Genomic DNA, 57,671 nt, shown 5'->3' on the forward strand with positions numbered 1-57,671 from the left:
GTGGCGGCTCGGGTGGCGGCTCGGGTGGCGGCTCGGGTGGCGGCTCGGGTGGCGGCTCGGGTGGTGGGAGCGAGGGTCACCTCCGCTGCCTGGGACGCAGCGAGGGACGCCCTCGCACCAGGGCTCGGGGCGCCGGGGCGTGGAGCGAGGGTCACCCTGACTGCACGGGACGCAGCGAAGGCGTCCTTCGATCCACAGGCGCGAGACCCGTGGAACCGTCCATCACACGCTGCCGTCGAAACCCATATGAGTCGTCGTCGTGCGATCGACTGGGTCGCCGTCCGCCAAGCAGCACTCCACGACCAGATCCGACACGCCGACCTCGTCGGCATGGGGGTCCTCTCCAGCACCATCACACGGCGGGTACAGGCGGGAGCCTGGGACCGGAGCGCGTACGGAGTCATCTCGCTCACGGGTCCGCCGAAGACGGCCGATCAGCGGTCGGCCGCTGCTCTTCTGTACGGAGGCGACGGAGCGGTTCTGTCCGGCAGCGCCGCCGCGCGGCTCCACGGACTCCAGCGGGTGCCGGACGATCGGGGAGCGCTCCTCGTGCTCGTGGATCACCGTCGCCACCGGGTGTCGCGGGCGCCGATCACCGTCGAGCGCACCCATCGTCTCCCCGAGCCCGTCGTCGTCAACGGACTGCGGATCGCCCCGGTCGCCCGCGCCGTGCTCGACGCGGCTCGGCGCTTGCGCGACCTCGATCAGATCCGCGCACTGCTGGCCGAAGCCGTCCAACGAGGCCTGGTGTCGGTCCGCGCGCTGCGCCGAGAGCTGGCGGCGGGTTGCCAACGGGGCACAGCGAAGGTCCGCAGGGTGCTCGTCGAGCTCGACGATGGCGTGCGATCAGCGCCGGAGGCGTGGGCACGATCGATCGCTGCGACGATTCCCGAGTTCAGCTCGATCGTCTGGAACCCGCGCCTCGTCCTCGAGGACGGGACCTGGCTGGCCGACCCGGACGGCTGGCTCGACGAGGTCGGGCTCGCCTGGGAGATCCACTCTTTCAAGCACCACGGGGACCCCGAGGCGTTCGACGCAACCTTGCACCGCGAGGCCCGGATGACCGGCCACGCGGTGCACGTCGTGGCGCACACACCGCGGCAGCTCCGCGATGACCGTGCGCAGGTCCGCGCCGATCTCCTCGCCGCACACGCCGTCGCCAGCGCGCGCCCGCGGCCGGCCGTCCACGCGCTCGCTCCCCGGTGATGGCTCCGCCCCACGCCGAGCGAGGGCGTCCCTCGCTGCCTCCCACGCACTCAAGGCGCCCCTCGCTCCAACGGGGCTCCAGAGCTCGGGATGAGCGAGGGCGTCCCTCGGTGCTTCCCACGCACTCAGGGCGCCCCTCGCTCCCCCACATCACCACGTCGAGCACCCACACCGTGCCCCGGTCACGCCCCCGGACACACGACGGCCCCTCCCGGTGAGTCCGGGAGGGGCCGTCGTCCGCGGTGCCTACTGTCTGAAGTAGCTCAGCAGCTGCAGGATCTCGATGTAGAGCCAGACCAGGGTGGTCATGAAGCCGAAGGCGAGGTACCACGCGAAGCGCGCGGGGACGCCGGCCTTGACCGCCTGGTCGGCCTGGTCGAAGTCGAGCAGCAGCATGAAGGCGCCGATGCCGATGCAGACCAGGCTGAAGATGATCGCGAGCGGGCCGCCGGAGCGCAGGCCCAGACCGCCGTCGACGAAGAAGCCGATCAGCAGGTTCGCGATCATGAGCACGAGGACGCCGATGGCGGCGCCGATGACCATCTTGGTCAGGCGCGGCGTCACGCGGATCGCGCCGGTCTTGTAGACGACCAGCATGCCGATGAAGACGCCGAGCACGCCGAGGATGGCCTGGAAGCCGATGCCCGCGTACTGGTTGCTCGAGGCCTCCAGCACGCCGGTCAACGACCCCAGCGCGACGCCCTCGGCCAGCGAGTAGCCCAGCACCAGGAACTTGTTGGTGCTCTGCTTGAAGATGATGACCAGGGCGAGCACGAGCCCGACGACGAGCCCGCCCAGGATGCCGATGCCGCCGAGGCCGACCACGGCGCTGCCGATGCCGACCGCGATGGCCAGGACGGCGTTGAGCGCGGTCTTCTGGACCACGTCGTCGACGGTGAGCGGACGGTCGTCGGCCGCCGCCGTCGGCATGGGGCTGCCGCCCCCGCCGAACATGCCGCCCGCGCCGGCCATGCCCGCCGGGGCCTGGCCTGCCGGGCCGAACCGCGCGTACCCACCCGGTGAGGTGGGCAGGTTGCGGAACGCCGGGTTGCTGCTGGTGCGCACCTCTCGTCCTCCTCCTACGCGGAGCCGGCACCGATGGCGGGATGTCATCGTGCGGGTCGGCCGCGGACTGTCGTCCACCGGTCCAACGACCGGACCGGCGGTTCGGTTCCCGCCCGGGTAAAAGGAACTTTACCGGATGGTGGGGAACTCCGTGGGGACGGAGCGTGTCCGGTTCGCCCCGTGGAGGACCACCGTGGGGAAGTCTATCCGCCCGTTCGGAGTCATCGGGCCCGGTCGGTGGTGTCGTCCCGCGACGACGGGGCATGCTGCCCGGGGACACGCAGATCCCACGACCCATGAGGAGGGGGACCCGAGCATGGTGGACTTCGGCAGCATGGCCGACAAGGCGAAGGACTGGGCCGGCGAGAACCCGGAGAAGGCGGATTCGTTCGTCGACAAGGGCGCCGACTTCGTCAACAGCAAGTTCGCGGGCCACGAGGACCAGGTCGGCCAGGGCGCCGACAAGGCCAAGGAGTTCCTGCACGGCGACCAGCCGGCCGAGGGTCAGGCTCCGCCGCCGCCCGGCGAGGAGCCCCGGCCCTAGGCACCGGCCCTGGGCACACCAGCACCGCGCGCCACGGCCCGGTCCGTCAGCACCGACGGACCGGGCCGTCGTGTGTCGTGAGCAGGGAACGGAGGCGTCAGCCGCGCGCCGGGTGGTCGAGGCGGATCGCGAGCAGCACCGCGTCGTCGCGCAGGCTGTCGACGCCGAGGACGCCGAGCAGCCGATCGCACAGCTCCTCGACGGGCATGTCGAGCGGCTGCGCGGCGAGGGTGTCGACGATGAGCTGGGTGCGCTCGTCGGGATCCATCCCCGGGGCCTCGATGAGCCCGTCGGTGTGCAGCAGGAGCAGGTCCCCCGGCCCGCACCGCACGCTGGTCTCCTGGCGGGTGATCGCGCGCGTCGCACCGATGAGCGGCGAGAGGTTGCCGGTGAGCAGCTCAACGGCGCCGTCGGCCCGGCGCAGCAGGGGCGGCGGGTGCCCGGCGTTGGAGTAGCGCAGGGTCCACCCGGTGTCGTCCGGGTCGTCGCCGCGCTCGAGACGGGCGTAGACGGCGGTCGCCATCGCGGCCATGTCCAGCCCCTGGACGACGTCGTCGCAGCGGTCGACGACGTCGGCGGGACCGAGGCCCTCCCAGGCGTAGGAGCGCAGCACCCCGCGCAGCTCGCCCATCGCGGCCGCCGCGCGCAGGTCGTGGCCGACGACGTCGCCGACGGCGAGCCCCACGGCGCCGTCGGGCAGCGTGAGCATGTCGTACCAGTCGCCGCCGACCTGGGCGCCGTCGGTCGCGGCGAGGTAGCGCGACGCGATGGTCATGCCCGCCATCGTCGGCACGGCGGGCAGCAGGCTGCGCTGCAGCGTCTCCGCCGCGCCGTGCTCGCGCGCGTAGAGGCGGGCGTTGTCCACGGCGAGCCCGGCCCGGGCGGCGAGGTCGGCGGCGAGGTAGAGGTCGCGCTGGGAGTAGCGCCGGCCGTAGGGCAGCTCGGTGCCCAGGGTCAGCGCGCCGAGCACCTGACCGCGGGCGCGCAGCGGGACCACGATCGCCGAGCGCGGCCGCAGGGCCTCGTAGCGCCGCAGGAGATCGGGGTTCTCGGCGATGCCCGCGGGCCGCACCGGCAGCTCGGGCAACAGGGAGGGCGTCCCGGTGCCCAGGGCCTGCCCGATGGGGTCGCGGCCGTCCTCGGTCGGGCTGACCCACCGGCCCAGCTCGCGGACCTCGGACGACTTGGACTCGTCGCGGTGGTTGACCGCGGCGCGGCGCACCGAGGTGTTGTCGTCGACCTCGTCGAGCAGGTCGACACAGCAGAAGTCCGCCATGGCGGGGACGACGATGCGGGCGAGCGCGTCGGCGACGCCGGTGGTGTCGAGGCTCGCCGACATCGCCGAGGTCGACTCGGTGAGCAGGCGCAGCTGCTCGCGGGTCTCCTCGGCGGCGGCGAGGGCGGCGCGGCGCTCGTTCTCGACCATCACGCGCTCGGTGACGTCGGCCTGGACGCCGACGAAGTTGACGACCCGGCCCTGCCCGTCGACCACCGGGGTGATCGACACCTGGTTCCAGAAGGCGGTGCCGTCGCGGCGGTAGTTGAGCAGCACCTCGGTGATGGGCCGCTCCTCGGCCAGCGCCGTGCGGATCCGCGAGATCGAGGCCGGGTCGGTGTTCGGGCCCTGCAGGAAGCGGCAGTTGCGGCCCAGCACCTCGTCGAGCTCGTAGCCCGTGAGCGCGGTGAACGCCGGGTTGACCCAGACCAGCGGGTTCTGGTCGCGCGCCGGGTCCGAGATCGTGAACGAGAGCTCCGTGGCGACGACGGCGCGGTCGCGCACCATCTCGAGGTGCCGCTGGGCGCCGGCGCCCGAGAGCTGCAGGAACACGACGAGCGCGAGCCGGCGCTCGTCGGAGTTGACCGCCTCCGACAGCGGGAAGCCGGTGACCCACAGCAGCCGGCCCTCGGCCTCCTCGCGCTCCTCCTCGGAGGCCTCGGACCCCTTGCGGGCCGCGTCGGCGACCGCGACGGGCTCGCCGGAGACCGGGATGCCCTGCGCGACGCGCGACAGGGGCGACGCGGTGTCGCGCATGGGCCGCCCCGACAGGTCGGTGAGGCCGGCCGCCTCGCTCCAGGCGTCGATCTCGACGGGCAGCGTGGCCCGGCCCCCGGTGAGGCCCGCGGCCGAGTCGTTGGCGTAGGTGACGAGCCCTTCGCCGAGGTCGATGAGCGCGACGGCGGCCGGGGCGGTGTGCAGGACCTGCGGGAGATCGGTGCGGCTCCCGCCCGCGTCCACGACGGAGTCACGGACGCGCTGGGCCTCGGCGACGTAGTCGGCGCCGTTGGTGACCTCGGTGCCGAGACCGGCGACCTCCGTCGCCACCTCGCCGTGATCGCCGTTCGTCCTGCCCGTCACCCCACGGAGCCTATCGGCCCGGACCCGGTCCCGACGGAGGTGTGACCCCCACGGGATCGCCCGGCGACGGATCGGCCCGTCCGGGTGACGGACGGGCTGGCCGCGACACGAACGAGGCGTCCCCGGGACGAGCGCAGGGGGCTCACACCAGGAAGACCTCGCGGGGACCGGGCGCCGAGCCGTCCGGCAGCTCGCGGTCGCGGCCGGGACGGCCGCCGAACGCCGCGCTGGCCGCGAGCTTGCGGGCCTGCACGGTCTCGGAGAGCGCGAGCTGGCGGGCGCGGCGCCACGGCACCTCGTCGGACTCCGGGCCGGCCCAGCTCCACGCCTGGTCCAGCCACCGCACGAGACGGACCCGGTAGGCGGCGCAGACGGTCTCGGCGGCGCGCCCGGCCGCCTCGTGGTCGTCGTCCCCGTCGCCCGACCAGGGCGCGAGCACGCAGAGCCCGTGCGGGTCCTCGACGAAGCCGACGATCTCGCTCAGCGCGCCCAGCACGTCGGCCTCGCACCCCGCGAGCCCGCCGTCGGGCAGCCCGAGACGGTGCCGGCGGACCTCCGCCACCCCGAGCGCCTCGTAGGCGGCCGTGAGCTCGGCCTCCTCCGGGTCGACGCCCGGCCCGTCGACGACGTCGTCGTCCTCGGGGCCCGCCCGGTCGAGACGCGCGAGCACGGAGGCCAGCGTGTCGGGGTCGGTGAGGTCGTCGGGACGCACGACCAGATCGGCGAGCGCGGGTTCCGGCCCCCGGGGGACGGCGAGCCCCTCCGGCGGGGTGCAGGTGCGGCCCGGGCCGTCGGTGAGCGCGAGGACGTCCACCGAGGCGTGGCGCGCCGCGAGGCGGCGCAGCAGCCCGCCGGCCGCGCGGATCTCGTCGCGCGGGTGCGGCGCCACGACCACGAGTCGCCGGCAGGCCCGCAGCGTCAACGGCCGCAGTCCCTCGAGCTCCCGCCACGGCGGACGGGCTCCGGAGGAGTCTCCGGAGGGCTCTCGGGCGGGCACCGGGATGCGACCCGTCAGGTCCCCGGGATCAGCCACGTCGCTCACCTCCCGACGGAGAGTGTGGCTGATCTTCTGGCCCGTTCGGAGCAGCTTTCGGGCGTGAACGTCGAGCGGTCCGATCGGGGCGCCCGAGCGGTCACCCTTCGCTGCCGTCCCCGCCGTCCGGACCGTTCTCCGCACGTGCGCTGCGACGGGCGGGTGACGCGGAGTCGACGCAGCGGCGTAGTGGAGATGACCGGGGGGCCAACGGGGTGACGAGCGGCGCGTGCCCCCGGTGGGGTTCGAACCCACACTGCGGCGATTTTAAGTCGCCTGCCTCTGCCGATTGGGCTACAGGGGCCGGACCTCGAGGTCGTGACCGGCGCGGTCGCAGCCTAGTCGGAGCGTCGGGCCGGAGGGGTCGGGTCCAGGCCCGCGGCCCGGGCCGCGTCGGCGAGGACCGCCTCGAGCATCGCCGGGGTGAGGCGTCCGGTGAAGGTGTTCTGCTGGCTGACGTGGTAGCAGCCGAAGAGCTCGAGCGGCGCCGCTGCCGCGGCGTCCGCGGGCTCGAGCGTCACGTGCGCCGCGTGCCCGAAGGCCGGCCGGGGCCGCGGGACCACCCAGCCGGGGTGCCCGCCGGCGGGGTCGGCCGTGGCGAGGACGGGCAGCAGCGCCTGCCAACCGAAACCGCCGAGCACCACCACCGCGCGCAACGTGCCGCGCAGCAGGGCGAGCTCGCGGGCGAGCCAGGGCCGGCAGCGGTCGCGCTCGGCGGGTGTCGGCTTGTTCTCCGGCGGGGCGCAGCGCACGGGCGCGGTGATGCGGGTGCCGACGAGCTCGAGGCCGTCGTCGGCCGCGACGGCCGTCGGCTGCGACGCGAGCCCGACCGCGTGCAGGGCGGCGTAGAGCACGTCGCCGCTGCGGTCGCCGGTGAACATGCGCCCCGTGCGGTTGGCGCCGTGGGCGGCCGGGGCCAGGCCGACGATCAGCAGGCGCGCGTCGGTGGCGCCGAAGCCCGGGACCGGGCGGCCCCAGTAGGTCTCGTCGCGGAAGGCGGCGCGCCGGGTGGCCGCCACCTCCTCCCGCCACGCCACCAGCCGGGGACAGGCCCGGCACCCCGACACCGCGGCGTCGAGGGAGGGCAGGTCCGGCACCGTCGCCGGGTCGATCGAGGTGTCAGCCCCGCCAGGCACCCCACGCCTCCCGCGCGGCGAGCACGGCCACGACGGCCGAGACGGCGGGCGCGGCGACCGACGGTCCCGCCGTGCCGGCGACGAGGTCGGTGACGTCGACCGCGACCGCCGCGAGCAGCACGGCGTCGAGCGCCACGACCAGCGCCGCGGGGGCGGCCCCGCGGGCGCGCGGATCGCGGTCGACCCCCTCGGCGCGCGCGAGCCGTGCGTCGGCGGCGACCAGCAGCGGCAGCGCCGCAGCGCCGAGGATCCCGAGCACGGCGCCGACGAGCGTCTCCCCCGGCCGGGGCCGGGCCAGCGCGTCGGTGACCGCGTCGACGGTGCTGTAGGCCGCGAGCACCACGAACGACACCGTCATCGCCCGTACGGCCTGCCGCTCGCGGCGGGCGGGGTCGCCCGCGAACTGCCAGCGCACGGGCAGCGCGGCACCCAGCGAGACCGCGAGGTGCGCGGCGAGGGCGGCGACGCCGGGCAGGCTCGGGCCGTCCCCGGCCCACCACGCGGTGACCGCCAGCGCCACCGAGTGCAGCACCGTGACCGCGACGAGCGCCCGGACCCGGCGCGCGAGCACCAGCGCGGCGAGCGGCAGGACGCCCGCCGCGGCCACGGTGGAGGTGCGCGCCGTCGTCACCACCGCGCCGCCAGTTCGCGGGCGATGCCGTCGAGGATGTCGTGCTCGGAGACCACCAGCTCGGTGACGTCGGTGCGCTCGGCGAGCTCGTCGGCGAGGACGCGCATCACCAGCGAGCCGCCGCCGATGACGTCGACGCGGCCCGGGTGCATGGGGCCGAGCGCGGCCCGCTGCTCGCGCGGCATGGACTCGAGCCGGTGCGCGGTGGCGCGGACGTCGTCGAGGCCCAGGCGCGAGAGGTGGATGCGCTCGGCGTCGTAGGTGCGCAGGTCGAGGGCGACCGCCGCGAGCGTGGTGGCGGTGCCGGCGACGGCGACCCACGTCTGGACGTCGCCCACGGCCACGTCGGCGAACGCCGGCGCGAGCGTGGCGCGGGTGAACTCCTCGGCCTCGGCGGTCTCGGCGGCGGTCGGCGGGTCGTCGTGCAGGAACTTCTCGGTCAGGCGGACGCAGCCCACGTCGGTCGACCGGGCACCGATGACCTCGGCGCGCACCGCGTCCCACGTCCCGGTCACCAGCTCGGTGGACCCGCCGCCGACATCGGCGACGACGAACGGGCCCTCGTCGGGGTCGAGGTCGGCGACCGCGCCCGCGAAGGACAGCCGAGCCTCCTCGTCGCCCGTGATCACCTCGGCGTCGACCCCGACGACCTCGCGCACCGCGCCGAAGAACTCCTCGCGGTTCTCCGCGTCGCGGGTGGCCGAGGTCGCGCACACCCGCACGGTGTCGGGACCGACGGCCACGCCGTGGCGGCGCAGCATCTCGGCGTAGGCGCCCAGCGCCTCGCGGGTGCGCGCGAGCGACTCGGGCGCGAGACGCCCGGTGGCGTCGACGCCCTGGCCCAGGCGGTTGATCCGCATCTCCCGATGGACGTCGCGCAGCCAGGCCGACCCGTCCTCGCGCACGGTCACGTCGGCCACCAGCAGGCGGATCGAGTTGGTCCCGCAGTCGACGGCCGCGACCCGTGGCATGGACGCTCCCTGGCACCAGCGGACTTCCCCGGAGGACCGGGCTCGCCCTCGCACGCTACTGACGTGGTGATCCTCGCACCGGGAGCGGGTTCACCGAAGGGCGGCGACCGGCCCCGGCGTCGGGCGGCCCCGGCGGGTGGGGCCGCCCGACGGCCGGTCGCGGGCGGGCCCGGCGTGCCCGCGCGGCCTCGGGGACCGCGGGTCACGGCGGCGGGTCGCCGCCCGTCGTGCAGCGAGCCGTCCGCACCGCTGCACTCTGCCGATCGGGGGAACCGGCTGCTCCCATCCTGCGGCGCCGCCCGATGCCGATCAAACCGAGACGGGGGTTGTGACCGGGGCGTGGCGCAGCTCCACCGGTCCGTGGCGCGCAGGCCACGGTGCGTGCCGTCGGCGCCGCGCTGCCCGGCGGCGACGTCCCCCGGTGGGGCACCGCGGGATCAGCACGTCGAGCCGCCCGCCCGTCGGGCCGTCAGCCCGTCGAGCCATCAGCCCGTCGAGCCGTCAGTCCGTCGCGCCGCCCGGGACCTCGACGCACGGGCCCGCGTGCCACCACGGCCCGCGCCACCGCTGCTCGAGGCGCGCGAGGGTCTCGTCGCCGGCGGGGTTCACCCCCGGACCCCGGGCCAGCGTGTGCGCCACGTGCACGTGGAGGCACTTCACGCGCTCGGGCATCCCCCCGGCGCTGACCTCGGTCCCGAGGGGTGCGATGGCGTCGCGCTCGGCGAGGTAGTCGGCGTGGGCCCGCGCGTAGCCGGCGGCGAAGTCCGGGTCGGCCTCGAGCCGCTCGGTCTGCTCGCGCATCAGGCCGTCGGCCTCGAGCGTCCCGACCCGGGAGGTCAGGCGGGGGCACGTCGCGTAGTAGAGGGTCGGGAACGGCGTGCCGTCCTCGAGGCGCGGCGCGGTCTCGACGACGTCGGGCAGCCCGCACGGGCAGCGGTGCGCGACCCGGCGCAGCCCCCGCGGCCGGCGCCCGAGCTGCGCGGCGACGGCCGCGACGTCGTCGGGATCCGGCCCGGGGTCCGGACCGGTCACGGCGCCGTCCCGAGGGTCGTCCGCGCCACGCGGGCGTACCAGGGCAGCTCGGCCTCGGCGGGCGGGAGGCCCGCGCCGGCCTCGCCGTCGCGCGCGTCGCGGGGCGCGGTGGCGTCGCCGGGCAGCTCCACGCGGTAGGGCACCTCGCCCGGACGCGCGTACCCGAGGCGCTCGCGCGCCAGCGCCTCGATGTGCGCGGGGTCGCGAAGTGCCGCGCGGTCGTCGGTGAGGCGGCGGACGTCGCCGCCCAGCCGCTCCTGCTCCGCGGCGACGGCGGCCAGCTCGTGGCGCTGGGTCACGTAGTTGCGCAGCGGCACGGCGACGGTCAGCGCGAGCGCGCACACGACGACGGCGAGCACGGCGGCCCGCCGCGCGGTGGACAGGCCCAGCGCCCCGCCGGTGGCCTGGGCGGCCCGGCGGGCGCGTGCGGCCGCGGCGGCCGGACCCGACGGCACGATCGGGCCGCGGCGACGCACGACGCGCTGCGGGTCGCGGCGCGGGCCCTGGCGGGCGCGCGTGCGGCCGCGCGGGGACGGCGCCGAGCTCTTGCTGCCCTTGCTGGCCTTGCTGCCCGTGGCGCCCTTCGTGCCCGTGGACCCGCCGGCGGCGCTCCCCCGGCGACCGCGACCCCGCGATGTCCCCGACGACCCGGACCGACCGGCCGACCCGCTGTCGGTCGGACGGTCCGCGGGGCCGTCGGCGGGGGTGCGGTCTCCGGCGGGCACGCTGCTCAGGCGTCCGGGTCGAAGCGCGGGAAGGCCAGGTCGCCGGCGTAGCGGGCGGCGTCGCCGAGGGCCTCCTCGATGCGCAGCAGCTGGTTGTACTTCGCGACCCGCTCGGAGCGGGCCGTCGCGCCGGTCTTGATCTGCCCGCAGTTGGTGGCGACGGCGAGGTCCGCGATCGTCGTGTCCTCGGTCTCGCCGGAGCGGTGGCTCATCATGCAGCGGTAGCCGTACTGCTGCGCGAGGCTGACCGCGTCGAGGGTCTCCGAGAGCGTGCCGATCTGGTTGACCTTCACCAGCAGGGCGTTCGCCGCGCGGCGCTCGATGCCCTCCTCGAGGCGCTCGATGTTGGTGACGAAGAGGTCGTCGCCGACGATCTGGATGCGGTCGCCGATGTCCCCGGTGAGCTTGGTCCAGCCCTCCCAGTCGTTCTCCGAGAGCGGGTCCTCGATGCTGACCAGCGGGTAGGCGTCGAGCAGCTCGCCGTAGTACGAGCTCATCTGCGCGGCGCTGCGGGTCTCGCCCTCGAAGGTGTAGACCCCGTTCTTGAAGAACTCGCTCGCCGCCACGTCGAGGGCCAGCACGATGTCGCGGCCGGGCGTGTACCCGGCGTCGCGGATCGCGGCCATGATCAGATCGAGGGCCTCGCGGTTGTTCGGCAGCGACGGCGCGAAGCCGCCCTCGTCGCCCAGGCCCGTCGACAGGCTCTGCTTCTTGAGCACCTTCTTCAGCGACTGGTAGACCTCCGCGCCCCAGCGCAGGGCCTCGCGGAAGGACTCCGCGCCGATCGGCGCGATCATGAACTCCTGGATGTCGACGCCCGAGTCGGCGTGGGCGCCGCCGTTGAGGATGTTCATCATCGGCACCGGCAGCACGTGCGCGTTCGGGCCGCCGACGTAGCGGAACAGGTCGAGCTCCGCGGACTCCGCGGCCGCCCGGGCCACCGCGAGCGAGACGCCGAGCAGCGCGTTGGCCCCCAGGCGCGACTTGTCGGGGGTGCCGTCGAGGTCGATGAGCTTCTGGTCGACGACGCGCTGCTCGGCGGCGTCGATGCCGACCAGGCCGGGCCCGATCTCGTCCAGGACGCCGGCGACGGCGCGCTCGACGCCCTTGCCGAGGTAGCGGGAGTCGTCGCCGTCGCGCAGCTCGACCGCCTCGTGCTCGCCCGTCGACGCCCCGGAGGGCACCGCGGCGCGGGTCAGCGTGCCGTCGTCGAGCGCCACCTCGACCTCGACCGTGGGTGTGCCCCGCGAGTCGAGGATCTCCCGTGCGCCGACCTGCTCGATGACCGCCACGGACCATGCCTCCGAACCCTGTGGTGAAACGCTGTGTCGCGACACCGCGCCCCGGGGCACGGCACGTCGCCCGCATCGTAGACGTCGGTCATGCGCCGACCGCCGCGCCACGCACGGCGCGAGCCACGACCACCTGCGACGATCACCAGCCAGTCGTGACGACGTCGACACCGGGGGCGAGGCGGTGGACTCCGGGCAGGCAGGAGAGCCGGCGGAGCCGGAGCAGTTCGGGCCGTACCGACTCGAACGTCTGCTCGGGCGCGGCGGGATGGGCGAGGTCTTCGAGGCCGTCGACACCCGCAAGAACCGCCGGGTCGCGGTGAAGCGCCTGCTGCCCCTGTCCGCCCTGGGCGACGACCCGACCTTCGCGACGCGGTTCCGCCGCGAGTCGGAGATGGCGGCGACGCTGCAGGAGCCGCACGTCATCCCCGTGCACGACTACGGCGAGATCGACGGCCGGCTCTTCCTCGAGATGCGACTCGTCGGCGGCGACGACCTGGCGGCGCTGCTCCGCCGGTCCGGCGGGCTCCCGCCCGCGGCAGCGGTGGACGTCGTCTCGCAGGTGGCCGACGCCCTCGATGCCGCACACCGCGCCGGGCTCGTCCACCGCGATGTCAAGCCCTCGAACGTCCTGCTCACCGCCTCCCCGACCGAGGCGCTCGACGGGCGCACCTTCGCCTACCTCGTCGACTTCGGGATCGCGCGGCTGCGCGACGGCACCGCGCTCACGTCGACGGGCCTGGCGCCGGGCACCGTCGCGTACATGGCCCCTGAGCGGTTCACCGCCTCCGGGACGTGGGACCAGCGGGTCGACGTCTACGCGCTGGGCTGCGTGCTGCACGAGGCACTGGTCGGGGCGCCGCCGTTCCCGGCCGGTGACGCGGCGGCCCTGCTGCACGCGCACCTCAACGTGACGCCCACGCCCCCATCGCACCGGGCGCGGGTGCCCCCGGGCCTCGACGCCGTCGTCGCCCGGGCCCTGGCCAAGGACCCGGCCGAGCGCCACGCCTCGGCCGGGGAGCTCGCCCGCGAGGCTCGCGCCGCCCTGCGTGCACCCGCTCCCCCGCCGCGCGGGGAGGCCGCCCGGACGACCTCGGCGGGAACGCTCCCGCGCCCCTGGTCGCCGACGTGGACGGGGCGGGCTCCCGGGCCCGCGCCGTCCATCGCGCCTCCGCCCCCGCGGGCCCCGGTCCTCGAGGCCCCGCACACCGCGACCGGCGCGTGGGCCGACCTCACCGCCCTCCTCCCTGTCGTGCTGTTCCTCGGGGTCGCGATGTCGATGGCCACCGTCACCGACCCCGTGTCCTACCGTCCCCTGGGCTTCGTCACCGGGATGGGCACCGTGGTCACCGTCGCCGTGACGGTCGGTGTCGTGGCCGCGCTCGCGCGCCTCGTCGCCCGACGGTCCGGCGCCGCCGTCCCCCGGGCCGCCGCCGCGACCACCCACGGTGTCGCCGGTCTCGTGGTGGTCGCGGCGTGGGCGGATCCGGAGCTCACCCGACTCGCGCTCCCGCTGCTCGTGACCGTTCCGTTCGCTGCGGGTGTCGTGGCGGTGCACCTGCCCCGGAGCGTGACCCGGGCTCGCCCCGACCCCGCCGCGGACGCCGACGGCGCAGTTGCCGCGGCCACCGCCCTGGGCGTGGTGATGCTCTCGCTGCACCTGGTGATCGCCTACGCGGTGACGCCCTACACCGTCTACGACGGCGTCCCGCAGGCGTTCTTCGCCGATCCGCTGCTGCCGGTGCTGTGCGCCGCGCTCGCCATCGCGGCCGCCGTCGCCCTCGTCGCGCTTCGCCTGCTGCTCGGGGACGGCGGGCGGGCCCGGCCGGGCGCGGTCGTCACCGCCGGTGCAGCCCTGGCGACCGCGGTGCCCCTGGCGGTGCTGACGCAGCCGTTCACGGCGATCTCGGAGTACGTCGCCCCGGCGCTCGCGGTCGTGGTCCCGATCGCCCTGGCGGCGCACGCCGCCACGCTGGTGATCACGCGGTCGAGGCGGCGAAACAGCCCTCGCGCCGTTCCGTGACTCGGCCTACGGTGGCACCGATGTCCGCCGCGCAGCCCGATCCCGACCAGGACAGAGCGGTCTCCGCGGTGGACGAGTTCCGCCGCGCCGAGGATCTCCTGGAACGCCGCCGCCCGCTCGACGCGCTCAAGGCGCTCGCGCCGCTGCTCGAGACCGAGCACGCCGCGGCCTCGGTGCACCTCCTGGCCGCCCGCGCGTACCTCGCGTCGGCACAGTTCCAGCGGGCCGAGGCGGGGTTCCTGCGCGTCATCGAGCTCGACCCGGCCGACCACTACGCCCGCTTCGCCCTCGGGCGCACCCTGCAGCGCCAGAGCCGCCTCGCCGAGGCCCGCACGCAGCTGCGCATGGCCGCCGCCATGGACCCGCGCCCGGAGTACCAGGAGGCGCTGGGCGAGGTCAGCGCCTCGATCGCCGTCCGCGGCATCGGTCACCCCCCGGCCTGATCCACGGGTCTGGCTCTCCGGCCCGACTCTCCGGCCGGATCCCCTGGCCCCACCGGTCCGGTACCGCGCTCCGCCGTCCGGGGGATCCGCCGAATTCTCGGGGTGCCTCCCGGTCGTCGGGTGCCGTGCGGCGCGCGCACTCTCCGGGGCGGAAGTGTCTGCGAGCCGCCCGGGACCCGCCGGGCGCCGCCGCAGGGGGCACGGGGGGCCGCACGGTGACCACGGCAGGGCCGCACGACGAGCACGACAGGACACGGCGCACGGTCCCGCACGAGGTCGGCCCGCCGATCCCGGCACCGCGCCCGGCGCCCGGGATCGAGAACCCGCCGCCGGAGCCCGGCACCACCGGACCGTGGGCGGCGCCCTCCACGCCGCCGTACCCGCCGCCTTACCCGCCGCCGTATCCCCCGCCCTACCCACCTCCCTACCCGCCGCCGTACCCGCCGCCGTACCCGCCGCCCTCCCCACCGCCGGACGCCCGGTACCACCCGTCGCCGCCCGGGCCCGTGCCGCACGGGTCGGTGCCGCCCGGGTCCGTGCCGCCGCCGCGACGACGGCGGCAACTCGCGGCGCCGTTGCTCGCGGTGGCGATCGTGGCCGCGCTCGTCGGCGGTGCGGTCGCGCTGGCGAACGCCGGCCGGACGAGCTCCGCGGCGCCGCTCCCGGCTCCGGTGCCCACGGCCGGACCCACCGCCGGGCCGACGTCGACCGGGCCGCCCCTCCCGGGACCGCAGGGTCCCCGCCCCGCGACCGGAGAGGTGGTCGTCACCCAGGGGTCGACGGGACGGGGGTCGCTGACCGCCGAGAACGGCGGCACCCGGGACGCCTACGTCACCGTCGTGGAGAACCAGCGGGTGATCCGCGGCGTGTACGTCCGCGCCGGGGGCACCGCCACCGTGGACGACATCCCCGACGGCACATACGTCCTGTACTTCGCGACCGGGAGCGGCTGGAACTCCGACATCCGGGGGTTCACCGCCGACCGGCGCGCCAGCCGGTTCGACGAGCAGGTCACGTTCACGACGACCCGGCAGCAGTACACGACCTGGACGATCACCCTCACGCCGGTGGCCGGCGGCAACGCCCAGAGCAGCGACGTCTCGCCCGACGCCCTGCCCCGCTGACGGCGGGCGGCGGCGTCAGCCCTGGCTGGCCTGCGCGTACGACTGGGCGGCGGCGTAGACGCGGCGGCCGTAGTCGTCGGAGTTGTTGTACGACAGCACCGCCGCACGCCAGCCCGGGCCGGTGGCGAGATCGCGGCCGCCGGCGCAGAGGTAGCGGCCCGTGGCCAGAGCGGCGTCGTCGATGTTGTTGGGGTCGGCCACGCCGTCGCCGTTGCCGTCGGAGCGCCACTTGGCCCACGTCGACGGGATGAACTGCAGCGGGCCGACGGCGCGGTCGAGGGTGGCGTCCCCGTCGAGGACGCCGCGGTCGGTGTCGGCGATGGTCCGGTTGCCGCTGGTGCCGTCGAGCGGGACGCCGATGATCGCCGGCGTGATCTTGCCGTCCGCGGCGATCGACGCGCCGCGGTAGCGCCCGTGGTTGGACTCGATGCGGGCGAGGCCGGCGATGGTGACCCAGGAGAGGTTGCAGTCCGGCTGCTCGCGCTTCACGGCGAGGTCGGCGACGCCGTAGGCCTGCAGCGCTCTGGCGGGCACGTCGACCCGGCTCGCGATGCCCTCCGACCAGCTCGCGAGCGAGGTCTGGTCGCCCCCGCCCGAGGACTCCGGCGCACCACCCGGCAGGCCCAGCGACGGCGGGGCGAGCGCGTCGGGCTGCGCGACGGTGCCCAGCTGCACGGGGGCGGGCTCGACCTCGAGCGCCGGGATCTCCTCGGCGCCCGCGTCCTGCCGTCCGAACTCGCCCTGCCTGCTGACCAGCACGACCGTCCCCACGACGGCCACGAGCAGCACGACCACCAGCCCCAGACGCCCGACGAGCGCCCACCGGCGCCGCGGCGGCGGGGTGGCCTCGCCGTCGGTCCCGCTGCGCACCGTCGACCGGCGCGGTCCCGCCGCACGGTCGCGCGAACCCGGCGTCGGATCGGTGGGAGCGCTCATCGCGAGGGAGGTTACGCACGCCGATCCCGCCTCCGAGGTGCGGGTCGGCCCGTCAACCCTCGAGGAGCGCCTGCCCCCAGTAGGCACCGTCGGCGAGCCCCGGCGGGACCGCGAACACCGCCGATCCGGTGTGGTCGATGTACTCCATCATCTTGTCCCGGCGGGCCAGGGCACTCTGCATGGGCACGAACTGCCGGTGCGGGTCGCGCATGAAGGCCACGAAGAAGAGCCCGGCGTTGAGGTGACCCAGCCCGTCGCTGCCGTCGACGAAGTTGTAGCCGCGACGCAGGATCCGTGCCCCGCCGTTGTTCTGCGCCGAGGCGAGGCGGATGTGCGCGTCCTCGCCGATCGCGGAGCCGGGGCCCAGGTTCGGCGGGTCGAACTCCTGGGCCTGGCCGATCGGTGCGCCCTCGCCCTTCGTGCGCCCGGTGAGCGACTCCTGCTCCGTCAGCGAGGTGCGGTCCCAGGTCTCGACGTGCATGCGGATCCGGCGCGCGACGAGGTAGGTGCCGCCCGCCATCCAGGCCGGCCCCTGTGTCGGCGGGACCCAGACGTGCTGGTCGAGCAGGGCGCTGTCCTCGGCCTTGAGGTTGTTGGTGCCGTCCTTGAAGCCGAAGAGGTTGCGGTGGGTCTCCTGGGCGGTCGAGGTGGACGACGTCCGCCCGAACCCGAGCTGCGACCAGCGCACCGAGGTCGTGCCGAATCCGGTGCGCACGAGGTTGCGGACCGCGTGCACCGCGACCTGGGGATCGTTCGCGCACGCCTGGAGGCACAGGTCACCGCCCGAGAACGCGGGGTCGAGCTGGTCCTGCTGGAACGGCGGCAGCTCCGCGAGCTCGGGCGGGCGGGCGACGCCGAGCTTGTCCAGCAGGCTGCCGCCGATGCCGAGCGTGATCGTCAGGGCGGAGGCCGGCAGGCCCAGCGCCTCGCCGGTGTCGGCGGGCGGGGCCTCCGGGTTCCGGTTCACCGCCCCGCCGGGCGCGGCCTCGGCGCCGGCGGTCATGCGCTCGGCCGCCGACGTCCAGCGCCGCAGGAGGCTCACGAGCGCGAGCCGGTCGACGGTCGTGAGGTCGAGCGCGACGAAGTGCAGGCGGTCCTGCGCCGCCGTGACGATCCCGGCCTGGTGCGGTCCGCGGAACGGCACGACGCCGCTCGACGGGTCGGGGGCCGGGTCGGGGCGGCCGGCGGCGTACCCGGCGACCGCCCCCGCGCCGGCGAGGGCGGCCCCGGCGCCGGTCCAGCCCAGTAGCCGGCGGCGCGACACACCCCGGCCGCCCGGGGATCCGTCACCGCCGGTCGGCGGGCCACCGCCGCCGGGGTCGTCCGGCGGCGGGCCGGTCGGGTCGGCGGGCGGTGCTCCCGGCGCCTCCGGGGCGGTCGGGGCCACCCCGGCCGCCCCGTTCCCGGCGGCCGGGGTGGTGGTCCCGGTCCTGCCCTGCGTCATGCCGTCACGAGACCTGCGACCTGGCTGACGGGCTCACCGAGGGCGTCGATCACCTGCGTCATGCGCTGCTTGTCCTGCTCGGTGAGCGTCGGGTACAGGCGGTACCCGTCGCCCTCGCGGTACTGGTCGAGCAGCCGGTCGACATCCGCGAACCGAGCGTCGAGCGTGGGCCCGAGCGCGGGGTCGCGCTGGTCGATGGTCTGCCGCAGGGCCGCGACCGCGGCCTGCGAGCCGTCCACGTTGGCGCGGAAGTCCCACAGGTCGGTGCCCGAGTAGCGGTCCTCCTCGCCGGTGATCTTGCCGGTGGCGACCTCGTCGAGCAGCTCCTTCGCGCCGTTGGCCAGCTGCACCGGGGTCAGCGCGACGGCAGCCGCACGCGTCTTCAGGTCGTTCAGGTCGGCCATCAGCCGGTCGCCCATCGCCGCCGAGTCGGGCTGCAGGCCGGTGACCCACAGGTCCTTCTCGAGGCGGTGGTACCCGGTCCACGGCACGCCCGGGTCGCGCTCGTCGTCCTCGCGGCCGTCGACGCGCGGGTCGATGTCGCCGAAGGACTCGGCGACCGGCTCGACGCGCTCCCAGTAGGTCCGCGACACCGGGTAGAGCGTCTTGGCGGTGTTCACGTCGCCGCGCTTGATCGCGTCGACGAACTCCTGCGTGCGCGCGACGCCCGCGTCGATCTGCGAGTTCGTGTAGCGCTGGTAGCCCGCGACGGCGGCCGCGAGCGACGCGTCCTGGTCCGCCGAGCCCGGCACGCTGCCGGTGACGGTGAACGGCGCGCGGATGCCGTCGCCGACCATGCCCGGCTTGCACGCGGTCGTGTACTGCCCGCCCTGGGGGACCTCGACGATCAGCTGGCGGGACAGCCCCGGACCGATGTTCTCGACCTCGCCGATGATCCGGTCGCCCGTGCCGTAGAGGTAGAACTCCGTGACCTTGGTGCCGGTGTTCTGCACCGAGAACGTCACGTTGCCCGCGGGGGCCTCCGTCGCCGACACCTCGCACGCGGTGTCGGACGCGCGGACCTGGATCGGGCCACCGGGACCACCTTGCTGGGGCGCGGTGCTCGTGCAGGCGGTGAGCGCGCTGAGAGCGATCATCGTCACGGCCGCTCCGGCGGTGACGAGGGATCTGCGGGACATCGTTCTCCTCCGTGGGGCGCGCGCATCGGTGCACGCGGGGGTCGTGCCGGGGGTCGGGGTCGGGACGGGTCAGGCCGGCGTGTCCGCCGTGTCGTCGGTCGTGCCCCCGGCGGTGCCGCCGGCCCGGTCGGGCACGGCCTTCCGCCGGGGTCGGCGCAGGAAGAGGGTCAGCACGATCGCGACGTAGAGGACCCACACCACGGCCTCGAGGACGGTGGTCTGCGGGGAGAAGTTGAAGACGCCCTTGAGCAGGGTGCCGTACCAGGAGTCGGCGGGGACCGCGGCGCTGACGTCGAAGGCCAGCGTGGTCAGGCCGGGCAGGATGCCGGCCTCCTGCAGGTCGTGGACCCCGTAGGCGAGGATGCCGGCGGCCACGAAGACCAGCAGGACGCCGGTGACGGTGAAGAACTTGCCGAGGTTGAGCTTCACGGCGCCGCGGTAGATCAGGTAGGCGAGGACGACCGCCACCGCGATGCCGAGCAGGAACCCGATCAGCGGGCCGGTGGTCTCGCCCGCCGCCTGGGCCGCGGCGAAGAAGAAGACGGCCGTCTCGAGCCCCTCGCGCCCGACCGCCAGCGCGGCCATGACGACGACCGCCACCGAGCCCATCGCGATCGCCTTCTCCAGGCCGCCCTCGAGCTCGGTGGCGATGGTGCGGCCCACGCGGCGCATCCAGAAGATCATCCAGGTGACGAAGCCGACGGCGACGATCGACAGGGAGCCGCCGAGCGCCTCCTGCGCCTCGAAGGTCAGGGCCTGCTGCGACAGGGTCAGCGCCAGGGTCACGCCGACGCTGACGGCGATCGCGAGGCCGACCCCCAGCCACACCCGGGGCAGCTCGCGCCGCCGGTCGGTGCGGACCAGGAACGCCACGAGGATGCTGACGACGAGGGAGGCCTCGAGGCCCTCGCGCAGCCCGATCAGGGCGTTGCCCAGCATGGCGTCCTCTCAGCCGGAATTCAGGTGACCCTCACCTTGCGTGAGGTGAGGCTAGCCTGACGCTGTCGACGGAGGGAAGGGACGGACGGCCCGACCTGGTGTGATCACGGTCGGTGAACGAAAAGTCCGTTTCGCGACGTTCTCAGGTGCCGGGCGGCGCGTCCCAGTGCCGCCGCCAGGCGTCGGCATCGAGTGCGGCGGGGTCCTCCCCGGCGGCGCGGGCCGCGTCCTCGGCGGCCCGGACCCGCCGCGCCAGCTCCGCGGCCGCGGCGCGCAGGTCGCCCTCGGGGTCGCCGGTGGCCGACGCGGCGGTGTCGGCGACGTCGGCGAAGAGCCGGTCGTCCGACGCGCCCGCGAGCAGGTCGTCGGGCACGCCGGCCCGGCGCGCCCGCGACAGGTACTTGGCGACGAGCGCGGCGGCGGGCTGCGCGGTCGCGACACCGTCGAGCGCCGACGCCCGCCGCTTCTCGACCGCCTTGAGCTCCTCCCAGCGGACCTGCTGCTCATCGGCCCCGGTGATCGTCTCGCCGTCGCCGAAGACGTGCGGGTGGCGGCTCACGAGCTTGGCCACCAGCTCCCCCGCGACGGCGTCGATCCCGAACGGGTCGGCGGCGTCCTCCTGGGCGATCCGGGCGTGGAAGAGCACCTGGAGCAGAACGTCGCCGAGCTCCTCGCGCACGGCGTCCCGGTCGCCGGCGGCGACCGCGTCGTAGAGCTCGTAGGTCTCCTCGACGAGGTAGCGCAGCAGCGAGTCCGGCGTCTGGGCGGCGTCCCACGGGCACCCGCCCGGCGAGCGCAGCCGGTCCATGACGCGCACCGCCTCGAGCAGCTCGGTCCCCGGCGGCGCGCCGGCGTGCCCGGGCACCAGCTCGACGACGGCGCCGTCGACGCTCGGCGTCCCGGGGCCCACGGCTCCCAGGTCGCGCGCGAAGGCCGCCGCGACGGCCTCGGGGAGGTCCGGGTGCAGCCGGACCTGGTCGGCGGCGGCGACGGTGCGCACCGCCCCGGCGGGCAGGACCGCGCCGAGGCGCGGGTCGACGGTGATGCGCTCGGTCACGGGGTCTGGCTGCGCACCGGGGTGATGACGCCCGCGGCCGCCGGGTTCTCGACGACGTCGAGCTGGGTCGGGTCCCACGCGCCGTAGCGGGGGCTGACCGTCACCCCGAGCTCGAGCGCGAGCGGCTGGAGCTGGCGCAGCCCGAACCCGAACATCGTGTTCTCGTCGACCGCGGCCGCCGCCGTCACGCCCGGTCCGGGCGGCGCGGCGTCGAGGTTGCGCCGGCTGACGTGGATGACGGTCCACGGGCCCTGCGCCGGGTCCTGGCCGCTCGACTGGGAGCCCCCGCCCGGCGTGATCGACACGGTGCCCGCGGGGAGCCCGAACAGCACCGACGACGCCGACGACTGCAGGCCCGCGCCCTGGTCCTGGCCCGGGCGCACCGTCACCCCGCTCGCACCCTGCCCCCCGGACGCGGCGGCGAACAGGCGCGGCGCCTGCGACGGGTCGGCGGCGACCTGCCGGGCGAGCGCCTCGGCCGACGCGCGGTCCGGCACCGCCGTGAAGTCGATGGTGACCTGGAGCCGGTCGAACACCCGCCGGCCGATCTCGCCGGCGGCGATCTGGTCGCCGACGAGCTGGCGGATCGTCGCCGGGTCGAACCCGCTGCCGGCGGCCGCGGCCTCCGCCCCACCGGCCCGTGCCAGCGCGGCGTCCACCTGCTGGGGCGTCACCAAGATGCCGTCGCGGCGCGACTGCTCGGCGATCAGCTCGTGGAGGACCCGCACCGTCACCAGCCGCCGCGACTCCTGCGCGAGCAGCTGCGGCGGGATCGGCGCCCCCGGGGCGACGCCCTGCGCGGCGCCCTGCTGGTCGACCGCGACCCGCAGATCGGGCACCGCGGTCCGCAGCCCGGACTGGATCTGGTCGACGGTGATCACCTGGTCGCCGACGATCGCCGCCGCCCCGACCTGGCTCGGGCCCGTGCCGCACCCGGCGAGCGCTCCCAGACCCAGGAGACCCACCACGACCGACGCGACCAGCGGCAACAGGCGACGCACGGCGTCACCTTCTCACCCGCCCGGCCCACGCCCGCAGGCCGCCCTGGCCGACGCACGGTCCCGTGCGCCGCCGCCCGCGCGGCGACCTCAGCCCGCCGCCACCGGCGCCGGGAAGAGCTGGGTGAACAGCTGCTCGCACCACGCCAGGAGAGCGAGGTCGCGCAGGGGCGGGGCGCCCATGCGCACCGGCCCCTTGCCGTCCGCCCCCTCGACGGGCCGGGGCAGCGACAGGGTGCGCGAGGCCGCCTTGTACTGCGCCCGCGGGTGCAGGCGCTTGACCCGCATCTGCGCCGACTCGGGCAGGTCGACCGGCGCGAGACGGATCTGGTTGCCCTGCCCCGCGACCTCGGTGATCCCGTGCCGCCGGCACGCCTGGCGGAACGCCGCGACGGCCAGGAGGTTGGTGACGGGCGTCGGCGGCTCGCCGTAGCGGTCGACCAGCTCCTCGCGCACCGCGTCGAGCGCGTCCGCGTCCGCGGCCTCGGCGATCTTGCGGTAGACGTCGAGGCGCAGGCGCTCGGTGTCGACGTAGTCGTGCGGCACGTGGGCGTCGATCGGGAGGTCGACGCGCACCTCCGCGAGCGGCTCCTCGCCGCCGTCGACGTCGGTGTGCGCCTTGAACGCCTCGACGGCCTCGCCGACGAGGCGGACGTAGAGGTCGAAGCCGACGCCCGCGATGTGGCCGGACTGCTCGGCGCCGAGGATGTTGCCCGCGCCGCGGATCTCGAGGTCCTTCATCGCCACGGCCGTGCCCGCCCCGAGCTCGGAGTGCTGGGCGACGGTGGCGAGGCGGTCGTGCGCGGTCTCGGTGAGCGGCTGGTCGGCCGGGTAGAGGAAGTACGCGTACCCCCGCTCGCGGCCACGACCCACGCGCCCGCGCAGCTGGTGGAGCTGGGAGAGCCCGAGGGTGTCGGCGCGCTCGACGATCAGGGTGTTGGCGTTGGAGATGTCCAGGCCGTTCTCGACGATCGTCGTGCACACCAGGACGTCGTGCTCACGCTCCCAGAACTCGTTGACGGTGCGCTCGAGGCGCTCCTCGGCCATCTGCCCGTGGGCGGTGGCGATGCGCGCCTCGGGCACGAGCCTGCGCAGCTTCGCGGCCGCGTCGTCGATCGACTGCACGCGGTTGTGGATGTAGAAGACCTGGCCGTCGCGCAGCAGCTCGCGCCGCACGGCCGCGGCGACCTGCTTCTCGTCGTAGGCGCCGACATAGGTCAGCGTCGGGTGCCGCTCCTCGGGCGGGGTGAGGATCGTCGACATCTCGCGGATGCCGGCCAGGCTCATCTCCAGGGTGCGCGGGATGGGCGTCGCCGACATCGACAGCACGTCGACGTGCGCGCGCAGCCCCGTGATGTGCTCCTTGGCCTCGACGCCGAAGCGCTGCTCCTCGTCGATGACCACCAGGCCGAGGTCCTTCCAGGACACGCCGGTCTGCAGCAGGCGATGGGTACCGACGACGATGTCGACGCTGCCGTCGGCGAGGCCGCGGACCGTCGCGTCGGCCTCCTTGCCCGGGGTGAAGCGCGAGAGCCCCTTCACCGTGATCGGGAAGTTGCGCATCCGGTCGGTGAACGTCTGCAGGTGCTGCTGGGCGAGCAGCGTGGTCGGCACCAGTACCGCGACCTGCTTGCCGTCCTGCACGGCCTTGAACGCCGCCCGCACCGCGATCTCGGTCTTGCCGTAGCCGACGTCGCCGGAGATCACGCGGTCCATCGGGACCGCCTTCTCCATGTCGGCCTTGACCTCGTCGATCGCCGACGCCTGGTCGGGCGTCTCGGTGAACGGGAACGCGTCCTCCATCTCCCGCTGCCACGGGGTGTCGAGCGCGAAGGCGTGACCGGGCGCCGCCTGCCGCGCGGCGTAGAGCTGCACCAGCGAGGCCGCGATGTCGCGCACGGCCTTGCGCGCCTTCGACTTGGTCTTCGACCAGTCCGACCCGCCCAGCTTGTTCAGCGTCGGCAGCTCGCCGCCGACGTAGCGGCTGACCTGGTCGAGCTGGTCGGTGGGGACGAACAGCCGGTCGCTGGCCTGCCCGCGCTTCGAGCTCGCGTACTCGAGCACCAGGTACTCGCGCGTGGTGCGCGCCGGGCCGGTGCCGGTGGTCCGCTGCGTCATCTCGACGAACTTGCCGATGCCGTGCTGCGCGTGGACCACGTAGTCGCCGGGCTGCAGCGTCAGGGGGTCGACCGCGTTGCGCCGCTTGACCGGGGCGCGCTTGACGGTGCCCTCGGTGCCCGGGCGGGTGCCGGTGAGGTCGGCCTCGGTGACGATCACCAGGGACGTCGAGCCTGCGGTGACGCCGTCGGCGAGCGAGCCGCGCGTGATCGTGACGACGCCCGGCTCCGGCGCCGCGAGCAGGCCCTCGTCGGCGAGCTGCACCGGGACCTCGTGCTCGCGCAGCTGCTCGGCCGCGCGCTGGGCGGTGCCCGCGGCCGGCACGACGAGGACGCCGACGCCGCCGGCCGCGGCGAGCGCGCGCAGGTCGGCCGCCGCGCGGGGGATGTCGCCGCGGTAGGACTCGACCGCGGTGAACCCGGGCCGGATCACCCGCGCCCCGTCCCGGGTGTGGGAGTCGTCCTCCACGTCCGGGTCGGTCGCCAGCGACGACAGGGTCCACCAGGGTCGCCCCGCCTTGGCCGCGACGGCGCGCACGTCGCCGAGGTCGCGGTAGGCCGAGGCGCCGAGGTCGATGGGGGCGCGCCCGTCGGTGCCGTCGGCGGCGGCGAGCCAGGAGGCCTCGAGGAACTCCTGGCCGGTGCGCACGAGGTCCGCGGCCCGGGTGAGCACCCGCTCGGGGTGGCAGATCAGCACGTGCCCGCCGGAGGGCAGCAGCTCGGGCAGCAGCTCCAGCTCCGCGGCCTCGCCCTCCCCGTCGAGCAGTGCGGGGATCAGCGACTCCATGCCCTCGGTGGGCACGCCCTCGGAGACCCGGGTGAGCAGCTCGCCGAGCGCCTTGTCGCCGGTGTGCTCGGCGGCGAGCTCGGCGGCCCGGGCGCGCACGCGCCGGGTGAGCAGCAGCTCGCGGCACGGCGGGGCGACGACCTCGGCGGGCCGGGCGTCGGGGCCGTCGCCGGGCAGCGAGCGCTGGTCGGCGACGGAGAAGCAGCGCAGCTCGGAGACCTCGTCGCCCCAGAACTCGACGCGCACCGGCGCGGCGGCCGTGGGCGGGAAGAGGTCGACGATGCCGCCGCGCACCGCGAACTCCCCGCGCTTCTCGACCATCTCCACGCGCGCGTACGCGAGGTCGACCAGCCGCTCGGTGAGCGCCTCGAGCTCGTACTCGGTGCCCTCGATCAGACGCACCGGCTCGAGGTCGCCCAGGCCGGGCACGACGGGCTGGATGAGGCTCCGCGTGGCCGTGACGACCACGCGCAGCGGCGTGTCCGGGGTGTCGTCGGCCTCGGGGTGGGCCAGCCGGCGCAGCACCGCGACCCGCCGCCCGACGGTGTCCGCGCGCGGGGAGAGCCGCTCGTGGGGCAGCGTCTCCCAGCTCGGCAGGTAGGCGACGGCCTCGGCGGTGAGCAGCTCGCCGATCGCTCCGGCCAGCTCCTCGGCCTCGCGCTCGGTGGCGGTGACGACGAGGACAGGGGCACCCGCGCCGCCGGCCTCGTCGGCAGGGTCGCCGGGCTCCGCCGCGAGCGCGGCGGCGAGGAACGGCCGCAGACCCGTGGGCCCCTCGACCGCGGCGTCGCGGCCGGCGGCCGTGACCACCTCGCGCAGGCCCGGGTCGGCGAGCACCGACGGGAGGAGATCACCGAGAGGAGCGGCGGACGGGGCGGAGTGCGGCACGACAGCAGGCGCGGCGGGCGACAACGCGGAGGGACCCTTCGACGGACCGTCGGGCACGCCGGGAGGAGCGGGCGCACCGGGGATGACTCCAGGATACGTGCGCACCCCGACAGCGGACGTCGGGCACCGGGATGACGCGGACCACCCGGGGCACCGGGGGCCGCCGGGAGCCGAGCGCGCGGGGGGTGGAGGCGCCGGCGCCCCGCCACCGGCGACCTCCGGCCCCGCGGCGTCCGTGCGTGCCCCCCGGAATCGCACGGGCGCCCCGACGCCGTGGAAAAAGTACCGTGCGGTCCGTTCGCGGACAACTTCACGGTCGGTTCACTCCGGGGCCCGTCGCCCGGGCACCGCGGGTTCGGCGGCGATCACGGCCGGTGACCTGCGACGGGGTCCCACCGGGACCGGACGCGGCACCCGGCATCATCGTCCCCCGTGACCCCGAGCCGACCGAGCCGTCAGCCCCGACCGAGCCCGGCACGCGCCCTGCTGGCCCTCGCGGCGCTGCTGACGCTGGCCCTCACCGCGTGCGGTGAGCGCACCGAGGGAACATCCGCCGCCCCGAGCAACGGGGCCGGTGCCGGTGGGAGCCCCCGCGCCGCCACCCCCGCCCCCACGACCACCGCCCCGTCCGGCACCGGGCTGCGCGTGGAGACCGTCGCCGCGGGCTTCGACCACCCGTGGGACATCGCGTTCATCGGCGGCGACCGCTTCCTCGTGACCCAGCGCGACGGCACGTTGTCGCTGGTCACGGGTCTCGGACCGGGTGCGCGGGTCGCGCCCGTCGCGGCCGATCTCGGCGACGTCTACGCCCGCGGCGAGGGCGGCCTGCTGGGCATCGCCGCCGCGCCGGACGTCGCGACGTCCGGGACGTTCGTGACGTGCCAGGACCACCAGGAGGGCGGCCGACCGGTCGACATCCGCCTCGTGACCTGGCGCCTGTCCCCCGACGGCACGCGCGCCGACCGTGTGCGCGACCCGCTCGTGGGCGGCCTCCCGATCAACCCGTCGGGCCGACACTCGGGCTGCCGGCCGACCTTCGACCAGGACGGGATGCTGCTCGTCGGCACCGGCGACACCGCGCGGGCCACGATCGCCCAGGACCGCGGTTCCCTCGGCGGCAAGGTCCTGCGGATCGACCCGGCCACGGGCGGGCCCGCGCCGGGCAACCCGTTCGCCGCGTCGGGCAGCGCCGCGGAGCGGCTCATCGTCGGCTACGGCCACCGCAACGTGCAGGGCGTGGCCGTCCAGCCCGGGACGGGGCGCGCGTGGAGCGCCGAGCACGGGCCCGACGTCGACGACGAGATCAACGTCGTCGTGCCCGGCCGCAACTACGGGTGGGATCCCGCCCAGGGCGGCGAGAACCCCGGCGGCTACGACGAGTCGGTGCCCATGACCGACCTCGACCGCTACCCGGACGCGGTCCCGGCCGCCTGGAGCTCCGGCGACCCGACCGAGGCGATCAGCGGCCTGGCCTTCCTCGACGGCCCCGCCTGGGGTGACATGGCCGGGATGCTCGCCGTGAGCGCGCTCAAGGGCGAGAAGCTCTACCTCATGCGTCCCGGCACCGGCGCCGACGAGAACCGCATCGTCGAGGTCCGCGTCCCGCCCGAGCTCGACGGCGCGTTCGGGCGTCTGCGCGGCGCGCGCCTCGGGCCCGACGGCGCCCTGTACCTGACCAGCGACACCGGGTCCGACGACGTCATCCTGCGCGTGACGCGGGCGTGACCGACCGGTCCGGTCCCGAGCGGCCCCCGCACGGCGGTCGCCCGGGTCCCCCGCGGGGGCCCGCCGGACCGCCGCCAGGCTCCTCGTCCGGACCACCGCCCGGATCACCTCAGGGACCGCCGCGCCGACCGCCGCACGGACCCACCCCGGGACCGGGCCACGGGTCCGGCCGCCCCGGGGGTCCCGGTCCTCCCGTCCCGCCCGGTCGCCCGGCACCGGCCGGGACGCCGCGCCGGGCACCCGAACCGGGTGGTCGCGGGCCGCACCACGGTCCCGACGGGCGCTGGAGCCTGCCCGGTCCGACCCAGGCCCTGCCCCGGGCCCCGCAGGAGCCGGCGCCCGCGCTCGGTGGCGCCCCGCCGCGCGACCGGCCGCCGCGGCCCCGCGGGCGGCTGCGGTCCCTCCGCACCCTCCGCGCCCCCGGCCCCGGCGCCCTCGGTGCCGCGCTGGTGCTGGGGCTCGGCGCCGCGGTCGTCACGTTCTCCGACCGGCTCGGCATCGACGACCGGACGCCGTTCGTCCAGACGATCGCGTTCCGCCCGCAGCTCGCGGCCGGTCTCGTCGTCCTGGCGGTGCTGATCGGGGTGCTCGCCCGGCACGCGTGGCCGACCGCGGTGGCGCTCGGGCTCGTCGGCGTCGTCGGGCTGGGCATCGTCGCGCCGCGGGCGGTGGGGTCCGCCGAGGCCGGGGCGACGGGCGGGCCCGAGCTCACCGTCCTCACCGCCAGCGCCTACGTCAGCCGGGCGGACCCGGAGGCCCTCGCCGCGCTCATCCGCACGCGCACGCCCGACGTCGTCGTGCTGCCCGAGGCCCGCGGCACGCTGCGCAACCGCCTGCAGCAGGCGCTGGTCGACGAGTCGGGCGGAGACCAGGGCGTCAGCGGCTACCGCGCCTTCGCCGCCGACGCGCCGAGCGACGACAGCGCCATGACCGTCTTCGTGCGCCGCAGTCTCGGGCGCCCGACGGCCACGCCGAACCGCGACACCGAGTTCCCGTCGCTCATCGTCGACCTGCCCGACGTCGACGGCCGGGCGGTACGTCTGGTCGCCACGCACCCGCAGTCACCCAAGCCGGGCGACACCTACGCGTGGAGCCGCGACGTCGCCGCCCTGTCGCGCTGGTGCACGGGCGACCGGCCGACGGTGGTGGCCGGGGACCTCAACGCCACCCTCGACCACGCCGAGCTGCGCGACGCCACCACGGGGTGCACGGACGCGGCGAGCGACGTCGGGGAGGGCCTCACGGGGACCTGGCCGTCCGCGCTGCCCACGGTGTTCGGGGCGCAGATCGACCACGTGCTGGTCTCGGGGGGACCGCAGGCCCGCGACGTCGAGGTCGTCGACGTCGCGGGCAGCGACCACCGCGGGGTCCTCGCCCGCGTCGGGCTGGGCTGACCCGGGACCGGTCGCGCGGACCGGCCCCGGGCGCCGGGTCAGTGCTGCCGCATCCTCGGGTCCGGCACGCGCGGCGCGCTGATGGTGCGGCGCGGGTACGCCACCGCGCCGACGCCCGGCCTGCGGGCGGGCGGGTCCACGCGGCGCTGGGCCGGCATGCCCGGTGCGTGCTCGTCCTCGAGCCCCCGCTGCCACGCCTCCTCGAGCGCCGACCGCGCGCCGTCGCGCACCGTGCCGAGCATCTCGTGCATCGACACCGCGAGCGGGCGTGGGACCAGCGGCGAGTCCGCCAGCCGCACCAGCGGCCCGAGCCGCGCCACCGCGTCCTGGAACATCGCCGAGGCCGCCACCGGGCCGTCGGGTGGCTGGGCGACGATCCGGTCGCCCAGGGCCGCCTGCCACTGGCGGACCCGGTCGGCGAACGCCGCCGAGAGCCGCTCGAGCAGCCGCGCCTCCACGTAGGAGCCGAAGCCCCCGCGGACCGGTCCAAGCCCCTCGGTCGGCGGGTCCTCGCCCCGCCGGAAGGCCTCCAGCCAACTGACCCAGGCGGCGTATCCGCCGCGTGCCGGTGCGCTCACCGGTGTCCTCCCCGGCATCGCCCCTGCTGGGGGTGTGTCGTCCTCACGTCAACCGCCTTCTCACTGCCGGTCGTGCCCGGGGTGTCCGGACGAGCCGGTCGTGGCGTCGGGCGCGCCCCTGCGCCCAGGTACGGCCCGGAAGTCGCTCGGGGGACGACGGGTGTTTCGCGATTCGTCCAGATCCTTTCATGTTCGCCCGCCTGGCCCAGTGGCGTCACTCGACCCGGCACCTCGCCTGGACCCGGACGAGGGCGCGCACCGGCACGAGCCGCACGTTCGGCAGGCACCGAGGCCTCGCGGCGGTGCGCAGCGTGCCGCTCGCGCCGGCGGGGCCGGTGGGGCCGATGGGATCAATGGCGCCGGGACGGTCGAGAACGCGCGCGGGTTCGGCAGCGAGGGCGTCCCCCACTGCGTGGGGCGCACCGGAGGACGCCCTCGCTCCGCTCCGGCGTGCTGATCCGGCTCAGGCGCGGATGACGAGGGTCTTCGCGGCCATGTCGCCGACCCGCTGGTGGCGCTCCGAGGTCGACATGACGATCAGTCCCACGATGCCGGCGACGAGCCCGTCGACGATGAACAGCAACCAGCGAACCACGCACTGGCCGAGGCTCGGGACGCCGCCGTCCTCCTCGCGCACGATGCGGAGGTTCAGCCAGCCCATGGCCGGCGTCTGGCCCTGGTGGGTCGACGGCCAGTAGGCGTGGACGACGAACGCCGAGGCGAGCGCGACGACGAAGACGAGCAGGTAGCCGACGAGGATGACCGCGGCGAGGCCGGACTCGCTGCCCGCCGAGGCGCCGGCGATCGCGCCCACGACGAAGACCAGGATGATCGTCGGCACCGCCGACAGCAGCCCGTCGAGGATGTACTGCCCGACGCGGGAGCCGACGACGTCGGTCGGGTCGCCCGCGCCGCCGTAGCCGGGAGCGCCGTACCCGGGCTGGCCGTAGGCCGGCTGGCCGTACTGCTGGCCGTACGCGGGCGGCTGCCCGTACCCCGCCTGGCCCGGCTGCCCGTACTGCTGCCCGTAGCCGGGCTGGCCGTACGGCTGTCCGTACTGCTGGCCGGGCTGCTGGCCGTATCCCGGTTGCCCGTACCCCGGCTGTTCCGGCTGACCGTACGGCTGCCCGTACCCCGGCTGGCCGGGCTGCTGCCCGTACGCCGGCTGGCCGTACTGCTGGCCGTGGTCCTGCTGGCCGTACTGCTGGCCGTACTGGCCGTAGCCCTGCTGTCCCGGCGCGCCGTAGGGCTGTCCGGCCTGGGACGGATCGTGGCCGCCCTGGGCGTCCGCGCCGGACGCCGCCTCACCGAATCCGGACTGCTGCCGATACCCACCCGGGGGCGGACCGAATCCCGATTGCTGCTGGTAACCGTCGGGGTTGCTCACGCTCTGTACTCCTGCGGTCGTCGACGAGGGCGTTCCGCACCCCGATGGCTGCTGTCCGTGACACCCGACCGGACCACGAGCGAGGTCCGAGCCGGTCGGTCGACCGGCCGGGTCGGATCTCCCCCCGACCCACTGGGCTCATGGGGCGGCAGCATGCCACCGCGCGGTCACCGAGGGCACTACCGAGCGGGCCGATCAGGGCACTCCCTCACCCGCACGGTCGGTCCGAGGGGTTCACGCAGCGACGTTGGATCGACGTCACTCCATTGCCCACACCGGCTCGCCCGCCCGGAGCATGACACCCGAGGCCCGGCGCGCGTTAGGTGTAGGTCAGGTCACGACACAGCAACAACCCGGGAGGAGGTCACGATGGCCATCCCGCCCCGCCCCGCCGCCTTCGCCGCGGCGGGTGCCCCCGGCACGGTCGCCGCCGTGCCCGCCCCACGGTCGGCGCCCCGGTCGCCGGAGGCTCCGTCGGCGGTCGCCGACCGGGAGGTCACCCCGGTCGCAGAGACCGCAGAGACCGCCGAGACCGCCGAGGACGTTGCCGGCCTCGCCTGGATCGTCCGCGAGGTCACCCACGTCCCCGGCGTGCTGCGCCTGCGGCACGGCCGCCTCAGTTTCGAGTCGACCCGCCGGGTCGTGTTCGACGGCACGCCGGACGAGCTCGGCCTCGACCTCGGCCGGTCGCCGCGCGCGGGACTGCACGTGACGGCCGGGCAGGAGCGCCTGCGCGTGTGCGTGGTGCGTCCGGCCGGCGCCGTCGCCCCGTGCCGGGAGCTGGTCGACCGCGCCGCCGACGGACGACCGGCCACCGACGGCGAGGCCGACGCCTGGTCGGTGTGGCGTCCGCTGCTGACGTCGGCACCGAGCGCGACGCGGGCCCGCACCCGCGTGCGCCGCGCCTTCTCCCTGCCGCGGTCGGCCGACCACCCCTGCTCGCCCTGACCGGCGACGAGCCTGCCTGATCAGCGCCCGGCGCGCGGCGTGGAGGGCGCGCGGACCGCGGGCACGCCGGAGGGCTCGGACCCGTCCGCGGTCGGGTCGTAGCGGACGTCGTAGGCCTCGTCGCCGGCGCCGTCGTCGTGGACGTCCCGGTGGTCGCGGTCGTCCCGGACGTCGTCCGCCCGGCCGTCGTCGTGGTCGTCACGGGCGGGAGGACCCGGCGGGTGCCCGGTCCCGTTCCCGGCCGGCTCGGGGCCGCGGAGCGGCGGCAGGTGGGCGGGCGGACCCGGGACCGCCGACCCCGGCGGCGGAGCGGACGGCGGGACCGGCGGCCCCGCTGTCCCCGGCATCGTCCCGTCCGGCATGCCGTGCCGTCCTGTCCAGCCTCCGGTCGGCCCGGTGACGCCGCGGGGCGGCACCGCGGGTGGCGAGAGGGCACCGGAGGCAGCGGCCGGGGCTCCCGGCGGCACGGAGCCCTCGCGCAGCGGCGCGGCGCCGGACGGGACGGGACCGCCGGCGACTGCGGGCCGAGGCCCGGAGGGCGAACCGGAGGGCGAGCCGGGGGGCGAGCCGGGGGGCGGCATGCCTGGCGGCCTGACCATCGGTGGCGGGGGCGGGCCTCCCGCCGGCGGGCCCGCAGGGCCGGGCGGCCGCGGCGCGCCGAACGAGCCGGGCGGGCCGGGCGGGCCTGCGGGGCGCGGCGGCGGCCGCCGTCCGGGCCACGGGACGGCGGCACCGATCGCGTCGACGAGGGGCCGCACGGCGGCGTGGATGCGGCGCGCGGCCTCGGCGTGCTCCTCGACGCCGCCCTGGATGGGGTCGGGGATCGCGTCGTCCTCGGGATCGACCGGCGCTCCCTGCCCGCGCTCGGCGAGCGCCGCGGCGACGAGAGCGTGCGCGCGCTCGCGCGGGTCGGGGGGCAGGGCGGCGTGGTCGGCGGGGTCCACGCCCTCGAGCAGCCGGGCGAACTCCCGCATCGTGAACGTGCTCCGCAGCGCGCGGGGCTCGAGCTCGAGGACCGCCGAGCGGTGCGAGCGGCTCACGGTCAGCACGAGGTCGGCCAGCTCGACGTCCCGCGCCGGCAGCTGGCGGGCACGGAAGGCGGCCACGTCGGGATGCGTGGCGAGCGGCCCGAGCTGGGCGCGCGACATCGGGTGCATCTCCGCGCCCACGACCGCACCGGTGCCGCCGCTGGCCACGTCGAACCACGACGCCCAGCGCGGGCCGAGGCGCATGTCGAGCAGAGCGCGTGTGTGGAAGCGGGCGAACGGCGACCGGCAGAGGTTGCCCGTGCACACGAACAGGAGGCGGAAACGACGCGGCGCACCGTCTCCCCGACCGTCCATACCGCCGATCGTCGCAGTCCCCGGGCCGGCGCGCGAGCCGTCGACTCGGTTGACCTGCCCGTTCACCCCACGGAGGCGGGTGCGGGCAGCGCGGCGGCCTAGAGGCCGTGGCGGTCGAACGACTCCAGGTCCAGCACCATCCGGGCCACCCGCAGGGACGTGACGACGGCGTCGACCTCCACCGCCGACGCCGCGCGGCCGTCCGCGTCGAGGCGCTCCAGGACCGCCTCCGCCGACGCGAGCAGCGTGCCCGCGACGGCGGCCGCACCGGCGAGCGTCTCCGCGTCGACGCGCTCCTGGGAGGACCAGCCCGCGTCGGGGACCCCCGCGGCCGACAGCTCGAGGACGCGCACCAGGGCACGACGCTCCGGGGCCTCGGGGCTCTCCTCGGTCTCCGCGACCGCGGCGTGGAGATCCTCGAGCGAGCTCACGAGGTCCTTCGCGGGCTTCGCCGAACCGCCCGCGAAGGCGGCCGGCGGGACCACGCCCTCGGGGCTGCGGGGTTCCGGGATCACCGTCCTCTCCGGCTCGAGCCGGGAGCGTGCCTCGCGCATCCGGGCCGTCAAGCGCCCTCCGTGGGGCGGCTCGCGGCGCTCGCCCGGCGCGGCGGCCGGTGCGACGGGAGTCGCCGGAGCGGCGGGTGCCTCGACGGCGTCCGGCACGGTCTCGGAGCGGGTCTGTGCCGGCACGGCGATGACCGCGTCCGCGTTCTCGGCACTCTCGACGGCGGTCATGGTCGTGTCATCACTCGTCTCGGCGGCCTCGTCGGCCTGATCGCCCGCGTCGGCCTCGGCGGCCGGCTCGGTGGTGGTCTCGCCCGCGGACCCGGTGGTCGACCCGCTCCGGGGTGGGTCGGTGCCCTCCGGGGTGGTGGTGGCGTCCGTCGCGGTGTCGGTGGTGTCGGTGGCGTCGGTGGTGGTGTCGGGCACGGCGACGGGACCGGGGCCGGACCGGGGCTCGGGCACCCGGTCGTCGGCCGCGGGAGTCGCGGGTGTCGCGGCGTCGCTCGACAACGGCGCTCCTTCACGGGCGGGGGCGTGTCGCCGCCGGGTTCGCCGAGGGCGTCTGAACGGCGACACTGGGTCACCCGGGGGATCGTCGCGACCAGCCTGACGCGTTGCGGACGGCGCACGGAACAGCCCGTTCGGGGGATCTACTTCACCCGTGGGGCCGCTGGTCAGCACGAACAGGCGCCGATGGGCTCCCCCGATTGCGCCGTCCGGACGCCGGGGTCGTCCCGGCGTCAGCGGCCGTCCCGATGACGGTGGGGCACGGCGACCGGCCCGACCGGCGCGACTCGCGGCCGACGGGGCCCGGACGGCACCCCGGCCGAGGTCCGGGCCATGAGGGCCCGGCGCGTCTCCTGGGCCGAGCTGCCGCGGAAGCGGCTCATGATGACGACGCCCGCCACGGCCAGCCCGTTGATCGTCCCGAGGCCGAGCATCCCGACCTCGAGCATCTGCTCCTCGTCGAAGGAGGACCCGGGGTCGGGGGCGTCCAGCGCGCCGCCGTAGGGCGCCGGGGCCGGGACGGGGTCGGCGGCCAGCGCCGCCGGCGCACCCGCCAGCAGCGCGCCGGTCACCAGCGCCCCCGCCGCCAGCGTTCGCACGAGCCCCGGCACGAGAGCCCGATGCCGCACCGACACGCCCGCTCGCCCCATGTGCCCGCCCCGTCCGTCCGGTGTGCCGTCGGACACTCATCGAGCAGGCCGACCGGGGTCGTTACCGCCGCGAGGCCCCGTCGTGACGACACGCGGACATCGTGACCTCACCGTGACCTGAGTCACCCGGAACGTGCCGATCCGTCCGCCTCCGCGGCTCGGCGCCCCGTCGGGTGACATCCCCGCCGCGCCGCGTCCACCCTGACGCCGATCCCGCGCCGGAGCCCCCTAGGGTGCCGCCGTGGGTGACTACCAGCTCGTGGCCGTGGGCACGGACGGGTCGACCTCGGCCACCTCCGCGGTGACCCGGGCCGCACAGATCGCCGCCGACGCCGGCGCCAAGCTCCTCATCGTGTGCGCCTACGAACGCGCACGCGGCTCCGGTGCCCGTGATCAGGCCGAGGCGGAACGCGCGCTCGGCGACGAGGCGTACAAGATCATCGGCTCCAACCCCGCCGAGGAGACGCTGCGCGACGCGCGCGACGTCGCCCGGCGGGCCGGCGCCGAGAAGGTCGACACGGTCGCCGTCGAGGGCGAGCCGGTCCACGCGATCTGCGACAAAGTCGAGCTGCACCACGCCGATCTCGTCGTGGTCGGCAACAAGGGCCTCGCCAGCTTCGCGGGCCGCCTGCTCGGGTCGGTCCCCGCCGAGGTCTCGCGCCGCTCGCCGACCGACGTGCTGATCGTCCACACGACCTGACGGCCCGCGCCGCGCCTACCGGGCCGAGACCGGCTCCGCCTCCGCCAGCGACGCGGCGGCCGGGACCTGCTCGGTGAGGTCGGCGCGGCGCGGCGCGGGGGTCGCGGCCGTGGGCGGGGTCGCCCACGTGCCGGGCACGGAGCAGTAGGGCGCGGCGCCGTGGCGGCCCAGCACGGCGCCGAGGTCGGCGTCCCCGAGCACGTCGGCGAGCGCGTGCTCGAACGAGCGCCGCATCCCGCGGTCGCGCGGCCGGGCCAGCGCCTCGGCCAGGCGGCGGGTCAGGCGCTCCGACGCGGCCAGGAACGGCGTGAGCGACAGCCGCCCGCGCCCGAGCTCGCGGCGGCAGCGGCCGGCCACCGTGTCCCCCTCCCCCACGACGCACACCTCGACGTCGACGTCGCCCGCCTCGAGCACCGCACCGGTGCCGTCCGGGGCGGGCTGCGACATCGCGGCGCGGAAGACGGCGTTGGTGACGCGGTCGGACGGCTCGCGCACCAGCGCGGCGAGCAGGTTCCAGCCGCCGCGGCTCTCGAGCACGTCGCGCAGGCCGCGCACGTCGACGGTCAGGCGGCGCACCCGCACCCGGCCGTCGCCGCCCGCGGCGCCGTCGGCCCCGGCGGCCCCGTCGCCGCCCGCCAGCGCGAGCAGCTGCTCGACCGAGTCCGGACGCACGTCCTCGTCGACGACGACGTGCAGCCGCGGCACCGACGGGCTGCCCGGGACCTGGGGGTCGATCCCACAGACGGACACCTCGGGCGCCGGCGGGCGGACCGGCTCTCGGGCGGGGGTGTCCAGGTACTCCATCCCGGCCATCACGTCGGGTGCCGGCACGTCGCGGCGAACGGTGCCGGGAGCGGGGGCGGTGGGGGGCGTGGCGGCGGTGGTGGTGGGTCGACGACGGATGAACGGGATGCGCACGGGCTCTCCGCTCCCTCGGATCGGGAACCGCCCACGATGCCAGAGGAAGGTGACCCCCGCCACGTCGACCGATTCAGCGATCCGGGCCACCCGGACGGCTCAGCCGACCCGCTCCGTGCCGGAGCCGTCGAGGATCCGCTTGAGGTCGGCGAGGGTCTGCTCGAGGCCGGCGCGGATCGCCGGGCCGTCGGCGCGCTCGGTGTGCAGCGTGACGGTCACGCGCGAGTGCTCGTCGCCGATCCCCGTCACGAACAGCTCGCCGTGGTAGCCGCTGGAGCGTTCGGCACCCCAGCGCAGGCTCTTGGCGTCCTGGTCGGCGCGCATCCAGGCGGTGCCCTCGTACCGCTCGCCCTCGACGTTCGCGACCACCGCGACGTCCTCCGGGCCCGTGCTCCATGCCTTCTCGAGGCCGCTGAAGTACTCGGGGAGGTGCGAGACGTCGGAGAGGTAGGCGAAGACGTCCTCGGGCGGGCGCCGGACGTCGGTCGTGTGCTCGTAGTCACCCATCCCCGGGGCTACCCGCTTCCGGGACGCCGACCCTCAGCGGATCGCCGGCGTGATCGACGCGCCGCCGCCGAAGCCCGCGACACCCCCGGCCTCCGCCCCGAGCCCCAGGTAGGCGTTCACCAGGATCGGCGCGGCGCCGGGGCGGGTGTCGCGGTCGGCGCCGGTGCGCGCGTCGAGCACGAGCGGCCCGTTGACCGTGGTGCCGTAGACCGCGCCGTGCCACGCCGTCGTCAGGCGGGGGGCGACGCGGTTGGCGGCCGGGTCGGGCAGCTCCCACAGCGGGGCCGCGGTGGTCGCGTCCACGGCGAACACGCGCGTGTCGCCGCCGCAGACGGTCGTGGCCGCCTCGTCCCACACGCACCGCGGCGGCGTGTAGGAGCGGCCGACGTCGACGGTGCGCACGGTCGCGCCCCGCGCGTCCACGAACCGCAGGGTGGCCGCGGGGGCGGAGAGCGTCGTCGCGGACGTGCGCCCCGAGACGACGGCGAGCCCCGGGCCGGCCGGCGTGATCTGCGGGGCGGTCAGGGTCTCCCCCTCGAAGCGCCGCAGGCCGGTGACCGCGTCGAGCCCGACGACGGTCGAGTCCGCGTAGGTCCCGCTCTGCCCCGGCGCCGTGGCGACCCCGAGCGCGCTGCCCCCGGCCGGCCCGTCGGCGAGCACGGCGTCGGCGCCGACGCCGTCCGCGGTCCACAGCACACGCCGGGAGGTGAGGTCGACACCGAGCGCGGTCCGCTGGGTGTCGGTGCTCGCGGTGAGCACGGCGACCCCCGCGACCACGCCGGCGACCCGCAGCGCGACGGCGGGCGGGCGGTCCGACCACGGCAGCACCGTCGGGGCGTTCCACCGCAGGGCACCGGTGGCCGCGTCGAACGACAGGAGGTCCACCGAGAGGCCGGGCGGGGTGGTGCCGGAGCCGGGGATCGTGCTCGCCGCGCCGACGAGGACGCCGCCGTCGGCGGTGGCGACCGGGCGGCCCGCCGCCCACGCCCCCGGCGGCGCCGCGACTCCGGGGATCTCCGCCCCGGTCGAGTCGACGCGCAGCACCCGCCCGCCGTCGGTGCCCCACACCGCGGTGCCGACGAGCGCGGCGGGCAGGGCGTCGGCGTCGCGCCCGAACACCTGGCCGGTCGAGCCGCCGAAGAGGCTGCCGGTGGGGGCGGCGAACCCGGTCGGCGGGTCGAAGGACGGCGGCGGCGCGGCGGTCTCGGCGGTCCCGCCGCAGGCGGCGAGGAGCAGGACGGTCACCAGGACGGCGGTGATCGCGCTGCGGCGACTCCGGGGGAGCACGGCGGGCAGCGTTCCATGCGCCCGCCGCCGGGGTGACGGGGTCCGGTCAGTCGGTGCGCACCGCGTCGTCGCTCGAGCGGCGCTGGGGCACGACGGGCAGCGGCCCGGTGGCCTGGGCGAGGCGGCGCTGGGCGCGCGCGATGCGGGCGGCGAGCTCGGCGGCCGCGGCCTCCTCGGCCTTGCGGGCCTTGCGCTCGGCGCGGGTGGGGCGGGCCGGGCGGGGGGTCGGCGGGTCGTCGGTGCCGGCGGGCGTGACGGACGGCGCGTCGGCACGGCGGCGCAGGAACGACATCGCGGACTCCTCGATCACCTCTCGAGCGGCTCTCTCGCGATCAGTGTCGTCGCGATCACTCGGGACGTGACGGTGCTCCACCCCATCGTGTCGTAGCCGTGACCGTGTCCGGTGAGAGAGATCGACACGGCGACACGAAGAGGTCGGAACCGGGCGTCACCCGGGGTCGTCGTGCTCGTGTCAGCCTGGCGTCCACGCTCATGTTCAACGTCAGGAAATCCGCCCGCTCGATCCCGCAGGGACGCCCGCGATCAGGTCCGCCGCGCGCTCGCCGAGCATCAGCGCGGTGGCCGCCGGACCCCGCCGGGGGACGGTCGGCAGCACCGAGGTGTCGACGACGCGCAGCCCCGAGAGCCCCTGCACGCGCAGTTCCGGGTCGACGGCGGCGTCGGGGTCGCCGGCCGCTCCGAGACGGGCGGTGCCGCACAGGTGCGCCGACGTCCCGAGGTGCGCGGAGATCCAGGCGTCGAGCTCGCGGTCGCCGAGGCCGCGCTCGGTGCCCAGCGCGAGCCCGCCCGCGGCGAGCAGTTCTCCCGCGCGGCGCACCGCCTGGCGCATCCGCGCGCGGTCGCGGCCGGACTCGAGGTAGCGGTGCTCGAGGCGCGGGGTCCCGCCGGGCTCCGGCGAGGGTGTCAGCAGCCCGCGGCTCTCCGGCGCCTGCAGCGCGCACATGAGGTGGCACGGCCCGCCGGGGGCGAAGGGGCGGGCGAACAGCAGGATCTCCAGGTCGCCGGCCGGGTCGTCGCCGGAGTCGAGGTGCACCGCGGCCTGGGCGCCGGGTGCCTCCGGGTGCAGGGGCTCGCCGCCGGTGGTGTCGGTGAAGGCGAGGTAGACGTTCGGGTGGTCGGTGTAGCCGCGCCCGACAGCGGTCAGCTCGTGGCGCACGGGGAGTCCCGCCGCGCGCAGGACGTCGGGCGGCCCGATCCCCGACTGCGCGAGCAGCTGCGGCGAGAACACCGCGCCCGCTGCGAGCACCACCTCGCCCGCGTCGATGCGCTCGCCGTCGGCGGTCGCCACGCCGACGGCGCGGTCGCCGTCGAGCAGCACGCGGGCGACGACGACGTCGCCGCGCACCGTGAGGTTCGGCCGCGCGAGGTGCGGCAGCACGTAGGCCAGCGCCGCGTTCACGCGCACCCCGCGTCGGACGTTGGCGGGGACGAGACCGGCGCCGGGCGGCGCGTCGCCGTTCTTGTCCGGCTCGGCGGGCACCCCGACGCGCGCGGCCGCGTCGAGGAACCGCTCGGTCACCGTCGCGCGCAGCTCCCCGGCGGGGCGCACGACCGGCACCGGGCCCGCGTCGCCGTGCAGCGGGCCGCGCACGTCGAGGTCGTCCTCGCCACGGACGTAGTAGGGCAGGGTCGCGGCGAACGACCAGCCCGGCCACGCGTCGAGGTCCGCCCGCGTCGCGCGCACGTGGTTGGCCCCGTTGACCGCGCTCGACCCGCCCAGCAGCCGGCCCCGGCCGACGCGCGTGCGCCGGCCCGGTGCGAGGTCGACGCCGACGTCCCAGGTGTGCGGGCCGTCGGGGTCGCACGCGGCGAGCGACGCGACGTCACGGACCTCCGCGGGGAACCCCGCGGGATCGGCCACGGCCGCACCGGCCTCGAGCAGCAGCACCCGCCGGCGCGGGTCCTCGGACAGGCGCCCGGCGAGCGCGCAGCCCGCCGAGCCCCCGCCGACGATCACCACGTCCCAGGACGGACCCCTGCTCATGATCCGCCGGGTACCCGCTCAGCGCGGCGTGTTCGACAGCTGCTCCTGCGGGCGGGCGGCGACCCACTGCGGCACCTGGTCGTTGTTGACCGCGAACCAGAGGTCCCGCCCGGCCGTCTCGTCGAGGTAGACCACCGACTGGTCACCCTCCATGCCCGTCCCGGTGACCGGGGTCGTCAGGAACGAGATGTTGGAGTTCCGCAGGTTCCGCAGGTTGAACGCCAGCTCGGCGAGGCCGGTGTTGCTCAGCGAGTCGTCGACGCCGACGTGCTGGGTCACGGTGTCGACGAGGCTGTACGCGCTCGTCGGGCTGGACAGCGTGCCGGACGAGAGGGCCTTGCTGACGAACGAGCGCAGCGCGGCCTGCTGGCGCCGGACGCGGTCGAGGTCGCCGCCGGGCAGATTGTAGCGCTCGCGGACGTAGACCAGTGCCTGGGCGCCGTTGAGGTGCTGCTGACCGGCCGGGACGACGACGCCGTCGCGCTCGGACTCCTGGCCCACGTTGACGTCGATGCCGCCGACCGCGTCGGTCATCTGCGCGAAGCCCGCGAAGTCGATGACCGCGAAGTGGTCGATGTGCACGCGCGTGAGGCCCTCGACGGTCTGGATCAGCAGCGGCGGACCGCCGAACGCGTACGCGGCGTTGATCTTGTTCTTGCCGCGGCCGGGGATGTCGACGTACGAGTCGCGCGGGATCGAGACGACGCTGGCGCTCTGCCCGTCCTGGGCGACGGTCGCCACCATGATCACGTCGCTGCGCTGCGAACCGAACACGGCGTCGGGCGCGGCGTCGGTGCCGGTGGTGGGGTCGGGCGAGCGCGTGTCGGTGCCCATCAGCAGGAAGGTCTGCCCGCCGGAGTCCGCGGGACGCGTCGACGGGTCGACGTTCGCGAAGACGTTCGGGTAGCGCCCGACCTGCGACCCGAGCTGCTGGGTGACGATGACGACGCCCGCCGCGGCGAGGAGCACGAGCACCAGCAGCGCGATGATCCCGTACGCGAACGCCCGCAGGCCGCGCCGTCGCCGGCCGCGGTCGTCCTCGTCCTGACCCGGCTCCGGGTCGATCATGCTTCCCAGGCTCATTCCCCGACCACCCTCGTCCCGCGGCCGCCGGCCTCCGCCGGCCGACGACTCACTCCCGTGGACCTCGGACGGCGAGCGGCCATCGTTACGCGCCGCACGGTGTGAGGCCGTCGGGAACGACCCAGCGTGACAGCGTGCGCACCGGTGGCCTCCGGTGGCCGGGCGCTCTTCGTCGCGCCCAGCCCGCCGTCCCCCGCCCGGCCGACGATCCTGCCCCTCCTGCCCGGCCGCTGTCCCTACGCTCGGACGGGTGACGCCCGATCGTGAGCCCGTGCTCGACCCGGTCGACACCGCACAGGAGGCGGCGGCCGTGGCGGTCGGACCGGTGCCCGCCCCACGGCCCGAGGTCCTCGCCCGCGTGCTCGAGGGCCTGCGTGACCTGCCGGCCGCGCGACGCCCGTTGCGCGAGGCCGCCGACGGACCGGGGGGCGACACCGCGCTCCCGCTCCCGCGCCGCCGCTCCTGACCCCCGTCGGCCTCGCCCCCGGCGAGCTCGCCGCCCGCCACCCGCGGCTGTTCCACATGGCCGAGCCCGGTGCCTGGCCGTCGATCCGGGCGCGGGGCCTCGCGAGCGCCGCGGCCCTCGTGGAGCAGTTCGGGGCGGCGCCGGAGCTCGTGTCCGCGCGGCGCCCGGTCGCGGTGACGTTGTCCGCGCCGGGCCGCGACCCCGTCGTCCTGCGGGACAACGGCGTGCTGCACGACGGCCAGCTCGCGCGGTGCCTCGAGGGCATGGAGATCGACGCGTTCTACCGGATGCTGAACGACCGCGTGTACCTCTGGCCGACCCGCCGACGGGTGGCCGGACTGCTCGCGGCGCGCGCGTACCGCGACCGCGCCCACCTGGTCCTCGAGCTCGACACCGCCGCGCTGCTCGACCGTCACGGTGCCGCGGTGCGCCTCTCCCCGATCAACATGGGAGCGACCCTCATCAAGCCGCCCCCGCGCGGTCCGCACACGGCCCGGCCGCTCGGGGACTGGCCGCGCGACCGCACGGTCGCCGAGGTGTCGGTCGAGCACGCGATCCCCGACGCCGCCGACCTGGTCGTCGCCGGCGCGGTGCACCACCCCGACGGCGCCGTCGTGCCCGTGGAGCTCGGCGACTGACCGCCGGTCCCCCCCAGGCAACGAACCCGGCGTCGCCGGCCCGCCCCGCACCCGACTCCCGGCCCGGGCCGGGTTACTGGCTGGTATCACTCGCCAGGCGAGCGATACCAGCCAGTAACGGCACGTCGTGCTCGTTCCGCGCCGCGCGAACACGGGCCGACAGGTCGGCGCGCGGCACCTACGGTGGACGGGCCACGCCGGCACGAGAGGAGGGACGCCGTGACCGTCCCCGACCCCGGCCATCCCGACGCCCGCCCCGTCGGGCGCCCGAGCACCGGCATGGACCCCATGCCGACCTCGACACCGCCCCCGCCGCTGGGCGACCGGCCGCGACCGTCACCCGACGACCCCCGCCGGCCGACCCCCGGCGACCCGTCCCCGGACGGCACGCTCGTCCTCGTCGCGGCCGGACGTGAGGACCGTCACCGCCACGTCGTCGACGTGACCTCCGGCGAGCTCGGCGACCCCACCGGCCTGCGGGCACGCTGCGGCGCCGCGGTGGAGCAGGTGGTCACCGGCCTACGCGCGGAGCAAGCGGATTGCCCCGGTTGTCTGCTTTCGGTGCACCGTTGAGCCCAGTCGGTCGTTAGCCTGCGCAACGATCGGGGAACCCGGTGCGCATGCGCACCGAGGACGACCAGTGGGGCATCACCGAGAGCGTGGGCGTCACCGCCCTGGGCGTGGCCAGCGGCCGGGCGATGGAGACCCATCGCCCCGACGGCCTCGTCCACGACCCGTACGCCGAGGCGTTCGTGGACGCCGCGGCCGACGAGATCCGGCTGCCGAAGGGCCCCGAGGACGCGGCGGCGCTGTCGGCGGAACAGGGTGACGGCGCCACCGAGGCGGACTGGCAGGAGCAGTCGGCGTACATCGGGGTGCGGTCGCGCTTCTTCGACGACGCCCTGACCGCGGCCACCGCCGACGGCGTGCGCCAGGTCGTCCTGCTCGCCGCCGGCCTGGACACCCGCGCCCAGCGCCTGGACTGGCCCGCCGACACCGTGGTCTACGAGGTCGACCAGCACGGTGTCCTCGACTTCAAGGACGACGTGCTCGCCGAGCAGCAGGCCACCACCGCCGGCGGGGGTGCCCGGCGCGTCGTGGTGCGGGTCGACCTGCGCCACGACTGGCCCGCCGCACTGCGGGAGGCCGGGTTCGACCCGGGCTCGCCGACGGCGTGGCTCGCCGAGGGCCTGCTGCCCTACCTGCCCGCCCAGGCCGAGATCGATCTCTTCGACCGCATCGGCGAGCTCTCGGCGCCCGGCAGCCACCTCGCCGTCGAGCACTTCGGCGACATCGTGCACCACTTCGGGCGGGAGGACTCGCGCCTCGCGTCGCTGTCCCGGCGGTTCGGCGTCGACATCCGGGAGCTGTTCTTCGCCGACGACCGCCCCGACGCCGCGGAGCGTCTCGCCGAGCTGGGGTGGACGGTGACCGGACGCTCGGCCTCGGAGCTCGCCGAGAGCTACGGGCGCCCGCTCGACCCGGAGCTCGCGGACGTCCACGGCGCCGCGAAGCTCCTCGACGCGCGTCGGTGATCGAAGTACCGATACGGACACTGAGCGTCCGTGACGGCACTTCGCTGACACCTCGCTAGCCCTCGTCGGGGCCCGCGCGGCGGACGCAGAGCAGGCGGTCGCCGCGTTCGAGGGCGTCGACCTCGGGGGCGTCGATCGCGTGCACCTGCCCGTCGCGCACGACGCCGAGCACGATGTCGCGCAGGTGGCGCGGGGAGCCGCCGACCTCGCTCTCCGCCACCTGGCGCTCGCCGATGCTCATGCCCGCTTCCGGCGAGATCAGGTCCTCGACGACGGACACGACGGCGGGCGTGGTCGTCGCCATCCCGAGCAGGCGGCCCGCGGTCTCGGCGGACACGACCACCGAGTCCGCGCCCGACTGCCGCAGCAGGTGCACGTTCTCCGCCTCGCGGACCGCCGCCGTGATCATGATCTTCGGCGCCATCTCGCGGGCGGTCAGGGTCACCATCACCGCCGTGTCGTCGCGGTTGGTGGCGACGACGAGCGCGGTGGCGTGCGGCAGGCCGGCGGTGCGCAGCACCGAGGACTGGGTCGCGTCGCCGCGCACGGTCACCAGCCCGAGCGCCGACGCGGCGTCGAGGCGCCCACGGTCGGTGTCGACGACGACGATGTGGTCGACGTCCTGGCCGTCGCCGCGCAGCGTGGTCACGGCCGCCTGCCCCTTCGTCCCGTAGCCCACGACCACCACGTGGTTGCGCACGCGCGACCTCCACCGTCGGATGCGGAACGCCTGGCGCGACCGTTCGGTCAGCAGCTCGACCGTCGTGCCGACCAGGACGATGAGGAACAACAGACGCAGCGGGGTGATGACGAGGATCGTCCACAGCCGTGCGGTCTCGCTGACGGGGACGACGTCGCCGTAGCCCGTGGTCGAGAGCGACACCGTGGCGTAGTAGAAGGCGTCGATGATCCCGATGCCGTCGTCGTTGTTGTTGTCGATGTAGCCGTCGCGCTGGACGTAGACGATCAGGGCGGCCGCGGTCAGCGCTCCGAGCGCCAGCGCGAGGCGGCGCAGCAGGGCCACCACCGGCCCGATGCGCGTCTCCGGCATCGCCACGGTGCCGGCGGTGGGCCCCCCGGGCGCCATGTCGCGCGACACGCGGCTGCGCAGCACCATGCCCGAGCCCTCCCGACCTCCTCCGGCGGGCCGGTTCCCGCGGGCCGCGCCGGGAGGACACTACCCAGCGCGGCCCCGAGCCGGACTCACCTGGCAGGACCTCAGGTGGCGGGGTAGCGGTGGTAGCCGGGGAAGTTGCCGAAGAGGTTCTCCCCGGGCGGGCCCTCGGTGACGGCCTGCACGAGGTACTCGCCGCCGACGAACGCGCCCTTCCACGACTCGCCGCGTCCGCCGAACGCCTCGTCCTTGTCGCCGCGGGAGCGCAGCTTGTTGATCCCGACCTTGAAGGCCTGCACCTGCTCGGCGAGGCGCTCGGCGTGGTCGGTGTCGTCGGAGGCGATGCTCGCGACCAGCGCGCCGTTGGAGGCGTTCATCTGGGCGAGCAGTTCGGCCTCGGTGTCGACGACGACGATCGAGTCGACCGGGCCGAACGGCTCCTCGTGCATCAGCCGCGACGCCCCCGGCGGGGCCAGCATCGACACCGGCGCGTGGTAGGCCGAGGTGTCCTGACCGTCCAGGAACCGGCCGTTCTCGCGGCTGCCGCGGTAGAGCGGGATCGCGCCGTGGCGCAGGGCCTCGGCGACGCTCTCGTCGAGCTCCTCGGCCTTGCCCGCCGAGATCAGCGGGCCGTAGTCGAGCGCGGGCAGGTCGTCGGTGCTCCCCGCGGAGGAGGCGTCCACCGCGAGCGGGTGCCCGAACTGCACGCCGTCGAGCACGGGCAGGTACGTCGCGAGGAACTGGTCGACGAGCTTGCGCTGCAGGACGAAGCGCGGGTAGGCGGTGCAACGCTGCTTCGCGTACTCGAAGCCCTTCTTGAGGATCTCCGAGAACGCGTCCCAGTCGGAGAACTCCCAGATGCCCCAGGTGTTGAGGCCCTCCTGCTCGAGCATGTGCCGCTTGCCGGTGTCGGCGAGCTGGGCGGCGACCTTGCCGCCGTTGGAGCGCCCGCCGACGAACGCGAGGGCGCCGATCTCGGGCGAGCGGATGAGCGCGTCGGAGAGCTCGGAGCCGTCGCCGGAGAGCAGGGTGACCGGCAGGCCCTCACGGGCCATGAGGGCGTGGGCGACGGTCAGCGTCATCCAGCCGCCCTGGGTGGGGGTCTTGGCGACGACGCCGTTGCCGGCGAGGAGCTGCACGAGCTCGGCGTGCACCTGCACGCTCATCGGGTAGTTCCAGCTCGCGATGTTCGAGACCGGACCCTCGAGCGGCACGCGCTTCGCCGGCGCGCCCTCGACGTCGCGGGAGAGCATCCCCTCGATCTCGTCGACGTACCAGCGCACACCCGAGATACAGCGGTCGACGTCGGAGCACGCCGCCTTCCACGGCTTGCCGATCTCCCAGGCCAGGAGCAGCGCGAGGTCGTCGCGCGCCCCCTCGAGGGCGTCGAGCGACGCGGACACCTTGCGGCGGCGCTCGTCGAGCTCCGTGCCGGCCCACCCGCGGTGGGTCTGCGCCGCGCGCTGGACCGCGTCGGTGGCGGAGGCGGAGTCGAGCTTGAGCATGGTCCCGAGCGACGACCCGTCGTTCGGGCTGATCTGCTCGGACGGCGTGCCGATCGCCCGCCACTCGCCGTCGACCAGGTTGGCGGGCCCGTCGTCGGTGAAGGCCTCGCCCACCAGGTCGCGCACGCGCCCGGTGACCGCGGACCAGGTCAGGTTCTCGGGGACGTGAAGGGTGCTGCTGTCGTCGCTCATGGCCGTCCTCCCGGTGGCGGTCGTGGGCAGCCATCGACCCTAGGCAGGACGACGGGCCCACGGGAACCGCCGGACCGGAGGGGACGGGAACGGATCGGAGGGGGGCCACCACCCCGCGTGACCGCGGATCCGGATCCTCGGGACGGACCGGTCAGGCGCGCTCGGCGGTCAGGAAGGTCGACCTCCCGTTGAGCCGCTGCGTCAGCGGATCGAACTCGCGGCCCCAGCCGTCGGCGACGGCGGTCGCGAGGTCGCGCCGCACGGCCCAGCCGCGCTCGGCGAGCCAGTCGCCCGGGTCGGGCCGGTGGTCGGTGTGGATGAGGGCGGACATGTCCACGCCGATCCCCGCCGCGATCCGGCGGAAGCCCGGGTCGGAGAGCTGGTCGCCGAGGTTGGTGAAGTCCTCGACCGCGATCCGCGAGCCCGGCGCCGAGCGCTCGTCGACGGCCGCGAGCAGCCCGTCCTGCGCCTCGGCGGGCAGATAGGGCAGCAGGCCCTCGGCGAGCCACGCCGTCGGGGCGGACGGGTCCAGGCCGGCGTCGTCGAGCGCGCCGGTCCAGTCGTCGCGCAGGTCGACGGCGACCGGACGCCGGTCGCACCGCGCCTTGTCCTCGGCCAGGACGTCGTCCTTGAAGGTCAGCACCGCCGGCTGGTCGACCTCGAAGAGCGTCGTGCCGTCCGCCCAGTCCAGGCGCTGGGCGCGCGCGTCGAGACCCGCCGCGAGGATGACGGCCTGGCGCACGCCCGCGTCGCCCGCGGCATCGAAGAACTCGTCGAAGAACCGCGTGCGGACGCCCATGTAGCCCGACATCATCTGCCAGAGCTCGTCCTCGGAGTCGTCGCGCGGCGCCACGGGCCGCGTCGGCAGCGGCGTGGGCGGCGCGGCGGCGTCGACGAAGCGCTCGGCGTAGGGATCGGAGATCAGGGCATCCGTACGGTGGGTGTCGACGGACCGTCCGGCCGCCACGACGAGGGCGGTCAGACCCACGCTCGACACGATGTCCCACTGCTCGTACCGGCTCACGGTGCGGCCTTCCGTAGACGTTAGTTCGGCTAACAATCTATGAGATCGTGAGCGTGCATCAACGATGAGTGATCAGATCGACACGACCCGTGACGCGCTGAGGTCAGCACGCGGCCGCGTCGCTGAGCGGTCCACCCGCCCGGGTGAATAGTTGAAATCTTGAGTCAGAGATTGGGCATCCTCACGTCACCACTCGTGACAGCGACCCGCGCCGGCCCGCTCCCCGTCCCTCGACGGAGCGACGCCGCGGAACGGGTCGGACCGGGATGCGCGGTGGTGCACCGCGCCGACGTGGAGGAGAGACCGTTGGACCACGATCCCCGGTGCACCCGCACGGACGCCACCCACTGCGACACCACCGAGCCCACGCACCGTGATCCTGCCCGGCTGGACGCCGATCCGGCCGCCGCGGCGCCGGTGCACGACCCGCCGCCCGGCGTCGACTGGCTGACGGCGCAGATCGAGGTCGACGAGTGCGACGGCTACGTGGTGCTCGCCGTGGATCCCCAGACCGGCGAGGTCGACGCGCACGGCCCGTTCCCGGGGTTCGAGGCGCTGGAGGCCGCGCAGTCGATGCGCGAGACGCTCGACCGCGAGGAGCTCGCCGACGTGGTCATCCGCGTCGTGCGGTGGCACCAGGAGCGGCCCGGGCAGGCCGCCTGATCAGCGGTGCAGCACCTGCAGGATCCCGGCCGCCAGGCCCTCGGCGTAGCGCTGCCGGCCCGCTGGGTCCTCGGTGCGCGCGGCGTCCGCGGGATCGGCCATGTTCGCGCACTCCACCAGCGCCGCCGGCACCCGCGCGAGCGTGAGCCCGGCGAGGTCGGGGCGCCGGTCGAGGCCGCCCTCGCCCCGGTACGTCGAGGTCCCGAACCCCTGCGCCTGCAGGCCCGCGACCAGCGCCCGGCCCAGCGCCGCCGACGGCTCCCCCTGCGAGGGCGAGAGCGCCGGGTCGGAGAGCGCGACGTGGAAACCTCGCCCACCGCGCGGCCCCGAGTCGGCGTGGATGGACACCGTCAGCGCCGCGCCCGCCTCGTTCGCGATCTCCGCGCGGCGGTCGACGCACGGCCCCACCCCGGTGTCGTCGGGTCGCGTCGAGCGCACGGCGACACCGCGCGCCTCCAGGATGCGCGTGACGCGCGCGGCCACGTCCCAGGCGAAGGCGTGCTCGGCGTAGCCGCCGGCGGTGTCGGTGCCGGTCGTGTTGCAGGGCTTCCTGCCGCCGCGCCCGTCGGGCACCTCGCGGGCGATCTCGTCCGACGCCGCCGCGTTGCCGCCGTTGTGCCCGGGGTCGAGGACGACGATCGGCGCCGGCTCCGCCGCTCGGACGGCCTCGCGGGCCTGCGGCGTCGGCACGGGCGGCGGCGGTGGCGGTGCCGCTCCCCCACAGGCCGCGAGGACGAGCAGCAGGCCGCCGAGGACCAGGGGCGCGCGCACGACTCCGCATGGTGCCCTCCGGGCATGTGAGCACTTCGGAGTGCCCGGGCACTCGAAAGTGCTCACATGCGCGGAGCGCACCAGGCCCGGTCCGAGGCGCCCCGGGCCACGAGCACGGGGTCGTAGCGCCCGGGGGTCGCCGACATGTGCACCTGGTCGGTGACGCCCTGGTAGGCGCCGAGCGCGGTGTCGGCGGTGAACGTCTCCGGGTCGAGGTAGCGGTGGCGCTCGTCCGAGCCCGCCGTCGCGTGGGCCCACTCCCGGTCGAGGATCCCCAGCGAGAGGATCCACAGCGCGACGCGGGTCAGCGACACGTGCACGTGGTACGAGCCGCCCTCGGTCGCCCGGCGACGCAGGGCGGCCACCACCCCGGCCTGGGCGAGCCACGGGACGATGTAGTCGTTGACGACGAGGATCGGCGGCAGCCGCGGCGCCGCACCGCCGCCCTCGAGCAGCATCATCCCGGTCACCGACCCCGCGGACTGGTCGAAGCCCGGCCGGCCCGCCCACGGACCCTCGAGGCCGTGCAGGGAGACGGAGACGTGCACGATCCCCGGCCGTTCGGCGGCGGCCTTCCCGGGCGTCAGCCCGATCTCGTCGAGGAACGCGGGGCGGCGGTTGTGGAAGAAGACGTCGGCGCCGGCGAGCAGCTCGGACAGCGCGTCGCGGTCACGGCGCGGGTCGAGCCACGCCGAGCGCATCCCGACGTTCGCCGACGCGTAGGTCGTCTCGTGCTCGGACTCGCCCGGGCGCCACAGGTTGAGCACGTCGGCGCCGTGCAGCGCGAGCGAGCGCCCCAGGCCCGCGCCGGCGATGACGTGCCCCATGCCCAGCGCCCGCAGCCCCGAGAACGGCTGCTCCCCCGGCGGCGGCAACGGCTCGGGAGCGCCGTCGGCGGTCTTCGTGACCTCCACCAGGGGCAGGTCGGCGAGCACGTCGGTGTACTGCGGCTCGGCCAGCATCTCCGGCAGTGAGCGCACCATCGGCATGACGACACCGGCCTCGGCGGCGGCGAGCTCCAGGGTGGGGGCGTCCCAGCGCGCGACGGCGTCGGTGACGGCCGCCTTCGTCAGCGGCACCCCGAGCAGGTCCTGGGCCCGTTCCCGCAGGCCCGGGTACATGTTCTGCGGCATCACCCAGCGCCCGTCGCCGCACCGGAAGAACGCGAACCCCATGACGTTCCCGGTCTCGAGCGACGACGCCACGGGGTAGCCGCCGAGGCGCTCCCACGTGCGGTCGTAGAACGGGCACAGGCGGTGCGGCGAGGCCCGCAGGTCGACGTGGACCTCCTGCCCGGGCCCGCCGCGGTCGCGGTGCAGCGCGGCGGCGGCGACCGACTTCGCCAGCAGCCCGATGCTCGCGGCCGACCCCACGCGCACCGGGCTCGGGACCACCGGGTCGGCACCGGTCACCGTCACGGCACCGCCCGCGTCGGCGGACGACAGCCCGAGCGGAGCCAGGACCTCGTCCAGCTCGGCGAGGGGGTCGAAGCCGTCGTCGCCGGCGATCGGGTCCTTCCAGGCGGCCTCGAGACGGGTCGTCAGAGCAGGCACTCGGGCACCTCCACGTACCGGGCGCGCAGGAACTCCGCGACGGCCTTGCCGGCGATGTCGGGGCGGCCGTTCGACGACGCGCCCTTGCCGAGGACGTCGTGGACGACGAAGTGCACGGCCCGCAGCGTCGGGAACTCGTGGCGCTCGACGGCGACGCCGGCGGCGTCGGGGAACAGGGCGCGCAGGCGTTCGGTGGAGAGCACCGCGCGCAGCCAGTCCCAGGTACGGTCGTCGGCCCCGGCCGGGATCCACAGCCCGACGTTCGAGTTGCCGCCCTTGTCCCCGCACCGCCCGTGGGCGACGAGCCCGAGCGGGGCGCGACGCGTGGGCCCGAGGTCCGGCGGGGGCGGGGCCTCGTCGGAGGGGCGCTGCCCGGTCGCGGGCGCCCGGACCGGGGTGTCCTTCACGGCGACGCGAGCGCCGTCCGCGGTGACCACCACGTGGTCGAGGACGTCGACCGGCACGAGGGCGGGCCAGTACTCGACGACCGGCGCGCACACCTTGAGCGGGTTGACGTAGAGCCCGGGGTAACCGGGCAGGAAGAGCCCGGTCATCGGCGCGACGAACGCCCGCGCGTCGACCTGGTCCTTCGACCGCGCCTGGGCGGTCACGAGGATCTGCTGGGCGGCCGCCCACTGGTCGGGCGGGTCCTCGACCGGTGTGCCGATGCGGTCGACGCGCAGCAGGCTCAGGTCGAGCCCGGCGGTGATCCGCTCGACGTGGGTGCGCAGCAGCGCGACCTTGGCCTCGAGGTCGAGCCCGGTGGCGTAGAACGCGACGCTCGACTCGTAGCCGCCCGGGGCGGTCATCGCGAGCTTGGTGGTCGGCGGGGGCGGTGAGCCGGTGACGCCGGCGATCTCCACGCGGTCCGGCCCGACCTCGGTCAGCGTGACGGCGTCGAGGTGCACCGTCACGTCGGGGTTGAGGTAGGTCGGGCCCTGGATCTCGTAGAGCAGCTGCGCGGTCACGGTGTCGGTGGTGACGGTGCCGCCCGCGGCGTCGTGCTTCGTGATCACGGCGGTGCCGTCGGCGGCGATCTCGGCGATCGGGTAGCCGAGGTCGTCGACGCGCGGGACCGCCCTGAAGCCGGAGAAGTTGCCGCCCGTGGCCTGCGGCCCGCACTCGATGACGTGGGCGGCCACCACCGCGCCGGCGAGCGCACCCCAGTCCTCGGTGTCCCACCGGTGCCACCAGGCCGCCGCGCCGACGGTGAGGGACGCGTCGGTGACGCGCGGGCAGATGACGACGTCGGCGCCGTCCGCGAGCGCGGCCGCGATGCCCCAGCCGCCGAGGTAGGCGTTGGCGGTGGTGGGCTCGAGACCGGAGTCGGCGAGGGGGACGCCGGTGTCGAGGTGCTCGAGGGCGCCGAGGGCGTCCAGCCGCGCGGACAGGTCGTCGCCCTCGACGTGCGCGACGACGAGCCCGAGCCCGGCGTCGGCGATCACCCGGCGGACCTCGTCGGCCAGACCGGCGGGGTTGAGCCCACCCGCGTCGACCACGAGCCGGGCGCCGCGCTCGGCGAGCAGCCCGACCGCGTCGGTGAACTGGGCCAGGAAGCTCTGCGCGTACCCGAGGGCCGGGTCCTTCGCCCGCTCGAGGGCGAGCTGGCGCAGGGTCGGCTCGGCGAGGTAGTCGCCGGTCACGACGTCGACGGGTCCGGCGAGGGCGTCGCGCAGGCCGGAGAAGCGGTCCCAGAGCCAGCCGGCGCAGTTGGCGACGCGGACGGGGCGGGAGACGGGCACAGGACCTCCGAGACATCGCGAACGGTCAGAGCTGACCGTTCGGAGTTTGCCTCGCCGACGCTCCTCGCGTCGCGTGAGCCAGTTCACAAAACTCTGAGAGCAACCTGAGCGCTCGCCACCCGTACGGCCGAGTGCCGTCCTGGTTGAGCGCTCTACGGTGGGGAGCGCAACCGGCCGCCGGTCGGAGCAACGAGATCACGCCCGAACGCGGGCACAGGGGGGATCATGAAGACGCTGGTGCTCGCCCTCGGAGGGTTGTCCGCGGCGTGGATGCTCGCGCCCGTCGTGGCCATGAGCGCGCGGGGCACCATCGACTCGCGCACCCGCGCCGCGTGTCGCGCCGCCGCGCGGACCGCACCGCCGTCCGTCCTCGCGATCCCCGCCCAGCGCCGCGGCGACCTGGACGACCGCGTCTCCGCCTGAGGCACCGAGCCGACCGCGCCCAGCGCCGCACCGCGTCAGACAGCAGCGGCGCCCGGGCGCGGGAGCGGCTCGAACAGCGAGCCCCCGAAGACGCCGCGCCCGGTGCCGACGCTCGCGAGCAGCGCGTCCTGACAGCGCCGTGCCAGCCGCGCGGCTGCCGGACCGCCGCCCCCGCCGTCGGGCCCGGCGCCGGCCGCGGCGATCTGGTCGAGAACGTGCTGCGGCCAGGCACTCATGTCGCCGTGCCCGCCGGAGCGGCCCGCCTCGCACGCGGCCTCGACGTCGGCCCACCGCGCGGGGTCGACGTCCCGGCGGCCCTGCTCGAGGAACAGCGTCCCGAGGTGCTCGCGGACGGCGAGCACGTTGTGCGGCGTGGTGGGGAAGCCGGCACGGAGCAGGATCGTCTCCGCGAGGTCCGGCGAGAGCCGCGGCGCGGGCGTGAGGTCGGGGCGGTGGCGCAGCGCGACCGCGAGCGTGAGGGCGAACAGGACGAGCACCGCCACGGTGCCGATCACGGTTCCCACGTCGAGACCTCCCCGGTGCCCGCCCCGGCGGCGGGATGCTCACGGAGTCGTCGGGCGAGATCAGGTCGTTACGCCCGCGCGACCCGCCGGACAGGGGGATCGATTCCGTGGCGCCGCGCCGAGGGGGTATCAACACCGCATGCGCTACCTCGAGGTCACGAAGCTGCGGGATCTGACCGGGCCGGGCCACACCGACGAGTTCGGGGTCGGCGGCACCGACCTCGGCGCCGCCGCCCTGGCCCCGGACGGGCGCCTCGTCGCGGTCTTCGGCGACACCTTCGAGCGCGCCGGGGTGGGTGGGCCGGGGTGGCGCTCGCCGGTGATCCTCTTCGCCGACCCGTCCTCGGTCGCGGACGGCGGCGGGCTGACGTGGACCGGGTCCGCCGGGCCGACGCACGGCTATGCCGACCAGGTCGTCGAGTACCACCACGGCTCCCGGGTCGGCGGCCGGTTCCTGGGCCTGGTCGGCGGCCTCAAGATCGGCACCGTGCTGCCGACCGACCTGATCACGGTCGGCGACGTGATGTACCTGCACGTCATGGTCTGCCAGCAGCTGGGGACCGTGCACTGGACCGAGGTGCACCGCTCCACCGACAACGGCGTGACCTGGGAGCCCACCGACACCTGGTGGCCCGGTGACCACCTCGACGGACACTTCCAGATGCTCACCTGGGAGCTGGGCCCGGACGGCTTCGTCTACGCGCTGACCACGGGGTTCCAGCGTGACAAGGGCCTGCTCCTGCACCGTGTGCCGGCCGCGAAGCTGCTCGACTCCGCCGCGTGGGAGAGCTGGGGCTTCGCCGACGGCACGTGGGCGTGGGGCCGTCCCGCCACACCCGTGCTGCCGGGTGCGTTCGGGGAGCTGTGCCTGCGTCGCGTCGACGGCGAGTGGTGGCTGTGCGCGTTCGACGCCGGGAACTACCGCGTCGACCTGATCCCGCTCCCCGACGGTCCGACGACCAACCTCCACACCGCCGAGCGCCTCACCGTGATCGCCGGCTGCTGGTGGCACGACGAGGACCACGGCTGCGGCCGCGTCGCCCAGCCCTACGGCGGCTACATCCTGCCCGGCTCGACGCCCGACGACTTCCAGCTCGTGATCAGCCAGTGGAACACCGAGACCAACTGGCCCTACCGCGCCATGCAGTTCCGGGCCCGGGTGCTGCAGAGCGCGTGACTCACCGCGGCACCTCGCGGGCGTAGACGACGGTGTTGTCGCGGTAGGACCCCGCGCTGCTGTCGAAGCTGCCGCCGCACGTGATCAGGCGGAGCTCGGGGCCGGGGGTCGGGCCGTAGACGCGGTCGGTGGGGAACCCGTCCTTGGGGTAGACGGCGACCTCGGTGACCTCGAACGTGACGGTCGCGCCGTCGGCGCGCGCGACCTCGGCGCGGTCGCCGGGACGCAGCCGACCGAGCTCGTAGAACACCGAGGGGCCGGCCGCCGCCGAGTCCACGTGACCGATGATCACCGACGGCCCCTGGCGGCCCGGGGTCACGGAGTAGCGGAACCAGGCGGCGTGGTCGTAGCCCGGCGAGCCCTCGGCGGGCACCTCCATCGTGCGGTCCGGGTTGAGGCCGACCTGATCGACCGGCGACGCGACACGGATCGCGGGCACCGTCAACGTCACCGGGGGCGACGACGACCCGAGCGGCTCCGCGGGCTCGGCCGCCCGCCCGGGCGGCGGCGACGCCAGCGACGGCGGGGGCGGCGGTCCGGCCCCGCTCGCGACGGGTGCGGGCGGCGGACCGGTCTGGTGCGCGAGCGCCCAGCCCACCAGCGCGACCCCCAGCACCGCGAGCAGCGCCGCCCCGGCGATCAGGGCCCGCCGCGTCCGGTCGGGGCCACGCGCGGGCGCCGGCGTGGGCGCGGCGGGGTCGGTGGCGGCGGGGTCGGTGGCGGCGGGGTCGGTGGCGTCTTCCTCGGAGATCACGAGCGCGTCATCCACCTCGGCGTCGCCCGCCGGGTGCGTCACGCACTCCTGATCTCCGGCCGAGGGCGCGGTGCCGGACTCGGCGTCGGCGTCGGCGGCGCCGTCGACGCCCCCGGAGATCACGAGCGCGTCGTCCACGTCCGAGCCGCTCCCCGGGTGCGTCACGCGCTCCTGATCTCCCGAGCCGTCGTCGGGTGCGGCGTCCACCGGCCCTCCTCCCGCCGCGCCGAGGCTACGCAGACAGCGACCCCGCACACCGCGTGGTGTGCGGGGTCGCTGCCGTCGATCCCTGCCCGCGCGTGATCAGCTCTCCTGGCGGCGACGACGGGCCGCCGTCGCGCCGAGGGCGCCCGCGCCCGCGAGGGCGAGCGCACCCGCGCCGATCATGCCCGCGTGCTCGACGCCCGAGGTCGAGCCGCCGCCGGTCGCGACGCCGCCGGACGGCGTCTGGCTGGCGCCACCGCCGGAGCCACTGCCCGAGCCGCTGCCCGAGCCGGAGCCGCTACCCGAGCCGTCGGCCCCGGCACCGCCGGCACCACCGGCACCACCGGCACCACCGGCACCGGCCTCACCGCCCGCGCCCGGCTGCCCCTCGGCGCCGGGCTGCCCCGGCGCGCCGGCCTGACCCGGCGCCCCCGCCTGGCCCGGAGCGCCTGCCTGCCCCGGAGCGCCTGCCTGCCCCGGCGCGGCCTGGCCCGCGGCACTCGGCTGGGCGGGAGGCGGCCCCTGCTGCGCCGCGTTCTGGGCGCACCCGCCCAGGATCCCGAGGCCGAGCGCCCCGATCAGTACCGGGGCCGCGACCAGACGCGTCCTGCTGTTCAAGATCACGATGTCCTCCACCCGAATCCGTCGCGTTCACGTCCACCCCCGACAAACGGGCGCGACGCGGTCGAGGGGACCCTTCCCTACGTTCATGTCCGTCACACACAACTGAACGGCGAGGTTGCGGCGAACGGGCGTTGATCAGCCGCTGAACGGGCCCCCGGCCGGGGTCGTCCGAACCACTACGGTCCGCCTGGTGCTCGGCATCGTGCGGCCCTGTCGCCACCACCTCTCATCGGACCTCCGCCGGCGCTGGATGGGACACCTCTGCGGCACGTGCCTCGCCCTGCGTGACGACCACGGCCAGCTCGCCCGCACCGCCACGAACGTCGACGCCCTGCTCGTCTCGGTCCTGGCGGCCGCGCAGACCGCCGGGGACGGGACGACGACGCGCCGCGCCGGTCCGTGTCCGGCGCGCGGCATGCGGACGGCGACGGTCGTGTCCGGCGACGCCGCGAAGCTCGCCGCGCACGCGGCACTGCTGCTCGCGGCCGGGCACCTCGCCGACCACGTCGACGACGGCCAGGGCGCCTTCCGGCACGGTCCGGTCGCCACGGTGGGCCGACGGGTGGCCTCCCGGTGGAGCGACCGCGCCCGCGCCACCGCGCCAGTCGGGTTCGATCCGTCGGCGCTGCTCGCCGTGCCGTCCCGCCAGTACGCGGTCGAGCACGCCGGCGGTGCGGTCACCCTCGAGGACGCGACCGCCCCGACCGCCGACGCGGTCGCCGCCGCCTTCGCCCACACCGCGGTGCTCGCCGGGCGCCCCGGCAACGCCGCGCCGCTGCACACGGCCGGCGCCGCGTTCGGCCGGCTCGCGCACCTCCTCGACGCGCTCGAGGACCTCGACGACGACCGTCGCGACGGCCGCTGGAACCCCGTGGACGCGACCGGCGCCGGCGTCGGGGCCACGCGGGCGCTCGCGCGCCGCCAGGTCGCGACGCTCGCGGCCACCCTCCCGGACCTGGAGCTGTCCGGCGGTCCGGACGCCCGGCTCGCCCATCGTCTCCTGGTCCACGAGACCGACCGCGCGCTGGTCCGCGCGATGGGCCGGTCGGAGCAGCCGTCCACCGACCAACCGCCGCAGCCCGGCGACAGGCCGCCGGTCCGTCCGCCGCGCGGGTTCGTCGCCGGCTGCGGCGCCGCGGTCGGCCTCTGTTGCACCGGACAGATCTGCTGCTCCGAGGAGTTCACCGGCCCGTGGAGCGGTCAGCCGCGGTCGAGCCCCTGCCCCACCTGCATCGACTGCTCCTCGTGCGGCTGCGACTGCTGCGACTGCTGCTCCGACGGGGACAGCTGCTGCAGCTGTTGCGACTGCGGCAGCTGACCCCATCCGGCGTCACGACGACC

53 protein-coding genes and 1 tRNA gene are annotated in these 57,671 nt (G+C 75.8%); 17 read left to right on the forward strand and 37 right to left on the reverse strand.

Translation table 11 applies throughout. The features are described 5' to 3' along the window. The first annotated feature begins 330 nt into the window (after positions 1-330). A complete protein-coding gene (locus ACR9E3_RS30840; protein WP_460384804.1) occupies positions 331-1,206 on the forward strand; it encodes a hypothetical protein in 876 nt (291 codons plus the stop codon). Positions 1,207-1,452: 246 nt separating this feature from the next. Here ACR9E3_RS30840 and ACR9E3_RS30845 read toward each other — a convergent pair whose 3' ends face one another. Then, complete coding sequence (locus tag ACR9E3_RS30845) at positions 1,453-2,271, reverse strand: Bax inhibitor-1/YccA family protein (RefSeq protein WP_460384805.1); 819 nt, start codon at positions 2,269-2,271, stop codon at positions 1,453-1,455. Between the two features lie 316 nt (positions 2,272-2,587). Here ACR9E3_RS30845 and ACR9E3_RS30850 point away from each other — a divergent pair, with 316 nt between their 5' ends. Further along, positions 2,588-2,815, forward strand: a complete 228-nt coding sequence (locus ACR9E3_RS30850; protein ID WP_460384807.1) for an antitoxin — start codon at positions 2,588-2,590, stop codon at positions 2,813-2,815. Positions 2,816-2,912: 97 nt separating this feature from the next. Here the strand turns inward: ACR9E3_RS30850 and ACR9E3_RS30855 are convergent, their stop codons facing one another. The 9 genes from ACR9E3_RS30855 to eno form a co-directional block, all read right to left on the reverse strand. Then, the gene (locus ACR9E3_RS30855; protein ID WP_460384808.1) at positions 2,913-5,171 is read right to left on the reverse strand and encodes a PP2C family protein-serine/threonine phosphatase; all 2,259 of its coding nucleotides are present in this window, start codon (positions 5,169-5,171) and stop codon (positions 2,913-2,915) included. 142 nt (positions 5,172-5,313) lie between these two features. Further along, a complete protein-coding gene (locus ACR9E3_RS30860; RefSeq protein ID WP_460384810.1) occupies positions 5,314-6,204 on the reverse strand; it encodes a PIG-L deacetylase family protein in 891 nt (296 codons plus the stop codon). A 230-nt stretch (positions 6,205-6,434) separates the two neighbouring features. After that, positions 6,435-6,508 (reverse strand) — tRNA-Leu (locus ACR9E3_RS30865). A gap of 34 nt (positions 6,509-6,542) precedes the next feature. Further along, complete coding sequence (locus ACR9E3_RS30870; protein ID WP_460384811.1) at positions 6,543-7,340, reverse strand: uracil-DNA glycosylase; 798 nt, start codon at positions 7,338-7,340, stop codon at positions 6,543-6,545. Next, positions 7,324-7,971: a hypothetical protein gene (locus ACR9E3_RS30875; protein WP_460384812.1), complete on the reverse strand. Its 648-nt coding sequence runs from the start codon at positions 7,969-7,971 to the stop codon at positions 7,324-7,326. The genes ACR9E3_RS30870 and ACR9E3_RS30875 overlap by 17 nt, the downstream gene beginning before the upstream one ends. Further along, positions 7,968-8,942: a Ppx/GppA phosphatase family protein gene (locus tag ACR9E3_RS30880; RefSeq protein ID WP_460384814.1), complete on the reverse strand. Its 975-nt coding sequence runs from the start codon at positions 8,940-8,942 to the stop codon at positions 7,968-7,970. Before ACR9E3_RS30880 ends, ACR9E3_RS30875 begins: the two co-directional genes overlap by 4 nt. A 501-nt stretch (positions 8,943-9,443) precedes the next feature. Continuing rightward, entirely contained in the window at positions 9,444-9,974 is a 531-nt protein-coding gene (locus ACR9E3_RS30885) for a DUF501 domain-containing protein (RefSeq protein ID WP_460384815.1), read from the reverse strand. Further along, positions 9,971-10,699, reverse strand: coding sequence for an FtsB family cell division protein (locus tag ACR9E3_RS30890; protein WP_460384816.1), 729 nt, complete (start codon positions 10,697-10,699; stop codon positions 9,971-9,973). The genes ACR9E3_RS30885 and ACR9E3_RS30890 overlap by 4 nt, the downstream gene beginning before the upstream one ends. Before the next feature lie 5 nt (positions 10,700-10,704). Then, a complete protein-coding gene (eno, locus tag ACR9E3_RS30895; RefSeq protein WP_460384817.1) occupies positions 10,705-11,991 on the reverse strand; it encodes a phosphopyruvate hydratase in 1,287 nt (428 codons plus the stop codon). Positions 11,992-12,175: 184 nt separating this feature from the next. Between eno and ACR9E3_RS30900 the strand changes: the two genes are divergently transcribed. The 3 genes from ACR9E3_RS30900 (at position 12,176) to ACR9E3_RS30910 (ending at position 15,581) form a co-directional block, all read left to right on the forward strand. Beyond that, a complete protein-coding gene (locus ACR9E3_RS30900) occupies positions 12,176-14,014 on the forward strand; it encodes a serine/threonine-protein kinase (RefSeq protein WP_460384818.1) in 1,839 nt (612 codons plus the stop codon). 20 nt (positions 14,015-14,034) lie between these two features. Then, positions 14,035-14,457 (forward strand): tetratricopeptide repeat protein, encoded by a 423-nt coding sequence (locus ACR9E3_RS30905; RefSeq protein ID WP_460384819.1) that lies wholly within the window; start codon positions 14,035-14,037, stop codon positions 14,455-14,457. Between the two features lie 215 nt (positions 14,458-14,672). Continuing rightward, positions 14,673-15,581 carry a hypothetical protein gene (locus ACR9E3_RS30910; RefSeq protein WP_460384821.1) on the forward strand — a complete coding sequence of 303 codons (909 nt, stop codon included), beginning with the start codon at positions 14,673-14,675 and terminating at the stop codon, positions 15,579-15,581. A 15-nt stretch (positions 15,582-15,596) separates the two neighbouring features. Here the strand turns inward: ACR9E3_RS30910 and ACR9E3_RS30915 are convergent, their stop codons facing one another. The 7 genes from ACR9E3_RS30915 to mfd form a co-directional block, all read right to left on the reverse strand. Then, positions 15,597-16,517, reverse strand: coding sequence for a lytic transglycosylase domain-containing protein (locus ACR9E3_RS30915; protein WP_460384822.1), 921 nt, complete (start codon positions 16,515-16,517; stop codon positions 15,597-15,599). A gap of 52 nt (positions 16,518-16,569) precedes the next feature. Then, positions 16,570-17,961 (reverse strand): iron uptake transporter deferrochelatase/peroxidase subunit, encoded by a 1,392-nt coding sequence (gene efeB, locus ACR9E3_RS30920; protein WP_460384823.1) that lies wholly within the window; start codon positions 17,959-17,961, stop codon positions 16,570-16,572. Then, positions 17,958-19,100 carry an iron uptake system protein EfeO gene (gene efeO / locus ACR9E3_RS30925; protein ID WP_460384824.1) on the reverse strand — a complete coding sequence of 381 codons (1,143 nt, stop codon included), beginning with the start codon at positions 19,098-19,100 and terminating at the stop codon, positions 17,958-17,960. Before efeO ends, efeB begins: the two co-directional genes overlap by 4 nt. A 69-nt stretch (positions 19,101-19,169) precedes the next feature. Beyond that, positions 19,170-20,039: an iron uptake transporter permease EfeU gene (gene efeU, locus ACR9E3_RS30930; protein ID WP_460384825.1), complete on the reverse strand. Its 870-nt coding sequence runs from the start codon at positions 20,037-20,039 to the stop codon at positions 19,170-19,172. Between the two features lie 142 nt (positions 20,040-20,181). Then, positions 20,182-21,096 (reverse strand): nucleoside triphosphate pyrophosphohydrolase, encoded by a 915-nt coding sequence (locus ACR9E3_RS30935; protein ID WP_460384826.1) that lies wholly within the window; start codon positions 21,094-21,096, stop codon positions 20,182-20,184. Further along, complete coding sequence (locus ACR9E3_RS30940; RefSeq protein ID WP_460384827.1) at positions 21,093-22,097, reverse strand: hypothetical protein; 1,005 nt, start codon at positions 22,095-22,097, stop codon at positions 21,093-21,095. The genes ACR9E3_RS30935 and ACR9E3_RS30940 overlap by 4 nt, the downstream gene beginning before the upstream one ends. 87 nt (positions 22,098-22,184) lie before the next feature. Then, positions 22,185-25,835 carry a transcription-repair coupling factor gene (gene mfd / locus ACR9E3_RS30945; RefSeq protein ID WP_460384828.1) on the reverse strand — a complete coding sequence of 1,217 codons (3,651 nt, stop codon included), beginning with the start codon at positions 25,833-25,835 and terminating at the stop codon, positions 22,185-22,187. 483 nt (positions 25,836-26,318) lie between these two features. Between mfd and ACR9E3_RS30950 the strand changes: the two genes are divergently transcribed. Together ACR9E3_RS30950 and ACR9E3_RS30955 are read left to right on the forward strand one after the other, a co-directional pair. Then, positions 26,319-27,611: a PQQ-dependent sugar dehydrogenase gene (locus tag ACR9E3_RS30950; RefSeq protein ID WP_460384830.1), complete on the forward strand. Its 1,293-nt coding sequence runs from the start codon at positions 26,319-26,321 to the stop codon at positions 27,609-27,611. A 449-nt stretch (positions 27,612-28,060) separates the two neighbouring features. Beyond that, entirely contained in the window at positions 28,061-29,005 is a 945-nt protein-coding gene (locus ACR9E3_RS30955) for an endonuclease/exonuclease/phosphatase family protein (RefSeq protein WP_460384831.1), read from the forward strand. A gap of 38 nt (positions 29,006-29,043) precedes the next feature. On the opposite strand, the gene ACR9E3_RS30960 is transcribed toward ACR9E3_RS30955, so the two are convergent. Further along, positions 29,044-29,583, reverse strand: a complete 540-nt coding sequence (locus tag ACR9E3_RS30960) for a hypothetical protein (RefSeq protein ID WP_460384832.1) — start codon at positions 29,581-29,583, stop codon at positions 29,044-29,046. Between the two features lie 463 nt (positions 29,584-30,046). Continuing rightward, entirely contained in the window at positions 30,047-30,970 is a 924-nt protein-coding gene (locus ACR9E3_RS30965; protein ID WP_460384833.1) for an RDD family protein, read from the reverse strand. A 369-nt stretch (positions 30,971-31,339) separates the two neighbouring features. On the opposite strand from ACR9E3_RS30965, the gene ACR9E3_RS30970 reads away from it, so the two are divergent. Continuing rightward, the gene (locus ACR9E3_RS30970) at positions 31,340-31,918 is read left to right on the forward strand and encodes a hypothetical protein (RefSeq protein ID WP_460384834.1); all 579 of its coding nucleotides are present in this window, start codon (positions 31,340-31,342) and stop codon (positions 31,916-31,918) included. A gap of 20 nt (positions 31,919-31,938) precedes the next feature. On the opposite strand, the gene ACR9E3_RS30975 is transcribed toward ACR9E3_RS30970, so the two are convergent. The 3 genes from ACR9E3_RS30975 to ACR9E3_RS30985 all read right to left on the reverse strand — a co-directional run bounded on the left by ACR9E3_RS30975 (position 31,939) and on the right by ACR9E3_RS30985 (position 34,870). Further along, positions 31,939-33,261, reverse strand: coding sequence for an arsenate reductase/protein-tyrosine-phosphatase family protein (locus tag ACR9E3_RS30975; RefSeq protein ID WP_460384835.1), 1,323 nt, complete (start codon positions 33,259-33,261; stop codon positions 31,939-31,941). A 98-nt stretch (positions 33,262-33,359) separates the two neighbouring features. Beyond that, a complete protein-coding gene (locus ACR9E3_RS30980; protein ID WP_460384836.1) occupies positions 33,360-34,274 on the reverse strand; it encodes a hypothetical protein in 915 nt (304 codons plus the stop codon). 230 nt (positions 34,275-34,504) lie between these two features. Next, positions 34,505-34,870 (reverse strand): hypothetical protein, encoded by a 366-nt coding sequence (locus ACR9E3_RS30985; RefSeq protein WP_460384837.1) that lies wholly within the window; start codon positions 34,868-34,870, stop codon positions 34,505-34,507. A gap of 292 nt (positions 34,871-35,162) precedes the next feature. Between ACR9E3_RS30985 and ACR9E3_RS30990 the strand changes: the two genes are divergently transcribed. Then, positions 35,163-35,621 (forward strand): universal stress protein, encoded by a 459-nt coding sequence (locus tag ACR9E3_RS30990; protein ID WP_460384838.1) that lies wholly within the window; start codon positions 35,163-35,165, stop codon positions 35,619-35,621. 15 nt (positions 35,622-35,636) lie between these two features. Here ACR9E3_RS30990 and ACR9E3_RS30995 read toward each other — a convergent pair whose 3' ends face one another. From ACR9E3_RS30995 to ACR9E3_RS31020, 6 genes are all read right to left on the reverse strand, one after another. Further along, complete coding sequence (locus ACR9E3_RS30995) at positions 35,637-36,452, reverse strand: hypothetical protein (protein WP_460384839.1); 816 nt, start codon at positions 36,450-36,452, stop codon at positions 35,637-35,639. Between the two features lie 186 nt (positions 36,453-36,638). Next, complete coding sequence (locus ACR9E3_RS31000) at positions 36,639-37,046, reverse strand: SRPBCC family protein (RefSeq protein WP_460384840.1); 408 nt, start codon at positions 37,044-37,046, stop codon at positions 36,639-36,641. 33 nt (positions 37,047-37,079) lie between these two features. Next, complete coding sequence (locus tag ACR9E3_RS31005; protein WP_460384842.1) at positions 37,080-38,333, reverse strand: hypothetical protein; 1,254 nt, start codon at positions 38,331-38,333, stop codon at positions 37,080-37,082. A 46-nt stretch (positions 38,334-38,379) separates the two neighbouring features. Beyond that, complete coding sequence (locus tag ACR9E3_RS31010; protein WP_460384844.1) at positions 38,380-38,625, reverse strand: hypothetical protein; 246 nt, start codon at positions 38,623-38,625, stop codon at positions 38,380-38,382. 210 nt (positions 38,626-38,835) lie between these two features. Continuing rightward, on the reverse strand, positions 38,836-40,338 hold the full coding sequence (gene mftG / locus ACR9E3_RS31015) for a mycofactocin dehydrogenase MftG (protein ID WP_460384845.1): 1,503 nt from the start codon (positions 40,336-40,338) through the stop codon (positions 38,836-38,838). Between the two features lie 18 nt (positions 40,339-40,356). After that, a complete protein-coding gene (locus ACR9E3_RS31020; protein ID WP_460384847.1) occupies positions 40,357-41,406 on the reverse strand; it encodes an LCP family protein in 1,050 nt (349 codons plus the stop codon). Positions 41,407-41,671: 265 nt separating this feature from the next. Here ACR9E3_RS31020 and ACR9E3_RS31025 point away from each other — a divergent pair, with 265 nt between their 5' ends. The 4 genes from ACR9E3_RS31025 (at position 41,672) to ACR9E3_RS31040 (ending at position 44,060) form a co-directional block, all read left to right on the forward strand. Then, entirely contained in the window at positions 41,672-41,887 is a 216-nt protein-coding gene (locus ACR9E3_RS31025; protein WP_460384849.1) for a hypothetical protein, read from the forward strand. A gap of 47 nt (positions 41,888-41,934) precedes the next feature. Then, a complete protein-coding gene (locus tag ACR9E3_RS31030) occupies positions 41,935-42,525 on the forward strand; it encodes a DUF7002 family protein (RefSeq protein ID WP_460384876.1) in 591 nt (196 codons plus the stop codon). 219 nt (positions 42,526-42,744) lie between these two features. Beyond that, a complete protein-coding gene (locus ACR9E3_RS31035) occupies positions 42,745-43,098 on the forward strand; it encodes a hypothetical protein (protein ID WP_460384850.1) in 354 nt (117 codons plus the stop codon). A 47-nt stretch (positions 43,099-43,145) separates the two neighbouring features. Further along, positions 43,146-44,060, forward strand: coding sequence for an SAM-dependent methyltransferase (locus ACR9E3_RS31040; protein ID WP_460384851.1), 915 nt, complete (start codon positions 43,146-43,148; stop codon positions 44,058-44,060). A gap of 55 nt (positions 44,061-44,115) precedes the next feature. Here ACR9E3_RS31040 and ACR9E3_RS31045 read toward each other — a convergent pair whose 3' ends face one another. The 3 genes from ACR9E3_RS31045 to ACR9E3_RS31055 all read right to left on the reverse strand — a co-directional run bounded on the left by ACR9E3_RS31045 (position 44,116) and on the right by ACR9E3_RS31055 (position 47,895). Next, a complete protein-coding gene (locus ACR9E3_RS31045) occupies positions 44,116-45,177 on the reverse strand; it encodes a potassium channel family protein (protein WP_460384853.1) in 1,062 nt (353 codons plus the stop codon). A 101-nt stretch (positions 45,178-45,278) separates the two neighbouring features. Then, positions 45,279-46,871: an aldehyde dehydrogenase family protein gene (locus ACR9E3_RS31050; protein WP_460384854.1), complete on the reverse strand. Its 1,593-nt coding sequence runs from the start codon at positions 46,869-46,871 to the stop codon at positions 45,279-45,281. A 151-nt stretch (positions 46,872-47,022) separates the two neighbouring features. After that, entirely contained in the window at positions 47,023-47,895 is an 873-nt protein-coding gene (locus ACR9E3_RS31055) for an SAM-dependent methyltransferase (protein ID WP_460384855.1), read from the reverse strand. Between the two features lie 306 nt (positions 47,896-48,201). Here ACR9E3_RS31055 and ACR9E3_RS31060 point away from each other — a divergent pair, with 306 nt between their 5' ends. Then, entirely contained in the window at positions 48,202-48,558 is a 357-nt protein-coding gene (locus ACR9E3_RS31060) for a hypothetical protein (RefSeq protein ID WP_460384857.1), read from the forward strand. On the opposite strand, the gene ACR9E3_RS31065 is transcribed toward ACR9E3_RS31060, so the two are convergent. The 3 genes from ACR9E3_RS31065 to ACR9E3_RS31075 all read right to left on the reverse strand — a co-directional run bounded on the left by ACR9E3_RS31065 (position 48,559) and on the right by ACR9E3_RS31075 (position 52,624). After that, on the reverse strand, positions 48,559-49,329 hold the full coding sequence (locus ACR9E3_RS31065; RefSeq protein WP_460384858.1) for an N-acetylmuramoyl-L-alanine amidase: 771 nt from the start codon (positions 49,327-49,329) through the stop codon (positions 48,559-48,561). It abuts the gene before it with no gap. A gap of 62 nt (positions 49,330-49,391) precedes the next feature. Beyond that, a complete protein-coding gene (locus tag ACR9E3_RS31070) occupies positions 49,392-50,882 on the reverse strand; it encodes a CoA transferase (protein ID WP_460384860.1) in 1,491 nt (496 codons plus the stop codon). Then, positions 50,870-52,624 (reverse strand): acyclic terpene utilization AtuA family protein, encoded by a 1,755-nt coding sequence (locus ACR9E3_RS31075; RefSeq protein ID WP_460384862.1) that lies wholly within the window; start codon positions 52,622-52,624, stop codon positions 50,870-50,872. The genes ACR9E3_RS31070 and ACR9E3_RS31075 overlap by 13 nt, the downstream gene beginning before the upstream one ends. Positions 52,625-52,849: 225 nt before the next feature. On the opposite strand from ACR9E3_RS31075, the gene ACR9E3_RS31080 reads away from it, so the two are divergent. Continuing rightward, the gene (locus ACR9E3_RS31080) at positions 52,850-53,047 is read left to right on the forward strand and encodes a hypothetical protein (RefSeq protein WP_460384863.1); all 198 of its coding nucleotides are present in this window, start codon (positions 52,850-52,852) and stop codon (positions 53,045-53,047) included. A gap of 35 nt (positions 53,048-53,082) precedes the next feature. On the opposite strand, the gene ACR9E3_RS31085 is transcribed toward ACR9E3_RS31080, so the two are convergent. Then, on the reverse strand, positions 53,083-53,571 hold the full coding sequence (locus tag ACR9E3_RS31085; protein ID WP_460384864.1) for a hypothetical protein: 489 nt from the start codon (positions 53,569-53,571) through the stop codon (positions 53,083-53,085). A 139-nt stretch (positions 53,572-53,710) separates the two neighbouring features. Between ACR9E3_RS31085 and ACR9E3_RS31090 the strand changes: the two genes are divergently transcribed. Continuing rightward, a complete protein-coding gene (locus ACR9E3_RS31090) occupies positions 53,711-54,748 on the forward strand; it encodes a DUF4185 domain-containing protein (protein WP_460384865.1) in 1,038 nt (345 codons plus the stop codon). A 1-nt stretch (position 54,749) separates the two neighbouring features. On the opposite strand, the gene ACR9E3_RS31095 is transcribed toward ACR9E3_RS31090, so the two are convergent. Both ACR9E3_RS31095 and ACR9E3_RS31100 read right to left on the reverse strand, forming a co-directional pair. Then, entirely contained in the window at positions 54,750-55,709 is a 960-nt protein-coding gene (locus ACR9E3_RS31095; protein ID WP_460384867.1) for a class F sortase, read from the reverse strand. 96 nt (positions 55,710-55,805) lie between these two features. After that, positions 55,806-56,330 (reverse strand): hypothetical protein, encoded by a 525-nt coding sequence (locus tag ACR9E3_RS31100; protein WP_460384869.1) that lies wholly within the window; start codon positions 56,328-56,330, stop codon positions 55,806-55,808. A 190-nt stretch (positions 56,331-56,520) separates the two neighbouring features. Between ACR9E3_RS31100 and ACR9E3_RS31105 the strand changes: the two genes are divergently transcribed. Further along, a complete protein-coding gene (locus tag ACR9E3_RS31105) occupies positions 56,521-57,648 on the forward strand; it encodes a DUF5685 family protein (RefSeq protein ID WP_460384870.1) in 1,128 nt (375 codons plus the stop codon). Positions 57,649-57,671: the final 23 nt, after the last annotated feature.

The organism is Actinomycetospora sp. C-140 (genome assembly GCF_054796175.1).

Excerpts from the sequence above, each read along its gene's own strand:
- efeU (WP_460384825.1), bottom strand. The coding sequence starts at position 20,039 with ATGCTGGGCAACGCCCTGATCGGGCTGCGCGAGGGCCTCGAGGCCTCC.
- ACR9E3_RS31090 (WP_460384865.1), top strand. The coding sequence starts at position 53,711 with ATGCGCTACCTCGAGGTCACGAAGCTGCGGGATCTGACCGGGCCGGGC.
- ACR9E3_RS31080 (WP_460384863.1), top strand. The coding sequence starts at position 52,850 with ATGAAGACGCTGGTGCTCGCCCTCGGAGGGTTGTCCGCGGCGTGGATG.
- ACR9E3_RS30850 (WP_460384807.1), top strand. The coding sequence starts at position 2,588 with ATGGTGGACTTCGGCAGCATGGCCGACAAGGCGAAGGACTGGGCCGGC.
- ACR9E3_RS31040 (WP_460384851.1), top strand. The coding sequence starts at position 43,146 with ATGCGCACCGAGGACGACCAGTGGGGCATCACCGAGAGCGTGGGCGTC.
- mftG (WP_460384845.1), bottom strand. The coding sequence starts at position 40,338 with ATGAGCAGGGGTCCGTCCTGGGACGTGGTGATCGTCGGCGGGGGCTCG.
- ACR9E3_RS30840 (WP_460384804.1), top strand. The coding sequence starts at position 331 with ATGGGGGTCCTCTCCAGCACCATCACACGGCGGGTACAGGCGGGAGCC.
- ACR9E3_RS30905 (WP_460384819.1), top strand. The coding sequence starts at position 14,035 with ATGTCCGCCGCGCAGCCCGATCCCGACCAGGACAGAGCGGTCTCCGCG.
- ACR9E3_RS31045 (WP_460384853.1), bottom strand. The coding sequence starts at position 45,177 with ATGGTGCTGCGCAGCCGCGTGTCGCGCGACATGGCGCCCGGGGGGCCC.
- ACR9E3_RS30915 (WP_460384822.1), bottom strand. The coding sequence starts at position 16,517 with ATGAGCGCTCCCACCGATCCGACGCCGGGTTCGCGCGACCGTGCGGCG.
- efeB (WP_460384823.1), bottom strand. The coding sequence starts at position 17,961 with ATGACGCAGGGCAGGACCGGGACCACCACCCCGGCCGCCGGGAACGGG.
- ACR9E3_RS31020 (WP_460384847.1), bottom strand. The coding sequence starts at position 41,406 with ATGATCGACCCGGAGCCGGGTCAGGACGAGGACGACCGCGGCCGGCGA.
- ACR9E3_RS31010 (WP_460384844.1), bottom strand. The coding sequence starts at position 38,625 with ATGTCGTTCCTGCGCCGCCGTGCCGACGCGCCGTCCGTCACGCCCGCC.
- efeO (WP_460384824.1), bottom strand. The coding sequence starts at position 19,100 with ATGTCCCGCAGATCCCTCGTCACCGCCGGAGCGGCCGTGACGATGATC.
- ACR9E3_RS31050 (WP_460384854.1), bottom strand. The coding sequence starts at position 46,871 with ATGAGCGACGACAGCAGCACCCTTCACGTCCCCGAGAACCTGACCTGG.
- ACR9E3_RS31000 (WP_460384840.1), bottom strand. The coding sequence starts at position 37,046 with ATGGGTGACTACGAGCACACGACCGACGTCCGGCGCCCGCCCGAGGAC.
- ACR9E3_RS30975 (WP_460384835.1), bottom strand. The coding sequence starts at position 33,261 with ATGGACGGTCGGGGAGACGGTGCGCCGCGTCGTTTCCGCCTCCTGTTC.
- ACR9E3_RS30970 (WP_460384834.1), top strand. The coding sequence starts at position 31,340 with ATGGCCATCCCGCCCCGCCCCGCCGCCTTCGCCGCGGCGGGTGCCCCC.
- ACR9E3_RS30880 (WP_460384814.1), bottom strand. The coding sequence starts at position 8,942 with ATGCCACGGGTCGCGGCCGTCGACTGCGGGACCAACTCGATCCGCCTG.